Source organism: Gordonia sp. VNK21 (assembly GCF_046098115.1).
GTDB lineage: Bacteria > Actinomycetota > Actinomycetes > Mycobacteriales > Mycobacteriaceae > Gordonia.
The window spans coordinates 53004-109891 of record NZ_JBJURU010000002.1; the positions used below are offsets into that span (position 1 = coordinate 53004).

A 56888-nucleotide genomic window follows, 5' to 3' on the forward strand; every position below is an offset into this window, starting at 1 on the left:
CGCCATACAGCCGCTTCACGAGCGGCTGGCTATCTTGTAAAGCTCTTCCTGCGTAACGTGACACCGAGCACTGATAATGCCGTAGGACCCCTAGAGGGCCCCACGCTGGCTGGTCCTCTAGTTCGCACGGATGGCGTTCGACCGCGCACTTGACGTAGGCCTACACTTAGGCCCGCTCCTCCTCGCGAAGTTTCTCCAGTGGTGCCGGATGCTCCACGAGAGGCTGGGCCTGTTCGCGGCGTAGCAGCTGCGGCCGCCCCTAGGCGACCGGCCGCGGCCGCCCCGGCCCCCGAAGCCGCTGAAGCCGCCGCCGGACCCGCTGTAGAAGTTGGTCAAGAAGCCGCCCCCGCCGCCACCGCCAAAGCCGCCGCCGGCGCCGGGCGCGCCGGCCCACGCAGGGCCACTCGGGCGCGACCACCCGGACTCGGACTGGGAGCTCCTCCGCCGCCGGCCCCGGTTGTTCCTCTAGTGGCAGCTGTGGCGGTAGGACACGCTGTCGACGGTCCCAAGCCCGTGGGCGCTGTTGAGGTTCGGCCAGTGGACAGGGTGGACAGTCCCCGTCCCGCTCTAGGTCTGGCACGTCGCCAGGAAGGAGCCGGTCCAGTACAGCCACGCGCTTACGGGGCTACGCGCCAGCTTGCGGTAGGCACGCTTGATCTCCTGGTCGGTCGCACCCCGGGAGATCCCCAGGCTGCCGTAATAGTCACGAGCCACAGTGCAATGCGTCCTTCTCGAAATGTTCTATCGGTCGGCGAGCACTTCGCCGACATACCGCGCCACGGCCGCCACCGACGCGATGGTCCCCGGATAGTCCATCCGGGTGGGGCCCACCACACCCAGTCCGCCGAACACGGTGCCCGAAGCACCGTACCCGGTGGAGACGACGGCGGTACTGCGCAGGTTCTCGGCGAGCGTCTCCTCGCCGATCTGCACGGTGACCGAATCGCTCTGCCGCGCATGTGCGAGCAGTTTGAGGATCACCACCTGTTCTTCCAGCGCCTCGAGGACGTTGTCCATTCCCCCGCCCGCGGGAAAATCGCTCAGCGACCGGGCCAGGTTGGAGGTGCCGCCGAGCACCAGCCGGTCCTCGTCGCGTTCGACGAGGGTCTGCACCAGCACACTCGCGATCTCCAGGATCGGCTCCTGCAGTTCGGCCGGCGCGTTGTTGGCGAGTTCGGCCACCGCATACGAGGCCTCCTCGAGCCGCTGGCCGTCGAGCGCGGCGCCGAACAGGCTGCGCACCCGGGCCAGCGTGTCGTCGTCGAGCGCCGAGCGCAGCGAGACCATCCGCTGCTCCACCCGGCCGGTGTCGGTGATCACCACCAGCAACAACCGTTCCGGGCTGAGCGAGACCACCTCGAGGTGGCGCACCCGGGCTGTGGAGAGCACCGGGTACTGGATCACCGCTACCTGCCGGGTGAGCTGCGCGAGCAGCTTGACCGACCGGCGCAGCACGTCGTCGAGATCGACGGCGTTGTCGAGGAAACTCAGGATGGCTTTGCGTTCGGCCGACGACAGCGGCTTGACCTCGCTGATGCGGTCGACGAAGAGCCGGTAACCCTTGTCGGTGGGCACCCGCCCCGAGCTGGTGTGCGGCTGCGCGATGTAACCCTCGGCCTCCAGAACCGCCATGTCGTTGCGGACGGTGGCACTCGACACGCCCAGGTGGTGCCGTTCGACGAGGGCCTTGGACCCGATGGGCTCCTGCGTGGCGACGAAGTCGGTCACAATGGCCCGCAGGATCTCGAATCTGCGGTCATCAGTGGTCGACATCGTCACCTCCCTCGATCGCAGCGCCTTACAGTGGGTGAAGACCATTCTAGGTGAAGCGATGGGAAGACCGGACAGATGATCTTCAAGGGCGTGACGGAGGGCAAGCCGTACGCCGACCACGGTCTCGCCGCCCGCGACTGGGCCAAGATCCCGCCCCGGCAGTTCCGGCTGGACCAGTTGACGACGGTGACGACGGTGCTGGCCCTGGACAAGCTGCTCTCCGAGGACTCCACCTTCTACGGCGACCTCTTCGCACATGTGGTGCGCTTTCAGGGCGAGCTGTACCTCGAGGACGGGCTCCACCGGGCGGTCCGGTCGGCCCTGCGCAACCGCACCGTCATCCACGCCCGGCTGCTGGATCTGGATGCGGCGCAGGAGGACCGCGACGGCGTCGCAGGCGGGGTGGACGTGACCGATCAGCTGCCGCCGATCGCCATGCGCACCGCCGATCCCCGGCGGATCGCCCGGAGTTCCGGCGCCCACCGCGCCGACGGCTGAGCTGCGGGCTCTCCCGATCGTCAGTCGACGGCGTTCTCCGATCGTCAGTCGACGGCGTTCTCCGATCGTCAGTCGACGGTGTTCTCCGATCGTCAGTCGACGAGGATGTCGCGGATCACCCCGTCGGCCAGCAGCCGGCCGCGGTCGGTGAGCACGTAGCGCTGCCCGGCCCGGGTGAGCAGCCCGTCGGCGATCACCAGCTCGGCCCGCGCCCGTTCGGCGGCGGTCAGGGCCGCCGCGGGCAGCCCATCGCGCATCCGCAGCGCCAGCATCACGGTCTCGGTGTGCCGGTCGTCGTCGCTGAGGATCTCGCTGCCGCCGATCGGCAGTGCGCCGTCGGCCAGCGAGGCGGCGTAGGTGGCCGGATGCTTCTGGTTCCACCAGCGCACCCCGCCCACATGCGAATGCGCGCCGGGGCCGATCCCCCACCAGTCGTCGCTGCGCCAGTAGGCCTCGTTGTGCCGGCACGCGGCCTCGGCCCGCGGCAGTCCGGCGGCATCGGCGGCCGCCCAGTTCGACACCTCGTACCAGGTCAGACCGGCCGCGCTGAGCCGTGCGTCGAGCATCTCGTACCGGGCGGCGAGGACGTCGTCGTCGGGCATCGGGACCTCCCCGCGGCGCACCTTGCGGGCGAAGGCGGTGCCGTCCTCGACGATCAGCGCATAGGCGGAGACGTGGTCGACGGGCACCGAGAGGACCGCGTCCAGCGAACGCGCCAGATCGTCGTCGCTCTCCCCCGGCGTGCCGTAGATTAGATCCAGGTTCAGGTGCTCGAAGCCGGCCGCGGCGGCCTCCCGGGCGGCGGCGAGCGCCCGGCCCGGGGTGTGCCGGCGCTCGAGGACGGCCAGGACGTGCTCGGCCGCGGACTGCATGCCCAGCGAGATCCTGGTGTAGCCGGCGCCGCGCAGCCGCTCGAAGAACTCCGGCGAGGTGGACTCCGGATTCGATTCGGTGGTCACCTCCGCCCCGGGCGCGAGGTCGAATTCGGCGCGCACCGCGGCCAGCAGATGGGCCAGACCGTCGGCGCCGAGCAGCGACGGGGTGCCGCCGCCGACGAAGATCGTCGACACCGGCCGGGCCGGGGACAGCAGCCGCGCCGCCTGCGCCAGCTCGATCCGGACCGCCTCGAACCACGACTCCGGCGAGCTCGACGAGCCCAGCTCGCCGGCGGTGTAGGTGTTGAAGTCGCAGTACCCGCAGCGGCTCGCGCAGAACGGGACGTGCAGATACAGCCCGAACGGCCGGCCGGCGTCCACCTCGCGCAGCCGACGCAGTGCCGCCTCGTCGAGCGGTGTCGGTGCGGTGCGGGTACTCACCACACCATGATGCCGCACTGCGGCCCGGCGCCCGCCCCGGGGCGGATCACGCGGTCGGGCAGGCGCTGCGTACACACCGCCGCGCACATGTGGCTCATCTCTCACCACGCCCGGATCGGCCGCTCGCGGCAGCACCGAGCAGGACCACGGCCGTTTATTAACCTCACAGTGGTTTTAATTCTTTGCACGTAGACGCGTCACGGTTAGACGCGGACGGTCATCCGTGGCACTATTGGCAGCGTGACCACTCCAGGCGTGCGCCTCATCTCGCGGCGACACATCGACCTCATGCGCTGCGACAGCGCGAACTGTCTGCGCTGACCGACGGTTCGGTCCCGAGTAGTCCGTTCTCTCCGGTCGCATCAGCCCGCGCCGGATCCGGATACCGAATTCTCGTCACTTTTTCATGCCCAGCCCCCATGACGCATCGCGTCGCGATGCGTGAGGAGAACCGATGACGCTGACGACTCCCGAGTCCGTCGACAAGCCCGCCGAGCCCACTCCGACCGGCGATACGACGACCCCGGCCCGCGCCGAACGGCCCACCCGCACCGAGCGTCCCGCCCGCGCCGAACGTCCGGCCCGCGACGGTGCCGCACCGCGTAAGAAGACCCGGCCCACCAAGCGCCGCTCCGAAGGCCAGTGGGCCCTGGGCTACCGGGAACCGCTGAACGCCAACGAGCAGTCCAAGAAGGACGACAACCCGCTCAACGTGCGCCGACGCATCCTCGACATCTACTCGAAGGTCGGTTTCGACGGGATCGACAAGGCCGACCTGCGCGGCCGTTTCCGGTGGATGGGCCTGTACACCCAGCGCGCCGAGGGCTACGACGGCACCTACAGCCACGACGACAACATCGACATCATCGAGGCTCCGTACTTCATGATGCGGGTGCGCACCGACGGCGGCTCGCTGACCATCCCGCAGGTGCGGACCCTCGCCGGGATCTCCCGCGACTTCGCCCGCGGCACCGCCGACGTCACCGACCGGCAGAACATCCAGTACCACTGGATCGAGATCGAGAACGTGCCGGAGATCTGGCGCCGCCTCGAAGCGGTCGGCATGGAGACCACCGAGGCCTGCGGCGACTGCCCGCGCGGCATGCTCGGCTCCCCGCTGGCCGGCCTGTCGGTGCACGAGGTCCTCGACGCCAGCCCGGCGCTCGCCGAGATCAAGCGCCGCTACATCGGCAACCCGGAGTTCTCCAACCTGCCGCGCAAGTTCAAGACCGCCATCTCCGGTCTGCAGGACGTGGTGCACGAGATCAACGACGTCTCGTTCATCGGCGTCGAGCACCCCGAGCACGGCCCCGGCCTGGACCTGTGGGTGGGCGGCGGCCTGTCGACCAACCCGATGCTGGCCCAGCGGCTGGGCGTGTGGGTGCCGCTCGACGAGGTGCCCGACGTCTGGGAGGGCGTGGTCAGCATCTTCCGCGACTACGGCTACCGCCGGCTGCGCTCCAAGGCCCGGCTGAAGTTCCTGCTCAAGGACTGGGGCCCGGAGAAGTTCCGCCAGGTCCTCGAGGACGAGTACCTGCACCGCAAGCTGATCGACGGCCCGGCCCCCGAGCCGCCCAAGCACCCGATCGACCACGTCGGCGTCACCGAGCTGAAGAACGGCAACTACGCCGTCGGCTTCTCGGCCGTCTCCGGCCGGCTCTCGGACACCGTGCTCGACGCCATCGCCGACGCCGCCGAGAAGGCCGGTGCCGAGAGCGTCCGGCTCACCCCGTACCAGAAGCTCGTAGTGGTGGACGTCCCCAAGGACAAGATCGCCGCACTCGACGAGGACCTGGCCGCGGTGGGTCTGCAGTCCCGGCCGTCGCGCTGGCGCCGCAACCTGATCGCCTGCACCGGCCTGGAGTACTGCAAGCTCTCGTTCACCGAGACCCGCAGCCGCTCACAGCAACTCGTGCCCGAACTCGAGGCGCGCCTGGCCGAGCTGAACGATCAGCTCGACGTGCCGATCACGATCAACTTCAACGGCTGCCCCAACTCCTGCGCCCGCGTGCAGGTGGCCGACATCGGCCTCAAGGGACAGCTGATCGACGACGGTGACGGGCACCCCATCGAGGGCTTCCAGGTGCACCTGGGCGGCAGCCTTGGCCTGGACGTCGGCTTCGGCCGCAAGCTGCGCCAGCACAAGATCTACGCCCACGAGGCGAACGACTACATCGAGCGTCTGGTCCGCAACTTCATCGCCGGCCGCAATCCGGAAGAGCGTTTCGCCGAATGGGCCATGCGGGCCGACGACGCGGAGCTGCAGTGAGGCGATGAGCGACATGACAACCACCCTCAACACCGCGCATCTACGGGAGATCGCCGAGGCCGGTGCCGCCGAGCTCGGTCCGGAGGCGACCGCCGAGCAGCTGCTGCAGTGGACTGCCCGCACCTTCGGCGACGATTTCGTGATCGCGGCCAACATGCAGGATGCGGTGCTGATCGACGTCGCGAAGAAGGCGATCGATCCGGCCGACCTGCACGGCGCCAAGCTCAAAGCCCTGTTCCTCGACACCGGCTACCACTTCGTGGAGACCCTCGGCACCCGGGACGCGGTGGTCGACGTCTACGACCTCGAGCTGATCAACGTGACCCCCGAGCACACCGTCGAGGAGCAGGACCGGCTGCTCGGCAAGGACCTCTTCGCCCGGAACGCCGCAGAATGCTGCCGGCTCCGGAAAGTGGTCCCGCTCAAGGCTTCACTCGCGCCGTACCGGGCGTGGGTGACGGGAATCCGACGTGTGGAGGCCCCCACCCGGGCCAACGCGCCGCTCATCTCCTTCGACGAGGGATTCGGTCTGGTGAAGATCAATCCCCTCGCCGCCTGGACCGATGAGGAATTCCAGGAGTACATCGACACCAATGGCGTCCTGGTGAATCCGCTGGTCGACGAGGGGTATCCCTCGATCGGGTGCCAACCGTGCACCGCCAAACCGGCACCGGGATCCGATCCGCGCAGCGGCCGCTGGGCCGGCAGCGCCAAGACAGAATGCGGGTTGCACGTCTCATGAGCATCACTGAGTCCCCCATCGAAAACCTTGCGGCCGACGACTTCTCGACGCTCGACGCGCTCGAGTCCGAGTCGATCCACATCTTCCGCGAGGTGGCCGGCGAGTTCGAGCGGCCGGTGATCCTGTTCTCCGGCGGCAAGGACTCCACGCTGCTGCTGCACCTGGCGCTCAAGGCCTTCTGGCCGGCGCCGCTGCCGTTCTCGCTGCTGCACGTGGACACCGGCCACAACCTGCCCGAGATCATTCAGTTCCGCGACGAGATCGTCGAGCGGCACAATCTGCGGCTGCACGTGGCCAAGGTGGAGGACTACCTCGCCGACGGCCGGCTCACCGAACGCCCGGACGGCATCCGCAATCCGCTGCAGACCATTCCGCTGCTCGACGGGATCACCGAGAACCGCTTCGACGCGGTCTTCGGCGGCGCCCGCCGCGACGAGGAGCGGGCCCGCGCCAAGGAGCGGATCTTCTCGCTGCGCAACGCCTTCGGCCAGTGGGACCCCAAGCGCCAGCGCCCCGAGCTGTGGAATCTGTACAACGGCCGGCACGCCCCGGGTGAGCATGTGCGCGTCTTCCCGCTGAGCAACTGGACCGAGCTGGACGTGTGGCGGTACATCGCCCGCGAACAGGTGCTGCTGGCTCCGCTGTACTACGCGCACGAGCGCGAGGTGTACTCGCGCGACGGCATGTGGATGACCTCCGGTCCGTGGGGCGGCCCGGCTGAGGACGAGGTGGTCGAGACCCGGATGGTGCGCTACCGCACCGTCGGCGACGGCTCCACCACCGGTGCGGTGCTCTCCGATGCCACCGACAACGAGGCCGTGCTGGCCGAGGTGGCCGCGTCCCGGCTCACCGAGCGCGGCGCCACCCGTGGCGACGACCGCGTCTCCGAGGCCGCCATGGAAGACCGCAAGCGCGAAGGATATTTCTGAGATGAGCGAGACCACCCCGGGCATCGCGCCCGCCCCCGACCTGCTGCGGATCGCCACCGCCGGCAGCGTCGACGACGGTAAGTCCACCCTGGTGGGCCGGCTGCTGTTCGACACCAAGTCGGTGCTCGCCGACCAGATCGACGCGGTGACCCGCGCCTCGGTGGACCGCGGCATGGACACCCCCGACCTGTCCCTGCTCGTCGACGGTCTGCGCGCCGAGCGCGAGCAGGGCATCACCATCGACGTGGCCTACCGCTACTTCGCCACCCCGGCGCGCTCGTTCGTGCTCGCCGACACCCCCGGCCATGTGCAGTACACCCGCAACACCGTCTCCGGCGCGTCCACCGCGCAGCTGGTGATCCTGCTGGTGGACGCCCGCAACGGGGTCGTCGCCCAGACCCGCCGGCATGCGGCCGTGATGGCCCTGCTCGGGGTGCCGCGACTGGTGCTGGCCGTCAACAAGATCGACCTGGTCGACGACGCCGCGTCCGTCTTCGCGGAGATCTCCGCCGAGTTCAACGCGCTCACCCGGGCGCTGGGCTACTCCTCGGATCAGGTCGTGGAGATCCCGGTCTCGGCGCTGCACGGCGACAACATCGCCGTCCGGTCGGAGACCACCCCGTTCTACGACGGCCCCACCCTCATCGAGCATCTCGAGACGGTGCCGAACGAGCCGGACCGCAAGCATGTGGGCCTGCGCTTCCCGGTGCAGTACGTGATCCGCCCGCGCACGGCCGACTACCCCGACTACCGCGGCTACGCCGGTCAGGTCGCGGCCGGCCGGGTCTCCGTGGGCGACGAGATCGTGGTGCAGCCGTCCGGCCAGCGGTCGACGATCGCCAAGATCGACACCGCCGACGGCGAACTGCCCACCGCGCACACCGGCCGCAGCGTCACCCTGCTGCTGGCCGACGACATCGACATCTCGCGCGGCGATCTGATCGCGGCGGTCGAGGATGCTCCGGAGCCGGCGCAGCAGTTCACCGCCACCGTCTGCTGGCTGGCCGACAAGCCGCTGCGGCCGGGCGCCCGGCTCCTGCTCAAGCACGGCACCAAGACCACCCCGGTGATCATCGGCGGGCTCGACACGCTCTTCGACGAGCAGAACCTGGCCCTGGTCGAGGGCCCGGACACCATCGAGCTCAACCAGATCGGCCGGATCGCGCTGACCACGGCCGAGCCGATCGCCGCCGACGACTACCAGACCAACCGGGAGACCGGCAGCTTCCTGCTGATCGACCCGCAGGGCGGCAACACGCTCGGCGCCGGCCTGATCGGGGACGCGCTCGAGAGCCTGAATCTGGCGCAGGCCGCGCTGGTCTGAGGCGTCTCCCATGATCGAGCTGCCCCGTCCCACGCTGGTGCTGACCGCACACGGCAGCCGCGACGTCCGGTTCGAGGCCACCGCCCGCCGGATCGCCGCCGCCACCGCGGCAGCACTGCGAGGGGTACGCGTGGAACTGGGCTTCCTCGATCTGAACGCACCGCTGGTCGACGAGGCCCTGGCCGGGCTGTCCGGCCGGGTCACGGTGCTGCCGTTGCTCTTCGGTGACGGCTACCACAGCAAGATCGACCTGCCGGCGATGCTGGCCGCCGCCCGCGCCGTCGACCCGGGACTGCGGGTGACGCAGACCCCGATCGTCGGCCGCTATTCCCCCGTCCCCGCGCTCACCGACCGGCTGACCGAGGCCGGCTTCGTCGCCGACGGCCGCACCGGGGTACTGCTGTACGCGGTCGGCTCCAGCGATCCGGGTTCGGATGCGTCGGTACGTGAGCGCGGGGCGGAACTGGCCGGGGCACTGGGGGTTCCGGTGCGCACCGTCTTCGCCACCCGGCTCGGCAGCGACGGCGCGGCAGTGACCGCCGCCGTGGACGAGTTGCGCGCCGAAGGCGTCTCCCGGATCGCGGCCAGCCCGCTGTTCCTCTCGGCCGGACTGCTCACCGAACGCGTCGAGCGCGTCCTGGACCGCTGCGCCCCCGGCTCAGTGGTGGCCGGCCCGATCGGCGCGCATCCGTCGCTCATCGCCGCCGTCTCCCGGCTCTACCACGCGTCGCTGCCCGCGCTGGTCTGAACCGTCCGGCATCACGCGGCGTCGTCGGTTACCGTGGGGGCGCCCCGCCGCCACGGCCGCTGCGGCGGCATCTGTGACGTCAGGGGGGCGATGATCGTGCGACTCTACGACCGGATCGGGCGCGACATCATCACGCCGTTCCGGCGCGGCTATCTCGGCCCGTGGCTGTCCGGGTACGCCCTCGTCGGTCTGGTGGTCAGCGGCATCGTCCCGGTGCTGCTGCCGCTCAGCGCGGACCCGCACGGCATGTTCGCCGTCGGGCTGGTGGTGGCCGCCTTCTATCTGGGCATGCTGATCGCCCCGCTCTTCGGTTCGCTGGCCGACCGCACCGGCACCCAGCGCTGGGTGTTCCTGGGCAGCTTCCCGGTCACGGCGGCCGGTGCGATCCTGTTCGGCTTCGCCGACCAGACCTGGCAGATGTTCCTGTGTATCTTCGTCGTCGGCGCCGGTGCGGGCGCCGCCCAGACCACCGCGAGCATGTTCATCGTCGAGGGCCGTCCGCGCAACCAGTGGGACACCCGGATGGGCTGGATGCGGCTGGCCTTCGGCACCGGTCAGGTCCTCGGACTGGCCGTCTCGGCCTACTTCTCGCACCGGCTGGAGACCGGCTGGATCGTGGTGGGTGTGATCATGGTGATCGGTACCGGCCTGGGCTGGATCAAGCTGCCGCACCTGACTCGGACCCGATCGGACGCGGCGCCCGCCGCGCCCCGGAAACCACGCCGGCGGCGCAGCAGCCTCAAACCGCTCTTCGCCAGCCGCTTCGGCGTCTTTCTGGGCTGCTGGTTCTTCGCCATGCTCGGCCTGATGACCTTCTACAACGTGGTGCCGCTGGTACTGCGTGACAGTTTCGGCGTGGACCCGCGGACCACGTCCATCGTCTTCCTGGCCGGTTCGGCGATCGGCGCGATCCTCTATCCGGCTTGCGGTGAACTGGCCTGGCGGCACGGTCCCGCCCGGCTGCTCGCCGTCGGCATCGCCGCCACCCTCGTCGCCTTCCTGGTGCTCGCGCTGGCCACCCTGAACCACGGCACGCTCGGCGCCGCGCTCGGCGGCATCTGCCTGATCGTGATCGCGAGCTTCTATCCGTTCCAGTACATCGGCGCCACCCTGCTGGCCGCCCGGCTCGCGCCCGGTGGTCAGGGGGCCGCGATGGGACTGTTCAACTCCGGGGTCGCCGCCGGCGCGATCATCGGTGCGATCGTGCCCTCGTTTCTGGCTCAGCAGGCCGGCTACAGCTCGCTGACCTGGTTCTCCTTCGCCGCGATGATCGTCTCGGTCTGCTTCGGACTGCCGCTGCTGCACGCCCTGCGCCGCGACCGTGCCGCGGCGGCCGGGTAGTCCGCCGGCCCGTCCCTCCGCAGTTGTGGTCGCCCAGCGACCACAACTGCGGTGTTTCGAGGAGCTACTCCCCGTCGAGCTGCGGCACCTTGGTGGCGCGGGCGTACACCGTCTGCCCGGGTTCCAGATGCAGGGCGTTCTGGTCGCCGCGGGTGATCTGCGCCAGGAACTGCTCACCGGTGGCGTCCCCGACCAGCTCCACCCGGGTCTCGAAGCCCAGGTTCACCACGCGCTCGACGGTCGCCCGGATCACGCCGGTGTCCAGACCGGCGTCGGCCGGCGGATAGGTCATCTCCGGGGTGCGGCCGATGCGGATGTCGTGCGGGCGGACCAGCTCGCCGTTGAGCCGCGACACCGATCCCAGGAACGACGCGACGAAGACGTTGTCGGGCCGGTCGTAGAGATCGTCCGGGGTGCCCACCTGCTCGATGCGGCCCTTGTTGAGCACCGCGATCCGGTCGCTCACGTCCAGCGCCTCGGCCTGGTCGTGGGTCACCAGCACGGTGGTCACGTGGACCTCCTCGTGCAGCTTGCGCAGCCAGCGCCGCAGATCGTCGCGCACCTTGGCGTCCAGGGCGCCGAACGGCTCGTCGAGCAGCAGCACCTTGGGGTCCACCGCCAGCGCCCGCGCCAAAGCCATACGCTGCCGCTGACCACCGGACAGCTGCGCCGGATAGCGCTTCTGGAACACCTCGAGTCCGACGATCTCGAGCAGCTCGTCGACCTTGGCGTTGATCTCGGCCTTGGACCGCTTGCGGATCTTCAGACCGAAGGCGATGTTCTCGCGCACGGTCATGTGCTTGAACGCCGCATAGTGCTGGAACACGAAGCCGATGTCGCGCTGCTGCGGCGACGCCTTCGACACGTCCCGGTCGTTGATCTTGACGGTGCCCGAGTCGAGCGTGTCCAGACCGGCGATGGCCCGCAGCAGCGTCGACTTACCCGAACCCGAGGGGCCGAGCAGGGAGGTGAGCGAGCCCTCCGGGATCTCGATCGACACATCGTCGAGCGCGGCGAACTCGCCGTACCGCTTGTTGGCTCCGATGACGGAAATGGACACGGCTACTTCTCCTCGGATTCAGCCACACGGGACGTGTCGATGGGGTCGAAGGCCGCCGGCACTTCGCCGACGGCGGCGAGGTCCGCACCGGTCTCCTCGACCGGATCGGCGGCGTCGACGATGGAACTGCTCGCCTGGCGCACCCGGCCCTTGGCGCGCCGCTCGATCAGCGACATCACCACCAGCATCAGGATCGCCACCAGCATGAGCAGCGTGGCCGCTGCATAGGCACCGTACTCGTTGTAGTCGTCGGTGTAGCGCGAATGGACCAGCAGGGTCAGGGTCTGCGAGACGCCCGGGAAGTTGGACGAGACCATGGTGACCGCGCCGTATTCACCGAGTGCGCGCGCCACGGTCAGGACCACACCGTAGGTCAGGCCCCAGCGGATGGCCGGCAGCGTGATGCGCCAGAAGGTCTGCAGACCGCTCGCACCGAGTGTGGCCGCGGCCTCCTCCTGCTCGGTGCCGATCTCGTGGAGCACCGGCTCCACCTCGCGCACCACGAAGGGCAGGGTCACGAAGATCGTCGCCAGCACCATGCCCGGCACGCCGAAGATCACCCGGAAGCCGAGCGACTCGATGCCGCCGAACCAACCGTGCGTACCCCACAGGGCGATCAGTGCGACACCGGCGACCACCGGCGAGACGGCGAACGGGAGGTCGACGACGGCCTGCAGCAGGCCCTTGCCGCGGAACCGGCCGCGGGCCAGCGCCAGGGCGGTGATCACGCCGAAGACCACATTGAGCGGCACCACGATGGCCACGATGATCAGCGACAGCTGCAGCGCCGAGATGGCGGCCGGGGTGGTGATCCAGTCCCAGAACTGGCCCAGACCGTGCTCGAAGGAGCGCCAGAAGATCAGCCCCACCGGAACGACCAGCAGGATGAACAGGTAGATCAGGGCGACGGCGCGCAGGCCGTAGCGGGTGGGATTGGAGATGTGCATGCGCTCAGACCTCCTCGCGCCGGCGGCTCAGGCCCGAACCGACACGCAGCACCAGCAGCACGACGAAGGCGATCAGCAGCAGCGCCACCGAGACCGCGGCGGCGTCCACGGGGGCGTCGACCTCGATCTGCTGCTGGATGTACTGCGAGGCCACCTGGGTCTTGTCCGGGATGTTGCCGCCGATCAGCACCACCGACCCGAATTCGCCGATGGCGCGGGTGAAGGCCAGACCGGCACCGGTGAGGATCGCCGGAACCAGGGAGGGCAGCACGATCTTGAGGAAGATCAGGCCGTTGCGGGCCCCGAGGACTGCGGCCGCCTCCTCTACGTCGGTGTCGAGTTCCATCAGCACCGGCTGCACCTGCCGCACCACGAACGGCAGCGTGACGAAGGTCAGAGCGATGATGACGCCCGGTTCGGTCGCGGCCAGATGGATGCCGATCGGGCTGTTGGGGCCGTACAGCGACAGCAGCACCAGCGAGGCGACGATCGTCGGCAGCGCGAACGGGAGGTCGATGATCGCGTTGACGAAGCCCTTGCCCCAGAAGTCGTCGCGCACCAGCACCCAGGCGATGATGGTGCCGAAGAGCACGTTGATCAGGGCCACGGCCAGGGAGAAGAGCACCGTGATGCGCAGCGAGTCGAGCGCACCGGCAGTGGTGATCGCGTCCCAGAAGCCGCCGAAGCCGTCCTTGAACGCATCGGTGGCGATGGCCGCCAGCGGCAGCAGCACGATCAGGCTCAGCCACAGTCCGGCGACGCCCAGGCTCAACGGGCTGTCGGCCCGCCAGCGCCGCCCCCGGACCGGTTCGGGAGCCGGCGGCGTCGACGTCGGCGTCGTGGTCGTCGTGCTCATCGGCCGGCCTCCTCGTCATAGATCTTGCTGATGGCGCCCTTGCTGCCGAACAGCTCGGAGTCGACCTGCTTCCAGCCGCCCAGATCGGCGACGGTCCACAGTTTGGCGATGTCGCCGGGGAAGTCGGCGGCGGTCTCCTCGATCACCTCGGGGTTGACCGGGCGGAAGCCGGCCTGCGCCCACAGCCGCTGGGCCGGCGCACTGAACAGATAGTTCACAAAGGTCTCCGCGGCCGCCTTGTCCTTGCTGGTGTTGACCACGGCCACCGGATTCTCGATCTTGAAGGTCTGCTCCGGGAGGACGTAGTCCACGCGCTGATTCTGCGGGACGTCGGCGTTCTGCCGGGACAGCATGATCGCCTCGTTCTCATAGCTGATCAGCACGTCGCCCTGGCCCTGCTCGAAGGCCGTGGTCGCCTCACGGCCCGACTTGGGCAGCACCCGCACGTGGTCGCGGACCAGTGCACGCACATAGTCCAGGCCCGCCTGCGGGTTCTTCCCGCCCTGGCTCTCGGCCGCGTACGGCGCCAGCAGATTCCACTTGGCCGATCCGGAGCTGCCCGGGTTGGGCGTGATCACCGAGACCCCCGGGCGCAGCAGATCGCCCCAGGTGTGGATGTTCTTGGGGTTGCCCTGCCGCACGACCAGGGCCACCACCGAGCCGAACGGGATGCTGTCGTTGGGCGCCTGATCCTCCCAGTCCTCGTCCACCACGCCGGCCTTGACCAGCCGGGTGATGTCCGGGGCCACCGAGAAGTTGACGACGTCCGCGGGCAGCCCGCGGGCCACCTTGCGCGACTGGTCACCGGAGGCGCCGTACGACTGGGAGAAGCCGATCCCGTGGCCTTCCGGGGTGTCCCGGAAAGCGGGGATGACGATGTCGAAACCGGGTTTGGGGGTCGCATAGGCCACCAGGTTCACATGCCGGTCTCCCGACGAGATGTCCTGGCCACCGGGTTCGTCGGTGGATCCCCCACCGCACGCGGCGGTGGAGACGACCACCAGCGCGGCGACTGCGGCGGCGGCGAGTCGCCGGACGCCGGCACGAGGGCTGAATGATTGCACGGACAAAACGCTAACAATCCGGCCGCGGACCGCCAACGCACTGAATCAGGGTGCGCCGAACGACTTCTCCGACGGCCCGCCCGTGTGCTATCGGGTGATCAGCCAGGCGACAAGCACCAGGACCAGCAGGGCGATCAGCGCCCAGGTGACACGAGAGCGGAACACTGCCCTAGATCCCCATTCCGTGATCGTCGCGGACCCGGCCTCGACCGACCAGTGAAAACAGTCGGCCGACCAGGAAGTTCAGCACCCAGGCCACCCCGGTGGCCAGGGGAATCAGCACGGCGAGGACCACCAGCAGCTGCGGCACGAAGGACAGTCCGGTGAGCCATTCCTCCACCGAATCCCACCAGGCCAGGAAGCCGTTCACCGGACACCTCCTCGCCGTCGGCCGGTTATTCTCACGCTGACTTTAACCAAGGCTACCCGCCGTCCGGGAGCAGCCCGCGACGCCGCAGCAGCGGCGTGATCTGCGCGGGCCGGCCCAGCATGCTCTGGTGTGCGGCCACCGGATCGACGCTGTCGCCGCGGCTGAGCACCGCCTCGGCGAAGGCCCGGCCCTGGTCGCGGCGCAATCCCCCGGACCGCAGGAACCACCGCTCGGTCTCCGCGTCGAGGATCTCCGACCAGATGTAGCTGTAGTACGCCGACGAGTAGCCGCCGCCGAAGATGTGGTTGAAGTAACTGCTCCGGTAGCGCGGCGGGATCAGCGGATGGGCCAGGCCTGCCTGCTCGAGGGCGTGCTGCTCGAAGGCCGCGACGTCCTCGGGAATCTGGTCCTCGGTGAGCCGGTGCCACGCCAGGTCGAGGGCGGCGGCCGCCAGGTATTCGACGGTCGAGTGCGCGCTCTCGGTGTCGCCGGCCGCGCGCACCGCGGCGAGCAGTTCCTCCGGAGCCGGCTCACCGGTGCGATGGTGCCGGGCGTAGCCCGGCGCCACCTGCGGGTGCAGCGCCCACATCTCGTTGACCTGTGACGGGAACTCCACGAAGTCGCGGGGCACCGAGGTGCCCGACTGGGAGACGTAGTCGACCTCCGAGAGCAGACCGTGCAGCGCGTGCCCGAACTCGTGGAAGGCGGTGGTCAGCTGGTCCAGCGAGAGCAGGCACTTCTCCCCCGGCGCCGGCTTGGTCAGGTTGAGCACGTTGACCACCACCGGCCGGGTGCCGAGCTGCGCGGACTGATCCACGATGGAGTTCATCCACGCCCCGCCGCGCTTGGACGGGCGGGCGAAGAAGTCCCCGAGGAACAGTCCGATACCGTCCCCGCCGGCGGTGCCGGTGGTGTCCTGATCGTCCTGGGCGCCGGCGAAGACCTCCCAGACCCGCACATCCGGGTGATAGCCCGCCAGATCCGGCCGCTCGACGAAGCGCAGGCCGTACAGCCGCTGTGCCGCGGCGAACACCCCGTCGCGGTAGACGGCGTCGAGTTCGCAGTACTCCTCGAACCGGTCCACGGCCCCGGCGTCCCCGGTCCCGTCCTCGCCGGCCGGGCTGCGCTCCTCGATGCCGAGTGCGTAGGTGACGTCCGCCGGTCCCGGCTCCAGGCCGGTGGCCGCCGACAGCCTCGCGATCTCCCGGTCGGCGGCGGCCATGGCGGCCCCGCCGAGTTCGGCGAGCAGCTCGGCCACCGCCCCGGGATCGGGTGCGGTCTCCTCGTCGATCACGTACTCGGCGTGATCGGCATAGCCCAGCAGCACGGCCCGGCGGGCCCGCAGGGCGACGATCTCGCGCAGCATGTCCCGGGTGTCGAACTCGTTGCCGCGGGCGCAGCGGTTGATCGACGCGTCGAAGATCCGCTGCCGCACAACCGGATCGGTGATCTTGGCGACGGTGGACTGGCTGGTCGGCAGCTCCAGGGCGATCAGCCAGCCGGCCTCGTGCCCGGCCTCGGACGCCGCCCGCGCGGCGGCGGCGATCTCGCCGTCCGAGAGGCCGTCGAGCTCGGCCGGCTCGGTCAGCAGCACCGCCGAGGCGTTGGTGTCGGCGAGCAGCTTCTGGGAGAACTCGGTGGTCAACGTGGCCAGCCGGGCCGAGATCTCGCGCATCTGCTGCTGACCGTCGGCGTCGAGGCCGGCCCCGGCGCGCACCGCGTCGCGGTACCGACGTTCGAGCAGCCGCAGCTGCGGCCCGGTCAGGTCCAGCTCGCGGCGGCGCCGGTACAACTCGTCGATCCGGGCGAACAGCACCGGATCCATGAGGATCGCGTTCTGGTGTTCGGTGAGCCGGACCGCGAGCTCGGTCGCGATCTCCGAGCGGCGCGGATTGCTGTCGGCGCCTTCGAGATTGAAGAAGATCCCGTTGGCGCGGGCGAGGAGCCGGCCGGACGCTTCGAGCGCGGCGACGGTGTTCTCGAAGGTCGGCGGCTCCGGGTTCTGGGCGATCGCGGCCACCTCGGCGCGGTGCGCGGGCAGGGCGATGTCGTACGCGGGCAGGAAGTCGTCGTCGCTGATCGCGGCGAAGTCCGGAAGGTCGTACGGCAGGCCGGATTCGGCCAGCACGGGATTGTCCGACACGGTTACTTCCCCTTCGGCTTGTCGCCCGTCTCCGTACTCAGGGCCGCCACGAAGGCCTCCTGCGGGACGTCGACGCGGCCGATCGTCTTCATCCGCTTCTTGCCCTCCTTCTGCTTCTCCAGCAGTTTGCGCTTACGGCTGATGTCACCGCCGTAGCACTTGGCGAGCACGTCCTTGCGGATCGCCCGGATGTTCTCGCGGGCGATGATCTTCGAGCCGACGGCCGCCTGGATCGGCACCTCGAACTGCTGCCGCGGGATGAGCTCCTTGAGCTTGAGAGCCATCTTGTTGCCGTAGGCGTAGGCGGCGTCCTTGTGCACGATGGCGCTGAAGGCGTCGACGGCCTCGCCCTGCAGCAGGATGTCCACCTTCACCAGCTCGGCCTCGGCCTCGCCGGCCTCCTCGTAGTCGAGGCTCGCGTAGCCGCGGGTGCGGGATTTGAGGGCGTCGAAGAAGTCGAAGATGATCTCCGCCATCGGCATGGTGTACCGCAGCTCCACGCGGGTCTCGGACAGGTAGTCCATGCCGCCGAGTTCGCCGCGCCGCGACTGGCAGAGCTCCATGATGGCGCCGATGAACTCGCTCGGCGCGATGATCGTCGTCTTCACGATCGGCTCGAAGATGTGCCGGGTCTTGCCCTCCGGCCAGTCCGACGGGTTGGTCACCACATGCTCGGTGCCGTCGTCCATCACCACCCGGTAGACCACGTTGGGTGCGGTGGAGATCAGGTTGAGGTCGAACTCGCGCTCGAGACGCTCGCGGGTGATCTCCATATGCAGCAGGCCGAGGAAGCCGCAGCGGAAACCGAAGCCGAGCGCCACCGAGGTCTCCGGCTCGAAGGTCAGCGCCGCATCGTTGAGCTGCAGCTTCTCCAGCGCCTCGCGGAGCACCGGGTAGTCGGAGCCGTCCACCGGGTACATGCCGGAGTAGACCATCGGCCGCGGCTCCCGGTAGCCGGTGAGCGCCTCGGCGGCGCCGCCCTTGGCGGTGGTCACGGTGTCACCGACCTTGGACTGCCGGACGTCCTTCACGCCGGTGATCAGGTAGCCCACCTCGCCCACGCCCAGGCCCTTCGCGGCCTTGGGCTCCGGCGAGACGATGCCCACCTCGAGCAGCTCGTGCGTGGTGCCGGTGGACATCATCGCGATCTTCTCGCGCGGCACGATCCGCCCGTCCACCACTCGCACATAGGTCACCACGCCGCGGTAGGTGTCGTAGACCGAGTCGAAGATCATCGCCCGGGCGGGCGCCTCCGGGTCGCCGACCGGGGGCGGGACCAGACGGATCACCTCGTCGATCAGGGCCGGGACGCCCTCGCCGGTCTTGCCGGACACCCGCAGCACGTCCTCGGGTTCGCAGCCGACGATGTGCGCGAGCTCGGCCGCGTACCGGTCCGGGTCGGCGGCCGGCAGGTCGATCTTGTTCAGGACCGGGATGATGACCAGGTCGTTCTCCATGGCCAGGTACAGATTGGCCAGCGTCTGCGCCTCGATGCCCTGAGCGGCGTCGACCAGCAGGATCGCGCCCTCGCAGGCCTCCAGCGCGCGCGAGACCTCGTAGGTGAAGTCGACGTGACCGGGGGTATCGATCAGGTGCAGCACGTAGTCGGTCTGCGGACCGTCCGGGCCGTCCGCCTTCCACGGCAGACGCACGTTCTGCGCCTTGATGGTGATGCCGCGCTCGCGTTCGATGTCCATCCGGTCCAGGTACTGCGCCCGCATGTCGCGTTCGGCGACCACACCGGTCAGCTGCAGCATCCGGTCGGCCAGAGTGGACTTGCCGTGATCGATGTGCGCGATGATGCAGAAGTTACGGATCCGCTGGGGATCCGTGAACGTGGTGTCAGCGAAGGTGGAAATCTCTACTGCTCCTTGACGCGAGTGGTTCCCTACAGTCTCTCACGAACGTCTGGAGCGGCTGCGACGGCGGACCGCCGCGGCCGTGGTCGACGACCACGCAGCCTTCCACCTGGAGGTCCGCAGGCTGCGGCCCGGCCCCGGCCGGGCGGGGTCACGGAGCGAACACCCGGTAGCGGCGGAACTCCGCGTCCACCAGCAGGTCCACCGATTCACCCGAACGCATCGGCGACTCCGCCCCGAGCCGATGCCGGAAGCGGTGGCGCAGGCCGGACTCCGGGTCGTCGTAGATCACCACCAGGTCGGTCACCCCACCGGTGTGCTCCACGCAGTCCACGGTCCCGCGGATCAGCCGGCCGTTGTCGTCGAGCCACAGCCGCGCAGAGTCCTCCCGGAGCGCCCGGCTGCGGGCGCGCAGTCCCCTGCCGAACCGCTGCACCCCGGCGGTGAAGATCGCCAGACCGATCAGCCCGAGCATCAGCTGCAGGATCCAGCCGGTGTCCGTGCTCACCGAGTACTCGGGCTTCTCGGTTTCCGAGATCAGCCACCAGACCGCCGCCGCCAGCGCCAGACCGCCGACCAGCAGCTGCGCACCGCCGACCGTCACGTACCGCTCGATCTCGGTGTCGCGGTCGATGTCCGCGGCGATGTCCCTCTGCTGCATGCAGGCACCGTAACGCCGCTCGGCGGCACCGGCGGCGCTTCCTCAGCCGTCCGAATGACCGGATTCTTCGGCACTCTTGTACGCACCACGGCCACACTTCTGTGCCGAAGTTCTCGCGTCAACGGATCGCCCGGGACGCACCGGGTGGAACCGGATCACCGCCGGGTGCGTCTAACCGGAATGGAACCGCTCGACGCATTCATCGCCGACCACGACGGCATCATCACCACGGCGCAGGCCCGACGCTGCGGTCTGAGCCGGGATCAGATCCGGCACCGGATCACCTCCGGCCACTGGCAGGCGGTGGGGCGCGGGGTGTACCTGTGCGCCGACCATCACCTCACCGAGGCTGCTCGATTCCGGGCCGCGGTGGCCCTCCATCACGGTGTCGCCGACCGCACCAGCGCCGCCTGGTGGCACGGCATGCTCGACGAGCTGCCGCCGGCGATCACCGTGAGTGTGCCGCGCACCGCTCACGGTGCCCGCTCGTCCGCCCTGCTCACCGATGTGGTCCGGCGCAGCTACCCGGCCGAGGACGTCGAGGTGATCCGCGATGTGCCGGTCACCCGGCGGCCGCTCACCGTGCTGGCTGCGGCGGCCGAGGTGGCGGACGGCATCGGACTGTTCGACCGGCAGTTGCAGATCGGGGCGGTCACCGTCCCCGCCCTGCACAGGGCCGCCGAGCGCAACAGCGGTATGCACGGCCTGCAGGTGGGCCGCGAGCTGCTCGCAGTCCTCGACGGCGGGAGCCAGTCGGTGGCCGAGAGGCACTGGGTGGCGCTGCTGCGTGAGCACGGGATCACCGGGTGGGTGCAACAGCTGAGGTTCGGGCGCTGGGTACTCGACTTCGCCTGGCCCGATCACCGGGTGGCCGTGGAGATCCAGGGCTGGCAGTGGCACAACCGGCACGAACGGATGGCCGCCGACCAGGCCAAGGCGGCGGCCCTGGCGGCTGCGGGCTGGCTGATCCTGCCGTTCTCCTGGTCGAAGATCCGCTACCAGCCGGAGCAGGCCGTCGCCGAACTCTGTTCGGCTCTGGCCACCCGCAGCTAGCGCCTCCGGCCGAGAACTTCGGCACTCGAGTACGCACCACAGCCACACTTCTGCACCGAAGTTCCCCGGCTACCGTGAAAGCCATGAGTGAGCAGGCGATGCAGACCCGCGAGATCACCGGTGACGGGGTGGTCGCCACCGTGACCGGCCCCGATCGGCCGACCGGACTGGTGGTTCTCGCGCACGGGGCGGGCGGCGACCGGAACGCCCCGATCCTGGTCGCACTGGCCGGGTCGCTGACCGGAATCGGGCTCGCGGTGGCCCGGATCGATCTGCCCTACCGGCAGCAGCGGCCCAAGGGACCGCCGAGTCCGTCGCGCGCCGCCGTCGACCGCGACGGGATCGCCGCCGCCTGCACTGTGCTGCGCGAGCAGGTGCCCGGACCGCTGATCCTCGGCGGTCACTCGTACGGCGGTCGGCAGGCGTCGATGCTGGTCGCCGAGAATCCGGAGTTCGCCGACGGCCTGCTGCTCACCTCGTACCCGCTGCACCCGCCGGGCAAACCCGAGCGGATGCGCACCGAGCATCTCCCCGGCATCACGATCCCCACGGTGATCGTGCACGGCCGCAGCGATGCCTTCGGGACCTCCGACGAGATGGCCGCGGCCGCAACCCTGTTCGGCGGGCCGGTGCATGTCGTGGAGGTGGACAAGGCCGATCACAGTCTCAGACCCGAGCGCAGCGGCGTCGCCGCACTGACCGCCGCCGCCGTGGCGCAGTATCTGCTGCCGGGCTGAGGGTCAGCGCCAGCCGTACCCGCTGCGCAGGTGGTCGGCGACCTCCTCGAAGCGGCGCCGGTCGAAGATCGCCCCTTCCCGGCGGATCCCCTTCTCCTGCACCACCAGCACCCGGTCCAGCCGCACGAAGCTCTCCCGGTTCTTCGTGTCCCAGGTGCCGGTGCCGATCGACAGCCATTCCGGATCGTCGCGGTGATAGTCCTGGCTCGAGAGCATCAGGCCCAGCAGCAGCCGGGAGTGCCGGCCCACCACCAGCACCGGCCGGTCTTTGCCCTGTTCGGGGTCGTCCTCGAACGGCACCCAGGTCCACACGATCTCGCCCGGGTCGGCGTCCCCGTCCAGGTTCGGCGCGTACACGATCTGCCGCGCGAAGTCGCCCGTCGGATGCGTGTCCGGGCCGCGCCGGACCTGCCGCTGAGAATCGCTCACTTCCACCCTTCCGTCACCGCCGGCTCGCGCCGAACACCAGGTCAGTCGCGCGCACGGCGCGTCACGCCGGATCGCTCGACCCGCTCGTACAGTGCGTCCATGAAAACACGGCCTGCGGTGAAGCGGCGGGGTGCGGTTCAGCTCAGCGCCGGCCGACGTGCGGTCAACGGAGCAACCCCTTGGCCCGGCGTTTGGCGCGGCGGGCCAGATCGGCGGCGCGGGTGGTGATCGCGCGCCGGTCGTCGGGCATCGGCATGTTCTTGATCCAGTAGGCGAGGGCGTCGAGTCCGGCGTCGAGGGTCTCGTCGGTACCGGGCACGCGCGACTCCGTCGCGTCGGCGTCGAGGGAGACTTGCAGGTCGTCGAGTGTGCCGGTCACGGCGTACCCGCCGTCGACGACGGCGGCGGCCAGGGCGGTGGACTGTTCGGCGGCCCAGGTGCGTTGCTCGGCGGTCAGTCCGAGCGGCTTGCCCTCGCCGGTGTGCCGCAGCGCCTGCCCGATGAACTGGTGCTTGACGATGCGTTCGTAGCGCCGCCATTCGATGTCGGCGGGCTGGATGCGCGAGTTGAGCCGGCGCAAGAACTCGGTCTGTGCGGCGGTCAGTGAGCTGTTGTCGCGGTTGCCGGTGATCGGCAGGTCCGCCGGGTCCGCGCCGAGTACCGACAGGAAGCGCTCCCACAGTCCGTCGCCGGGGGCGGCGGTCCCCTTGGCAGGCACGGTCACCACGTGGATCCGGCCGGTGGGGATCTCCTCGGCCCAGGTGCGCAGCACCCGCGGATAGTCCTGGAACTCCCAGAACGGCTGCCGCGAGACGCTCTCGTCGTGCGGCCCGCCGGGTGCGTAGTTGGCCACCGAGGCGAGGAACTCGTCGAAGGACGCCGGCCGCTGGTTCTTGACGTTCTCTTGCCACACCGACGGGAGCTGGCGGGCCAGGTCGCGCAGGGTGAGGATGACGTGCACCTCGTCGGCGAAGGACAGGTCGTCGAGCAGGGACCGCACGTGCTCCGGGCGGGCGGTGGCGAGGAGTTCGTGCGAGTACAGCGAGGCGCCCGGCCAGGCCTTCATCTGGGCGAGCATGGTGGGCCAGGCGTCGGCGTGCGCGGGGTCGGCCCAGTCGAGGTAGCGGTCGGCCTGCAGATGTGCGGCGGCGTGGAAGTGGTCCTCCATCAGCACACCCGGGTAGAGCAGATTCGAGCGTTCGAGGGCGAGGTCGCGGTTGCGCCACAGCCGGTCCTGCAGGTGGGTGGTCCCGGTTTTGGGCAGTCCGACGTGAACGAAAACGGTCGACATAATGTCTCAACCCTAGTCGAGCGAGCGGGCAGCGGACCGCAGCGCCGGCAGCGATTTGGGCGGATGCCCCGGCACTGGTAATCTTGACTGCTGTTGCGAATACGCAGGTCGTTCGGCGACCGCGAACCGCAAGAGTACACAGACGATCACTGGCCGCACGGGCGGCCGCAAACTGAGGATGTAGAGGACTTCGCGTGGCAAACATCAAGTCGCAGATCAAGCGGAACAAGACCAATGAGGTGCGCCGTCAGCGCAACCAGTCGATCCGTTCGGCCCTGCGTACCTCGCTGCGGCACTTCCGTGAGACCGTCGCCGCCGGCGACAAGGAGAAGGCCGGCGAGCTGCTGCACAGCACCAGCCGTCAGCTGGACAAGGCCGTGAGCAAGGGCGTCATCCACAAGAACCAGGCCGCCAACAAGAAGTCGGCCATGGCTCTCTCGGTCAACAAGCTCTGACTCTCCCACTCGGGCTCCGGCCCGTGTGACCATAGTTCTTTCGTTTCACCCCGACGGTGTCCACGCCATCGTCGGGGTGAAATCTGTGTGCGGGTCGTGGTGCGGCGGCACCGGTTCGGGTCAGGGTTTTTCGGGGTCAGGCTTTCGGGGTCAGCGGCCGCGGCGCGGCCGGAGCTGGGCGACGCGGGTGACGGCGTGCTCGAGGGCGTAGTCGGGGTCGGCGGCTCTGCCCTTGACCGCCCCGTTGAGTTCGGTGACCACCAGCACCGCCTCGGCGATGGAGTCGCTGTCCCAGCCGCGGGCCTGCCCCTGCAGCTTGTTCACCCGGCCGGGCGGCATGCCCAGTTCACGGGCGGCGGTGAACTTGTCGACCGAACCCATGGTGCGGACCCGGGCGATCGAATGCACCGCTTCGGCGAGCGCGTCGGCGAGCAGCACGCGGGCGGTGCCGTGATGGTGTGCCCAGGCCAGTGATTCGAGGGCCCCGGACAGGTCTCCGGTGACGGCCCGGTCGGCCACTTCGAAGCCCGTCACCTCGGGCCGTCCGACGTAATAGGTGCGCACGGCGGTCTCGTCGACCTTGCCGCCGGTGTCGGCGACCAACTGATGACAGGCGGCCGAGAGTTCCCGCAGCTCCGAGCCGACCAGTTCGGCGACGAGTTCGACCACGGCCGGGCTCACCCGCACGCCCAGGGACCGGAACTCCTTGCGGACGAAGTCGACGCGGTCGCTCGGCCATTTGGGGGCGGCGGTCTCGAACTCCTGCGCCCCGGCCTTCTTCAGCTCGCCGACCATCGCCTTCTGGCGGCCGCCGCCGGTGTGGATCACCATCATGGTGATGCCCTCGGGCAGGGCACGCGCGGTGGCGGTGATCAGCGAGGCGGGCTCCTTGCCGGCGTCGGCCGCCGACTCGATGACCACGATGCGCTCTTCGGCGAACAGCGACGGACTGAGCAGTTCGGCCAGTTCGGGCACCGTCACGTCGCCGGCCCGCACCCGGGTGACCGGCACGTCCTCCCCCGCCTCCTTCGACCGCGCAGCGGCCACCTCTTTGATGACGCGACCGGTCAGGAAGTCGTCGTCGCCGAGCAGGAGATAAAGCCGGTCACTCACGACGACCATCGTGCCACGCCCTGCCGACGCCGCGCCGCGCGGACCGGCCGGAACAGACGGTCCGCGGGCCGGCGTGAGTCCCGCTGGTACGAACATCCGAACTCTTCGTGATCCGGGCGACAACGCCATCTGCGGCAGTTCGCGTTCATCCGGCATTCACGACGAAAGCGAGAGACCGCAACCATGGCCTACCCCACCGCACCCCTGCCGGAGCCGACCCCTGCTCCTCCTCCCGGCCCGGCGCCCCGGAAGAAGTGGCCGTGGATCGTCGGCGGTGTGCTCGCGGCATTCGTCGTCATCGGAATCGTCGCAGGCGTCACGGAGAGCGGTGAGCCGGAGAAGAGCGCCGACACACGGGCCGCAGCCCCGAGCGTGGTCACCGAGACCGTGACCGCGCGGCCGTCGGCCACCGCCACGGCGCCCATCGAGGCCGCAGACGAGACGACGACGTCGACGACGACCGCCCGCAGGACCACGACCCGGACCACTCCGCTCGTGAAGTCCAACGCTCAGCGCCAGGCCGAGAACTATCTGGACATGTCCGGCTTCTCGCGCAGCGGCTTGATCGAGCAGCTCGAGTTCGAGGGGTACTCCACCGGTGAGGCGACGCAGGCGGTGAACAACCTGGACGTCGACTGGAATGAGCAGGCGGCCCGCAAGGGGAAGGACTACCTGGACATGTCGCCGTTTTCGCACTCGGGTCTGGTCGAGCAGCTCCAGTTCGAGGGCTTCACGGCCGAGCAGGCCGAGTACGGTGCGACCAAGGCCGGCGCTTAGCGCGTGTGTGGCGGCCCGCGGCGCAACCGTCCTGTCGATCAAAGTCGAGGCGCTCGCCGATCAGGACGAGGCCGATCGATGCACGGCGGTGGTGCCGCAACTCGCGAAGGTCATGACAGCGCTCGGGTGGTGACCGTGCCCGCCCCCGCCGGCCGGGTGTTCTGCCGCGCGAGGTCAGGAACGCCACGCAGCCCAGCCGACGAGCCCGGCCAGGGTCAGCACACCGGCCGCCTGCCAGCCCGGTACCTCCGGTGCCGCCCAGCCCGGTGAGCCGAGCCGCTGCGCGCACTCGACCAGCCACCACATCTCCGGACCGGCAGCACGCAGCAACAGCTCTGCCACCAACGACGGCAACCCGGTCGGCGGCCCGAGTGCCCCGAGCACCGCCGCCAGTGTGCCGAGCAACCCGATGATCCCCACCACCGGCGCCACCAGCAGATTGGCCGGCAGCGAGACCAGCGAAACCCGATCAGAGATCGCGATGATCAGCGGAGTGGTGAGGATCTGCGCGGCCAGGGCCATCGCGACCAGCACCGCCAGCGGCTCGAGTACCCGGCGGCGTGTGAGCCACCGCCGGATCGGCGCCGCCCACAGCACCAATCCGAGCGTGGCCACCACCGACAACGCGAACCCCGGCGTCAACGCCATCTGCGGCCACACCAGCATGATCGCGGCGATCGCCGCCCCGAGCGCCGGCAACGCCTGAGACCGGCGCTGCGCCAGCGCACCGAGCAGCCCCACCGACCCCATCACCGCCGCCCGCAACACCGAATCGGTCGGCCGCACCAGCACCACGAACCCGACCACCGCGATCAGCCCCAGCACCACCGTCACCCGCGTCGACGCCCCGCACAGCCGCAGCCCCAGCACCACCGCCCCGATCACCAGCGAGAAGTTCGCCCCGGACACCGCCGTCAGATGCGTCAGACCGGCCGCCCGGAAGTGTTCGCGCAGCACCGGATCCAGCCCGGACGTGTCCCCCAGCACCAGCCCGGGCAGCAGCCCCGCCTCCCTCTCGCCGAGCGCGACCGCCGCAGTCTGCACCAGCCGCGCCCGCACGGCCCCGGCAGCGCGCTGCCACACCGGGGCCGCCCCGGACACCCGCACCGGACCGGCCACGGTCAGCCGGGCCGCCTGCAGCCGCTGCGCCGCCCCACCGTCCGGCGGGCGGATCCGGACCACCGCCGAAAGCCGCTGGCCCGGAAGCGGATCGGTCAACTCGTCGGCCGCGGCCTGCAAGCTCGCCGGCACCCCGGTCACCGCCCGTCCGGCCATCGACTCGATGCGTACCGGAAGCCGCAACCGTCCGCCGGACTCGCCCGGACCGCCGAAGTACAGCGGATCGCCGGTCACCCGGACGGTGACCGCCGTCTTGCCGGCGACATCCCGCACCGGTGACTGCTCGGCCGCCACGACCCGCAGCACGGTGACCGCCCCGGCCGCCGCGCACAACCCGCACGCCGCGGCCAGAGTCGCCGCCACCGTCCGCCGGCCCGGACGCGTCATCACCGCCAGCCCCACCGCGGCCCCCGCCGCCAGCGCCCCGGTCAGCGATACGCCGAGCGCCGTCGGTGTGATCAGCACCAGCGTCACCGTCAGCCAGCTGGCGGCTGCCGGCATCAGCAGCCGCAGATCCCCCGTCACCGTTCCCCCGTCACCGTCGCCTCCGGCCGGCCCGGTCAGCCGACGGTCACCAGATCGCGCAGCCTGGCCAGCTTCGCCGGCCCGATCCCGTCCACCTCGCCGAGCTGATCCACCGATGTGAACCGGCCGTGCGCCTCCCGCCACGCGATGATGCTCTGCGCGGTCACCGGCCCCACCCCGGGCAGCGCCTCGAGTTCGGCGGAGCTCGCGGTGTTCAGATCCGGTTTGCCCGCCGGCGACGACCCGCCGCCCCCGCCACCGGCGGTCGTCGCCCCGCCCGCACCGCCCGCCGACTCTCCGGCCGGCACCACGGCGCTGCGCACCGAGTCCTTTCCCGCCTTGCCCACCAGCACCTGATCGCCGTCGTGCAGCGGCTGCGCCAGGTTCAGGCTGAGCACGTCGGCGCCGTCGACGGCCCCGCCCGCCCGTTCGAGCGCATCGGCCACCCGCGCATCGGGTGCGAGCCTCACCAGTCCGGGCGTGTGCACCAGTCCGGCCACGCTCACCACGATCTGCGCCGGTGCCGCCGAACTCTCCGGCAGCGCCCCCGGACTCGCTGTGGCCGGCATGCCCGCCGACGCCGGGAAGGCGACCGCCGGGGCCGCCGGTTCACCGCGTTTGAGCAGTGTGTATCCGGCGAAGACACAGGCCAGCACGCCGATCACGATCAGCCCGATCGCGGCCGGCGGCAGCATGGCCAGTCGGCGGCGCGGTCCCGGCCAGCCGTCGCCGGACTCGTCCGCGGCTTCCGGATCGTCCTCGTCCCAGCCACTCTCCTCATCCCAGCCGGTCTCCTCGCTCCAGTCGCTTCCGTCCTCCCCCTCCGGCTCGTCGTTCCAGTGCTGTTCCCCGGCCCGGTGATGCTCCTGCGCCCAGTCGGGCCCGCGGTCGAGTGTCCGGTCCCAGTCGTCGGCGGTCGGCCGATCCTGCTCGAGCACCTCGGCGAACCCGGCCTCGCCGTCGTCGTCGGTGTGCCGGGTCCAGGCGGCCCGGCCGGCGTCGGTCCGCAGCCAGTCCGGAATGGCGACGCCGCCCCAGCCGTCGCCGGACTCGGCCGGCGCGGCGAGACGCTGGAGCGGATCGGCCGGTCCGGCCTCTGAACTGCGGTGACTCGATCTCCTGGCCATGTCTGTGACGTTAGGAAGGCGGCACGTCCGGCACCACCCCGACCGCGGCCGCGCTGTGGATGATCCGGAGTTGTCCACAGATGGTGCCGAATCGCAGAGATCAGACGACCGACGGCCCTGCACTGGCCGAGTGTGGTGTTAGCTAAGTTGTAGGGGTGCCTGTCATCGTCGTCACCGATTCGTCTGCACGGCTGCCCGCCACCGTCGCCGACCGGTACTCCATCGTGCAAGTTCCGCTGCACCTCTCGCTGCCGGACGGCACCGAGTATCTCGAGGGCGTCGACGACATCCCGCCGCAGGTGATCTCGGAGCCGGACATCACCACCTCCGGCGCCAACCCGCAGGACCTGATCGAGGTGTACCAGGAGGCCATCGAGCGCAGCGAGGGCGACGGCGTGGTGGCCGTGCACATGTCACGCCGCCTCTCGGGCACCTGGGCCGCCGCCCGGCTCGTCGCCGAGGAGCTCGGCGAGAAGCTGCGCGTGGTCGATTCGCGTGCGGCCGGAATCTCGGTGGGGCTCACCGCACTGGCCGCCGCCCAGGCCGCCGACGCCGGTGCGAGCCGCGACGACGTCTACGAGGCCGCCATCCGGGCCGCGGCCACCGCCGAATCGATGCTCTGCGTTCAGACCCTGGAGAATCTGCGCACCAGCGGCCGCATCTCGGCGGCCAGCCGGCTGCTCGGCTCCGCACTGGCGATCAAACCGATCCTCAACATCGCCGACGGCGTGCTCGCGCTGCAGGAACGTCAGCGCACCATGACCCGGGCCGTGAACCGGATGCTCGACACGCTCGCCGAGCACGTCGGCGACGACGAGGTGACCCTGGCCGTGCAGCACTGCCAGGCTCTGGAGCTGGCGGCCGAGGTGCACGCCGGTGCGCTCGAACGGCTCCCCCACGTCACCTCGTCGCTGATCGTGGATCTGGGGCCGGTGCTCGGCGTGCACGTGGGCCCGGGCGCGGTGGGTGTGACCGTGGGCCGCGGCCTCGAACCCCTCGACTAATGGGAAGTACCAAGTCCACCGGATTGGATCCGGCAGAGTTGGTACTGGTAGCCGCTACTGGGTGAACACTCTCCTCGACTGGGCTCGCGAGCCCTAGGGTCAGATCGTGTCCCTGGTAGTCGGCCAGGAGGTTGATCGCTGATGGGATGTCGTGCCCGGCCTGAGTTCGGGGTGTGAGCACTGGTCCATTAGTTCGCGGCTCGCCTTCTCGGCGTGGCTGCCATCGGTAGCGATCGGGAAGGGAGTCGGTGACGATGCTGTTGTTCGTCGGTGACGATTGGGCAGAAGACCACCACGACGTGGAGGTTCAGAACGAGCAGGGCCGCATCCTGCGGCGGGCGCGATTGCCGGAAGGTATCGCTGGGATCGCCGGGTTCGGCGAACTCGTCGGCCAGTTCCTGCCAGAAGACGGTCAGGCCTGCGATGTGCTGGTGTGCATCGAGGTCGATCGCGGCACGTGGGTCAACGCGCTGCTGGCAGCCGGGTATCGGGTGTTCGGCGTCGATCCGCGGCAGGCGCATCGCCACCGCGAGATCCTTTCCAGTTCCGGGGCGAAAAGCGATAAGGGTGATGCGCACGCACTGGCGGACATGATCCGCACCCGCCGCCATCAGCTCCGCGAAGCCGGCGGTGACTCCGAGATCGCCGCAGCGATCAAGGTGGTCAGCCGAGCTCATCAAAGCATGATCTGGGACCGCACCCGGCACATGCTGAGGCTGCGAGCGGCTCTGCGCGAGTACTTCCCGGCGATCCTGCTGGTCTGCGCCGAGCTCGACCTCGCATTGACCAGCCGCCCGATCCTGGCCCTTCTGGCCAAGGCGGCAACACCGCAGAAGGCCGCGAAACTCACTGCCCGGCAGATCCTCCCAATGCTCAAGGGATACCACCGCAAGGAAGACAAAGCCGCCCGGATCCAGCAGATCCTCCACGGCGAGCACCTCGGGCAACCGGAGATCCTCACCAGCGCGTACGCGGCATCGGTTCGCTCGACCGTGGCCGTGATCAGCGTGATCAACGAGGAGATCTCCGCCCTGGAACAGGAGGTGAAGGCACATTTTGGCCAGCACCCGGACGCTGAGATCATCGCCAGCCAACCCGGCCTCGGCGTGATCACCGGCGCACGGGTGCTCGCCGAATTCGGGGACGCCCCCGGACGCTACCGCAGCTCCAAAGCCCGCAAGAACTACGCCGGGACCAGTCCCATCACCCGCCAGTCAGGCAAAACACGGGTGGTCGCCGCACGCTTCGTGCACAACGACCGGCTCGTCGACGCTCTTCACTCACAGGCCTCCTGTGCCCTACTCCACGACGAATACGCCCGCGCATACTACGACCAGCAACGCGCCCGCGGCGTCAAACACAACGCCGCCCTCCGCCAACTCGCCAACCGCCTGGTCGGCATCCTCCACGGCTGCCTAACCCACCAGAGCACCTACCACCAAGACACAGCCTGGGCACACCACACCACGGCCGCGGCTTGACATCAAACGTCCAGGGATGTCTGAACCGGACCGACCGCTCCGCGGTCAGCGCAGCTGATCGCCGACGACCGGCGCCACCGCGTCGGCGATGGCGGCATGCGTCCGCAGCCCCCAGTGGATGCCGTCCGGGTTCATCTCGGTGCCGGGATCGCTGAAGTGCTCGGCGGTGATCGGATAGAAGTCGACGGTCGGGAGCCCATGTGCGGCGGCCCATTCGGCGATCGCCGCGGTGGTGGGGATCCGGCCCGGGTGGGCGAAACCGTAGTACGGGCTGGCGTGGGTGGGCGGCAGCGCCACCACGATCGGCAGCCCGGGCCGCAGCTGGGCGATCGCGCTGCGCACCTTCTCGTAGTACCGCACGCTCACCTGCGGCGGCAGCGCCAGCGGCCAGCCCAGCGGCGACAGCCGCGGCTGCAGCCAGCCGTAGACCCCGCGGACCCGCCGGCGCAGTCCGGACGGCCGCAGGTAGCGGATCTGTTCGCGCAGCGCGGTCGGCAGCGGCGAGGGCAGCGAATCCATGCCGCCGTAGGCCAGCACCACCACGTCGGCGTGCGGCAGCGCCGCCCAGATCCGCGGATCCTGGGTGACCGCCCACCAGATGTCCCGGCTGGTCCAGCCGATGCGGGCGAACATGTCGACGGGCCGGCCCACGGCCGCGCCGACCCGGTTGGGCCAGATCTGCGGGTCGTCGGCGGGCAGTCCGCCGCGCGGCCCGTAGAACGACAGCGAGTCGGCGAGCACCAGCACCGTGCCGGTGCCGCGGCCGTCCGCCGCGGGCTGCACGCTCACTACTGGACTCCTTCGTCGGCGGATTCGGCGGAGGCGTTCCACACGTCGAGCCGCCACACCGGCTGCTCACCGGGCAGGCTGTGCCCGGACAGCTGGACCCAGCTGGTGTTGGCCAGCCCGCCGAAGATCGGCCAGTTGGCCACCGGCAGGCCGAGCAGGCCCGCGGTGAGGGCGGCGATGGCACCGCCGTGCGAGACCAGCACCACCGGGGCCTCCGGATGCTCGCCCTGGCCCCAGTCGTCCTGCTGCTCGACGAGTTCGGTGACCACCGGCACGGTGCGGGCCGCCACCTCGACGCGGCTCTCGCCGCCGGGCGGCGCCCAGCCCGCGTCGTCGCGCCAGTGCCGGCGGGCGCCGGGCGCGGCCTGATCGACCTCGAGATGGGTCATCCCCTGCCACTGCCCGAGATGGGTCTCGCGCAGCCGCTCGTCGACGCCCACCGGCAGCCCGGCGGCCTCGCCGAGCGCCAGCGCGGTGTGGTGGGCCCGTTGAAGATCCGACGAGACGATCAGCCGCGGGGCCCGGGTGGCCAGTGCCCGGCCCGCCACCTGCGCCTGACTGCGGCCCAGTTCGGAGAGTTCGGTGTCGAGCTGGCCCTGCATCCGGCGGGCGGCGTTGTAGCCGGTCTGACCGTGCCGCAGCAGCACCAGACGGCGCACGACCGGTGTGAGCCGTTCGACGCTGGTGTCGCCCTGATCCGGTTCGAAGGTCATGCCGGGCCGGCGCCGGTTCCGTCCGACTCGTCGTCGCCGGCCGGACGATCCGCATTCGGCAGCCCGTCGATCTCGAGCTGCGGGCAGTCCTTCCAGAGCCGTTCGAGGCCGTAGAAGCCGCGGTCCTCGTCGTGCTGCACGTGCACCACCACGTCGCCGTAGTCCAGCAGCGCCCAGCGGCCGTCGCGGACGCCCTCGCGGCGCAGCGGCTGATGACCGGCCTCGCGCATCTTGTCTTCGACCTCTTCGGTGATGGCGTTGACCTGACGCTCGTTGTCGGCCGAGGCGATGACGAAGACGTCGGTGATCGCCAGCGGTTCGGAGACGTCGATGGCCACCACGTCGGTGGCCTTCAGGTCGGCGGCGGCGTGGGCGGCGACGGCCGCTGCGGCGGCCGCCTCGTCGGTTGCGGTCACTCTTGAGGGTCCTTTCTCGACACGGGATCCCGGCGTTCGGGTTCGGTCCGGTACAGCCCGTGTTTGCTGATGTACTGCACCACCCCTTCGGGCACCAGATACCAGACCGGCCGGCCCGCGCGGGCACGGCGGCGGCAGTCCGTCGACGAGATCGCCAGGGCCGGGATCTCGAGCATCTGCAGCGCCTCGGGCGGTTTGGTGGCCAGCACCCCGGCCAGATGGGTGGCGTCGAGCTCGTAGCCGGGCCGGGTGACGCCGACGAAGTTCGCGAGCTCGAACAGTTCCTGCCAATCCTGCCAGGAGAGGATGGTTTCGAGCGCATCGGCGCCGGTGATGAAGAACAGTTCGTCGTCGGGGAAGACGGTGCGCATGTCGCGCAGGGTGTCGACGGTGTAGGTGACGCCCTCGCGGTCGATGTCGACCCGGCTGACGGTGAACTGCGGGTTGGAGGCGGTGGCGATGACCGTCATCAGGTAGCGATGCTCGGCCGGGCTCACCGTGCGGCTGCCGTCCGCGCCGCCCTCCTTCTGCCAGGGCCGTCCGGTGGGCACGAAGATGACCTCGTCGAGGCGCAGCTGGTCGGCCACCTCGCTGGCGGCCACCAGGTGCCCGTTGTGAATGGGATCGAAGGTGCCGCCCATGATGCCGAGTCGGCGTCTGCGGCGCGGCGACGTCGACCGGTCTGCGGTGGGGACACCTTCTCCGGACATGTCGTCTGACTCTACCCGGCCGGTACCCGGCCGCTTCGGCGCTCCGGCCCGGACGGTCTCAGACCGGCAGCAGCTCAGAGATCACCGAGGCCAGCTGGTCGGCGTTGCGGCACTCGAACATCTCGATCACGTCGGCGTAGCGGCCGGCGATCGAGTCGCCGGTGTCCCAGTGCTCGCGCCGCTCCGGGTTGAGCCAGTAGGCGTTGCGCACCCGGTCGCGCAGGCTGGCGAGTGCGTCGGTGCTGGCGCGCGCGTAGTTGTTGCGGGCGTCGCCGAGGATCAGCAGCGCCCCGCGGTGGGTGAGCGAATCGAGATAGTTCTCGGCGAAGCCCCGCAGCATGTGGCCGTAGTCCGAATGCCCGTCGCGGGTGCTGATCCGGGCCTGGGTCAGCATGGTGCGCATGCGCTCGCCGAACTGGTCGTCGGCGCTGGACCGGTCGAAGTAGTCGGTCACCTCGTCGACGGTGTCGACGAAGGCGAACACCCGGACGTTGGAGAACTGTTGGCGCAGGGCGTACACCAGCTGCAGGGTGAAGCTGGAGAAGCCGGCGACCGAGCCGGAGACATCGCAGATCACCACGAGTTCCGGTTTGCCGGGCCGCGGCTTGCGGTAGCGCAGGTCGATCGGCACGCCGCCGGTGGACATCGACGCCCGCAGCGTCGACCGCACATCGACCGCACCGTGGTTGTTGCGGCGCCGGCGGAATTCGAGTTTGGCGGCGAGCAGCCGGGCGATCGGGTCGATGGTGCGGCGCATCTTGGCCAGGTCCTGTGGGTTGGCGGAGAAGAAGTCGATCTGCTCGGGCAGCTTCGGCACCGCGTAGGCACCCACCTCCTCCCGACCGCGCAGCGCCGCCATCCGGCGCTGCACCTCGGTCTCGATCGCCGAGCGCAGCCGCTCGGCGGCCTCGCCTGCGGCACGCCGGGTGAGTGCGTCGGTGCCGGGCCGCTGGTCGCCGCTGTCCACTCCGGCCGCCATCCCGGCGGCGATCCGGGCGATCAGCGTCTGCGGGGACACCGCGGTGGTGGCCTGATACATCGAGAAGGCCTCACCGCGAGCGCCCTCGTAGCGGCCCACCTCCTGCACGATGGAGGCGACCAGCTGCTCGAAGCGGCCGTCGGTCTGCGACTCCGGGTCGGCGAGGATGTCGGCGGCCAGCTCGCGCAGCGCCGGGACGTCCACCTTCCCGTCGGGGGTGCGCGGCACCTCGAAGGCCTCCCGGCGGGCGGTGCCGCCCAGCGGGAACCAGAGTTCGAAGCACAGGTCGAAGGTGTCCCGGTGCAGATGGTCGGACAGCAGGGTCGCGGCCAGTCCCTCACGCAGACTGGTGCGGTCGAGCAGATCGAGCACCGTCATCGCCTGCCCGGCGTCGATCAGCTGGGACGGCCCCACGGTGATGCCGCGCGACCGCAGGTCCTCGACGAAGCCGGTGAGGTTGTCCACCAACTGGTCCGCGGCCACGGCTCAGCCCAGTTTCAGTTCGCGCAGAGCGGTTTTCACGTCGGGACGATGCTTGAGGACCACACCGAGGGTGCGGGCGATGAGGTCCTCGTCGAGTTTGCCGCGAGTGAGCGCCTGGGCGGCGTCGCCGCCGGTCATCGCCAGCAGCGTATTGCCCCAGTCGATGGTCTCGGCGACCGACGGCTTCTTGCGCACGTCCAGACCGCGCAGCACGCCGACGATCCGCACCAGCTCGGTGGCCAGCGACTGCGGCAGCTCCGGCACCCGGGATCCGAGGATCTCGCGTTCGAGGGTCGCGTCCGGGAAGTCGATGTACAGGTAGAGGCAGCGACGTTTGAGCGCCTCGGAGAGTTCACGATTCGCGTTGGAGGTGAGCACCACGATGGGGCGGCGCTGAGCGACGACGGTGCCCATCTCCGGGATGGTGATGGCGAAGTCGCTGAGCACCTCGAGCAGCAGGCCTTCGATGTCGACGTCGGCCTTGTCGATCTCGTCGATCAGCAGCACCGTGGGTTCGGTGCGGGAGATGGCGGTGAGCAGCGGCCGGGCCAGCAGGAACTCCTCGGAGAAGATGTTCTGCTTGGTGGCGTCCCAATCCTGTTGCCGCCCGGCCTGAATGGCCAGGATCTGCTTGGCGTGGTTCCACTCGTACAGGGCTCGGGCCTCGTCGATGCCCTCGTAGCACTGGAGCCGGACCAGCTCGGCGCCGGTGGCGCCGGCCACGGCCCGGGCCAGTTCGGTCTTGCCGACCCCGGCCGGGCCCTCCACCAGCATCGGCTTGCCGAGGCGGTCGGCGAGGAAGGTGGCCGTGGCGGTCGCCTCGTCGGCCAGATAGCCGGTGGTGGCGAGCTTCTCGGTGACGTCGGCGGCGGAGCTGAAGCTCGGCTCGACGGGCGCGGTCACCGGGGACGCACCTGTCCGTCGCCCCACGCCACCCATTTGGTGGAGGTGAGTTCGGGCAGTCCCATCGGCCCACGGGCGTGCAGCTTCTGGGTGGAGATGCCGATCTCCGCGCCGAAACCGAACTGCTCGCCGTCGGTGAAAGCGGTGGAGGCGTTGACCATCACGGCCGCGGCGTCGACCCGGGTGGTGAACTCGCGGGCGGCCGCCAGGTCGCCGGTGATGATGGCCTCGGTGTGTCCGGTGCCGTAGGTGTCGATGTGGTCGATCGCGGCGTCGAGTCCGTCGACCACCTTCACCGCGAGGTCCAGCGACAGGTACTCCGCATGCCAGTCGTCCTCGGTGGCCGGCAGCATGCCCGCCTCCTCGCCGTGCAGCACCACGCCCTCGGCCTGCAGGGCCGAGGTGATCGGCTCGAGTGCGGCGCCGGCGACGGCCCGGTCGACGAGCACCGTCTCGACGGTGTTGCAGACGCTGGGCCGGCGGGTCTTGGCGTTGACGATCACCCGGGTGGCGGTGTCGACGTCGGCGGCGGAGTGCACGTAGATGTGGCAGTTGCCGGTGCCGGTCTCGATGGTGGGCACGGTGGCGTTCTCCACGACGGTGGCGATCAGGCCGGCGCCGCCGCGCGGGATCACCACGTCCACCAGCCCGCGGGCCTGAATGAGCGCGGTGACGCTGGTCCGGGATTCGCTGGGCAGCAGGTTGACCACGTCCGGGTCCAGCCCGTGCTTGCTGAGCACCGAGCGCAGGATCTCCACCAGGGCGGCGTTGGATGCGGCCGCCGACGACGAACCGCGCAGCAGCACCGCGTTGCCGGACTTGAAGGAGATGCCGAAGCCGTCGACCGTCACATTGGGCCGGGCCTCGTAGACGAAGCCCACCACGCCCAGCGGCACCCGCAACTGCCGCAGCTCCAGGCCGTTCGGCAGGGTCTTGCCCTGGACGACCTCCCCGATCGGATCCGGGAGTGCGGCGACCTGGCGCAGTCCCCCGGTGATGCCGGCGATCCGGGCTCCGGTGAGCCGCAGCCGGTCGACGAGGCTGGCCTCGGTGCCGGCGTCCTCGGCGCGGGCCACGTCCTCGGCGTTGGCGGCCAGCACGGTGTCGGCGGCGGCGTCGATCGCGTCGGCCGCGGCCAGCAGCACCGTGTTCTTCTGATCGGTGGTCAGGGTGGCCAGCCGGCGGGCCGCCCGCTTACCGGCGCGGGCCTGCTCGGTGACGGTGGCGGTGATGGCGGCGTCGTCCGTCGCAGTCACCGGCGCCTGGGTGGTGGGAGCACTCATGGCCTCCAGGTTACTCACGCCGGGATGCGGCGCGGTCACCCAACGGCCCCGACCGTCCCGCGCGGACTCAGCAGCGTTCGAGCGCCGAGGCCAGCACCCGCCGCGAGGGTTCGTCGACGGGCAGCCGGTAAGCGCTGAGGACGGCGACGAACTGCACGGCGTACGGACAGCGGAAACCGCGCAGCGCAGGCATCCAGCGTGCGGGTTCGGCATCGGATTTGGCCTGGTTGCTGGCCGCGTCCACGGCGAGCAGATTGGCCGGATCGTTGGCCAGCGCGGTGCGGGTGGCCGCGGTCCACGACCAGGCGCCCATGTCCCAGGCGTAGGACAGCGGCACCACATGATCGATCTGGACCGCCGCCGAGCCGCGTCCGCGCCGGAAGACCAGGTCGGCGCCGGTGTACGGGCTGCGCAGCCGGCCTGCGGCCACCGCGGTCGGACACGAGGACGTCGGCGTGCGGGCCGTGACCTGCAGGTCCCGGGCGAGGACGTCGTTGCGGGTGTCGCAGCCGTTGCCCGAGCCGCCGATCCCCGCGTCGTCGGTCCAGGCCGGCCCGAAGGCCTCACGCCGGTAATCGCTGCGGTGCGCCGGCCGGCTCGGCAGCACCGGCACCACCGACAGCCGTTGCCGGGCGGTGCTCACCAGCCCCGGATCGACCGGCGACGGCGGCTCGGGCGGGCCGAGGGCCGATGCCACGAAGACCGCGGTGGCGGCGAACCCGGCGAGCACCGCCCAGTGCGTTCCGGTGAGCCGGCTCCGGCCCGGGCGTCGGCGCAGCTCCCACTCCCGCCACCGGAGCAGCAGGCGCGTCCTGATCCTCATTCGTTCTCCTCCACCCTATTAGACGCAGCCGCTCACGATCGGGTTCCATACCGCTGTGACCTGCGTGTCCTTCGCTCGCGCGCGCACCAGAGGCACGTTTACCCGAACGCTCGTGCGAACATCCGGCGCACGCATGGATTAGAACGTCAGAACGATGGCCCGGTGCTGTCGACGACATGGGTGAGCTCGGGGAGGTTCGGTGCGCTCGGGGAGGTGACGACGCCCGAACGACGGCCCGCACGCCCTGGACCCATGACAAAGGTCATGGGCAATCGATGACATCTGCGCTGGGTCCGCCGCCGCCGATCACGGGATCGTCGAAGCATGACCACGAACACCGCGCCCACCGCCGCCCTGCACGCCGAGAATCTCGTCAAATCCTTCCGCGACTCCGGCGGAGGCCGGGTCACCGCCGTCGACGGTCTGTCGCTGAGCGTCCAGCCCGGTGAGGTCGTCGCCTTCCTCGGCCCGAACGGGGCCGGCAAGACCACCACCATCGACATGATCGCCGGCTTCACCCGCCCCGACTCCGGGCGGGTCGAGGTCTACGGCCGCGAGCCCCGGGCCGCCGCCGCGTCGGGCAGCATGGCGCTCATCGCGCAGACCGGCGGGCTGCTGCCGGACTTCACCGTCGAAGAGTCCGTGCAGATCGTCGCCTCACTGCACGGCTGCCCCGAGCGGACCGGCCCGGTGCTGCAGCGGGCCGGGATCGCCGACCTGGCCGGCCGCCGCGTCTCCCGCTGCTCGGGCGGTGAACAGCAGCGCCTCAAGTTCGCGATCGCCACCCTCTCCGACCCGGATCTGATCATCCTCGACGAGCCCACCGCCGGCATGGACGTCGAATCGCGGCGCTCCTTCTGGCACGCCATGCGCGCCGACGCCGACGCCGGCCGCACCGTCCTGTTCGCCACCCACTACCTCGAAGAGGCCGACGCCTTCGCCGACCGCATCGTGATGATCGCCGGCGGCCGGATCGTCGCCGACGGACCCACCGCCCAGATCCGCACCCTCGCCGGCGCCCGCGTGGTCTCGGCGATCGTCGACGACGACGGCCTCACCGCGGTCTGCGCGGCACTGCCCGGCACCCGGGTCCTGGAACGGCGCGGCGGCCGCAGCTACCTGATGGCCGACGACTCCGACGCGCTCGCCCGCACCCTGCTGACCGCCACCGCCGCCCGCGAGGTGGAGATCGCCGCACCCGACCTCGAGGACGCCTTCGTCGCCCTCACCTCGGTCTGACACCTCGCCCGACCAGCACCTGCCCGACCAGCACCTGCCCGACCGGCACCCCGCCTGACCCACCGCGAACCGTATCCCTGGAAAGGACCGTCATGACCGCCTCCCCCACCGCCCCGCTCGCCCAGGCCGCCCGGCCCACGGCCGCCCTGCCCGCGCGCACCTATCTGCGCCTGGACGTCCGGCGCGTACTGCGCAACCGCCGGGCGCTGCTGTTCACCGTGATCATGCCCGGCGTGATGTACCTGATCTTCGGGGCCACCCAGAACACCGACGACCGGGCCGGCGAGGGCAACGTCGCCTTCTACGTGCTCGTCGGCATGGCCGTCTACGGCACCGTGATGGCCGCCGCGTCCAACGCCGCCTCGGTGGCCATCGAACAGCAGGCCGGCTGGACCCGCACCCTGCTGATGACCCCGCTCTCCCCCACCGGATACGTGCTCACCAAGCTGGCGGTGGCACTGACGGTGAGTCTGCTGCCGATGCTGGTGCTCACCGCCGTGGGCGCCGCGACGGGGGCGCACGCGCCGCTCGCCGTCTGGGTGGGCTGCCTGCTGATCGGCTGGCTGGCCTCGAGCATCTTCGCCGCGTTCGGTCTGCTGGTCGGCTCGCTGCTGCGCTCGGACGGCGCCCTGCAGGCGATGGGCGGCATCCTCACCCTGCTGGCCTTCGCCGGCAACGTCTTCGTCCCGGTGCGCGGCGCCATGCTGGTCTTCGCCCAGTTCACCCCGATGTTCGGGGTGGTGACCCTGGCCCGGTACCCGCTCGACCACGGCGACACCGCCTACGACGAGCACGTCGCCCTGTGGGTCCCGATCCTGAATCTGATCGTCTGGGCCGGCCTGTTCGTGGCCGGCGCCGCGATCGCCTACCGTCGCAGTACGAGCCGGCAGTGACCGCACCGGCCCACCGCGCCCCGACGATTCCGGAGGATCCCGTCATCGACCCGCAGCCCGCCCCGCCGTCGCCCACCGCCCCCGAGGTGCGGTGGGCGCAGTGGCGCGACCTGCGCTGGCTGTACTCGGCCATCTGGCTGCTGTTCCTGGCATATCCGATCAGCTCGGTGGCCACCGCCGACCGGCCGCCTGAGGTCAAGGCGCTCGGCTTTCTGATTCTCGCCGTCTTCGCCGTCGTCTACCTGCTGCTCAGCGTCTACGTGATCAATCCGCGGGCGGAGATCACCGGCCGCAACGCCTGGGTGATCCTGCCGCTGGTGGTGCTGACCGGGGCCATGCTGCCGATCATCGGCGAGAACGCCTTCGGCCTGGGACCGTTCCTGATGGCGGTGGCCGCCTTCACCTTTCCGACGCTGTGGGCGGCGGTGACCGTCGCGGCGATCATCGTGCTCTCGGTGCTGCTGCCCGCCGTCAGCGACTGGGAGCTGGACCTGTCGGTGCTGGTGATCCTGGTGTGCGTGGGCTTCACCCTGCTGGGCTTCCGCGCGATGGCGCAGCGCGAACAGGACCGGGAGTACGCCGAGCAGCGGCAGCGCGAGTTGAACGCCCGGCTCGCGGTGGTCGCCGAACGCGAGCGGGTGGCCCGCGACGTGCACGACATCCTGGGGCACTCGCTCACCGTGATCAGCGTCAAGAGCGAGCTCGCCGGGAAGCTCCTCGACCGCGACCCGCAGCGCGCCCGCACCGAACTGGCGGAGGTGAATCAGCTCGCCCGCGAATCCCTCGCCCAGGTCCGCGCCACCGTCGGCCAGCTGCGCAGCCCCGACCTGCCCAGCGGGCTCGCCGCCGCCGAAAGCGCCCTGCGCGCCGCCGGTGTCACCGCCGACCTTCCGCCCGCCGCCCCCGGCGGACCCCACGACGACCTGTTCGCCTGGGTCCTGCGCGAAGCGGTCACCAATGTAGTCCGCCACTCCGGTGCGAGCCGGTGCACGGTGACCGTGACGGCCGGACGCATCCGGATCGCCGACGACGGCCGCGGCATGGACCCGGAACGGACCGGCAACGGCCTCCAGGGGCTGCGCGAGCGCGTCGGCGACGCCGGCGGCCGGCTGGAGATCGCCTCCGGCGCAGGCGGAACGACGATCACCGCCACCGCCCCGGACGAGACGGGAGACGACGCGTGAGCGAACCCATCCGGCTGCTGCTGGCCGACGATCAGGCCCTGGTGCGCGGCGCCCTGGCCGCTCTGCTGGATCTGGAGAACGATCTGAGCGTCGTGGCGCAGGTGGGCCGCGGCGACGAGGTGGTCGACGCGGCCCGCACCGCCGGCGCCCAGGTGTGCCTGCTCGACATCGAGATGCCCGGCGCCGACGGCATCGACGCCGCGGCCGCGCTGCACGCGGCGCTGCCCGAGGTGCGCAGCCTGATCGTCACCACCTTCGGCCGGCCCGGCTATCTGCGCCGCGCGATCGAGGCCGGCGCCTCGGGCTTCGTGGTCAAGGACACCCCGGCCGACGAGCTCGCCGAAGCGGTGCGCCGGGTGCACGCCGGGCTGCGGGTGATCGATCCGACGCTGGCCACCGAGAGCCTGGCGACCGGCGAATCACCGCTCACCCCACGCGAATCCGAGGTCCTGCGCGCCGCGCTGTCCGGTGCGACGGTGGCCGCCGTCGCCGCGCAGGTGCATCTGTCGCCGGGCACGGTGCGCAACCATCTCTCGTCGGCGATCGGCAAGACCGGGGCCGGCACCCGCGCCGAGGCCGCCCGGCTGGCCCGCGAACGCGGCTGGATCTGAGGGACGGTCAGCTCAGCGCGACCAGCTCGTGCAGGGTGTGCTGCCGGTGCCGGTCTCGACCGTGCCGTCGTCCCGGTGCACTTCGGAGCAGCGGTCAGGACTTCTCCAGATAGCCCACCTTGGAGGGCAGCAGGATCGAGTCCACCAGATCGGCCAGCGCGGGATGGCTGATCAGCGTCAGGTCGTCGGTGACGATCGCGGTGGCCAGCTCACGGGCGTCGGCGATCACGTCGGCGTCGTCGAGCAGGGACAGGAAGTGCAGCGACGAGGCGCCGCCGGACTGCGCGGCGCCGAGCACGTCGCCCTCCCGTCGCTGCATCAGGTCGACCCTGGCCAGTTCGAAACCGTCGTTGGTGGCGGCCACCGCATCCAGGCGGGCCCGCGCATTCGACCCCTCCCCCGCGGCGGTGACCAGCAGGCACAGCCCGGCGTGTGCACCGCGGCCCACGCGGCCGCGCAGCTGGTGCAGCTGACTCACGCCGAAACGTTCGGCGTTCATGATCACCATGGTGGTGGCGTTGGGCACGTCCACGCCCACCTCGATGACGGTGGTGGCCACCAGTACGTCCAGCTCCCCGGCGGAGAACCGGTCCATCACCTCGTTCTTCTCGTCGGCGGGAAGCCGGCCGTGCAGGTAGTCCACCCGGTAGTCGGCGAGCTCGCCGGTGGACAGTTCCTGCCAGGTGTCGAGGACCGCAGCCATCTCCTGCTCCGGCTCGTTCTTCTCGTCGCCGATCCGCGGGCACACCACGTACACCTGCCGGCCGGCGTCGATCTCCTCGCGGGAGCGCTCCCACACCCGGCGCATCCAGGCCTGCTTGCCCATCGGCACCACGCTGGTGGCGATGGGCTGCCGGCCGCGCGGCAGCTCGGTGAGCGCGGAGGTCTCCAGGTCGCCGAAGGTGATCATCGCGACGGTCCGCGGGATGGGCGTGGCGGTCATCACCAGGAAGTGCGGCCGGTTGAGCCTTCCCTTGGCGCGCAACACATCCCGTTGCTCCACGCCGAACCGGTGCTGCTCGTCGACGACCACCATGCCCAGATCGAAGAAGTCCACGTTGTCCTCGAGCAGGGCGTGCGTGCCGACGACGATGCCGGCCTGGCCGGTGACGATGTCGAGCAGCGTCTGCTTCTTGCCCGCGGTCTTCATCGAGCCGGTCAGCAGCACCGCCGAGGTGGCCCCGTCCGGGGCGCCGAGCTCCCCGCCGCGGGCCAGGTCGCCGAGCATGGTCATCACGGTGCGGTAGTGCTGGGCGGCGAGCACCTCGGTGGGCGCCAGAATGGCGCACTGGTGCCCGTTGTCGACCACCCGCAGCATGGCCAGCAGCGAGACCAGCGTCTTACCCGAACCCACCTCGCCCTGCAGCAGCCGGTTCATCGGGTGCTCGGTGCCGATGTCCGCGCCGATCTCGTCGATCACCCGCCGCTGGCCCGCGGTCAGTTCGAAGGGCAGCGCGGCCGCCAGCTGGTCCTCGAGCCCACCGGGCACATGCGGGCAGGCGTGCGCCGACTCGGTGCCGGCCGCCACCCGGTTCTGGGCGAGCGCGGTCTGCACCGCCAGCGCCTCGTCGAACTTCAGCCGGGCCGCGGCATCGTCGATGTCCTGCTGGCTCTCGGGCAGATGGATGCGCGTGATCGCCTCGTCGCTGGTGATCAGGCCGCGGTCGCGGCGCTGCTGTTCGCTGAGCGCATCGGGGATCGGGGCGAGGTCTTTGAGCACGGTGCGCACCGCTCGCCAGATCTGCCAGGTCTGCACATCCTTGGTGGCCGGGTACATCGGCACGATCTCGCGCAGATAGCTGTTGGCGTCCTCGGCGGACTCGTCGCCGCCGGTGAACCCCTCCTCGTCGTACATGTCGGTGAGCATGCCGCTGCCCACCACCCGGTCCCCGCCGTTGTCGGGCAGGATCAGCCAGTCCGGATGGGACAGCTGGATCTGGCCGCGGAAGATCTTGACGGTGCCGGCCAGCACCACCCGGGTCCCGGCCGGGAACTTGCCGGCCATCCACTTGGCGGAGTTGAAGAAGCTGGCCGAGTAGGTGCGCTGTCCGTCGGACACCTGGACCTTGAGGAACCGGCCGCTGCGCTTCTTCATCGGCACCACCTCGGTGCGCATCACCTGACCGACCACCGTCAAGTAGTCGCCCTCGGCCGGCAGTTCGTCCGCGCCGCTCTGACCGTGACGCACATAGCGGCGCGGCACGTAGCGGAGCAGGTCTCCGACGGTGCGCAGCTCCAGCCCGGCCAGCTTGCCGACCAGCGCCGGTTCGATCCGGGTCTGGCTCAGCTCGGTCCCGTAGGTGATCACCGCGATGCGCTGATCGTCGTCGCGGGCCATGACTATTCGACGCCGATCTGCAGCAGATCGCAGGACTGTCCGCCCTCGTACATCGCCAGCTCGATACCCGGATAGCTCGAACGCAGATGTTGGGCGATCGCCTCGCGCGCCTGGTCGTCGAGTCCGGCCCCGGCCAGGATGGTCACCATCTCGCCGCCGGTGGCCAGCAGAAGGTCGATCAGTGCCGTGGCCGCCCCGGCCTGCTGCGGCGCGATCACCAGCACATCCGAACCCACCAGCCCCAGGGTGTCGCCGATCTCGCAGGTCCCGGCCAGCGTCATCATCTTGCTCATCGACCGCTGCAGCGAACCCCAGCGGGTGGCGGCCGCCGCCGCAGCCATCGCGAAGGCGTCCACGTCGGCGGAGGCCCCCGGATCGTGCACGGCCATCGCCGCCAGGCACTGCGCCATCGACAGCGTGGGCAGGAAGACCAGCGAGCGCTGCGCCGACCGCGCCTCGGCCCCCACCGACACCAGATCCTGCGAGGACACCATGCCGTTGCCCATCACCACGGTGTGCGCACTGTCGGTGCCGCGCACCGCCTTGGCCAGGGTGGCCGGGTGCAGACCGTGATCGGCGCGCACCACCACCGCGCCGGCCTCGGTGAAGATCTCCTCGGCGCCCTCTCCCTGCGCCAGTACCAGGACCGAACGCTTGAAGCGGGGCGGCGGCTCGTTGGCGCCGGGCGCCGAGCGCATCTCGTCGAGCAGGAAGCAGCTGATGCGGATGTCGCTGAGCCGGCCGAGTTCGAGCCCGGCCTCAACCGCCTCCCCGGGAACGTCGGTGTGCACGTGCACCGAGAACCGTTCGGAGTCGGTGGAGCTGTCGCCGACGATCACCACCGAATCGCCCAGTCCGGTGAGTCGCTCGCGCAGCTCGCCGATGCGGGTGCCGTCGGCCGCCGACAGCTGGTACATCACCTCGAAGTCGGTGTCGCCGGCCCCCGAGCACTCGCCGTGCGCGTCGGCCACCGAATCGGTGAGGGTGCCGCGGTAGATGCGGCGGCGGTTGGCCACCCCGGTGAGTACCAGCACCAGCGCGTCGGCCATCACCAGGAATCCCCGCGCCCCGGCATCGACCACACCGGCGTTGGCCAGCTCGATCATCTGCTCGGGGGTGCGCTCGAGGGCTTCGGCGCAGTCGTCGGCCACGGCGCGCACCAGATCGGCCGCCGAACCGGAGACCTGCGCGGCGGCGGTGTCTGCGGCCACGGTCAGCAGCGTCAGCACCGTGCCCTCGCGGGGCTGGCTCACCGCCCGCCGGGCGCCGAGTGCGGCCAGCCGCAGTCCGCTCGCGTACATCCGGTTGAAGCTGCCGTCGCCGTCGGCCACGGCCAGGTCGACCGCGTCGGCAAAGCCGATCAGGATCTGCGAGACGATGATGCCGGAGTTCCCGCGGGCGCTGGCCACCGCACCGTCGGCCATCGCCCGCATCAGCACCGGCAGCGTCGCGTCCGGCGGCAGCTCGTCGAGCGCCGCGGCGGCCCCGGCCATGGTGAACGCCATATTGGAGCCGGTGTCGGCGTCCGGGATCGGGAAGACGTTGAGGTCGTTGATCTCGCCGCGCATCTCGGCCAGGCCGGTCGAGCAGGCGCCCGCCCAGTCACGGATCAGCGCCGGATTGACCGCGGTACCCGCGCCACCCGTCCGTGTCACTCCGGCGCCCCTCTCTGCCCGTTCGCCCTGTCGGTGTCTCGCCGATGCTCATCCGTCGCCTGTGACTGACGTCCATCGCCTGTGACTCACCGTCGACTAGTCTGCAGACTACCCGGCGGGCCCGACGCACCCACCACGGTCGACGGGACGATTTGGCGCGGCGCGTGCGCGGCGGTTACCCTTGTCAGGTTGCCTGTCCCGGGTGGCATCGTTGCGCGCCGGGGACCGGCAGGACAGACGACCAACACTTCAACCAAGGGAGTTCGACATGGCTGCCGTTTGTGACATCTGCGGCAAGGGCCCCGGTTTCGGCAAGTCGGTCTCGCACTCGCACCGGCGCACCAACCGCCGCTGGAACCCGAACATCCAGTCCGTGCGCGTCGAGGTGGCACCGGGTAACCGCAAGCGCAAGAACGTGTGCACCTCGTGCCTCAAGGCCGGCAAGACCGCCCTGGTCTGAACCGCCGCACCAGCAGTACTTCACCGATCGCCGTCCGGTTCTCACCGGGCGGCGATCGGCGCATCCAGGGCGCCTTCTAGACTCGCGTACATGACCGACGAGCTGATCACCCTGCACCCGGACGGCGTGCTGTCCATCGCCATCTCCACCGCCGAGAACGGCACCGCCCTCGACCACGAGGCGGTGCTCGCCGCACAGGAGCGGCTGCAGGCGGTGATGCGCGGCGGCGACGACGTGGGTGCGGTGCTGCTGCGCGGTGCCGGCAAGAACTTCTGCGCCGGCGGGAACGTCGCGAAGTTCGCCGGGGCACCGGACCGCCGCGCCTATCTGCGTGGGCTCGCCGATGATCTGCACGCCCTGCTCGGCACCCTGTACGACACCCGGCTGCCGGTGGTCGTCGAGGCCAAGGGCTGGGCGGCCGGCGCCGGCATGAGCCTGGTGCTGCACGCCGACCTGGCGATCGGCGGACCGTCGACCAAGATGCGGCCGGCGTATCCGGGTATCGGCCTCTCGCCCGACGGCGGGATGTCGTGGATGCTGCCCCGGATCGTGGGCCTGGGCAGGGCCCGCACCATCATCATGACCGACCAGACCCTGGACGCTCAGACCGCGCTCGACCTGGGCATCCTGGCGCAGGTCACCGACGACGACGCCGACGTCGAGGCGGCCGCCCGGGAGGCCGCCCGGCAGCTGGCCGACGGGCCGCGCGGATCGATCTCGGCCATCCGCTCGCTGCTCTTCGACTCCGCGACCGCCACCCTGCGCGACCAGCTCGACGCGGAGGCCGAGTCGATCTCGCAGCTGGGCATCAGCGCCGAGGGCCGCGAAGGCGTGGACGCCTTCGTCGCCAAACGCGCCCCGGACTTCCGCGGCGTGCGCTGACGCCGGTTCCCGGCCGGGGAGCCGGCGGGGCTCAGGGCAGGCGCCAGTCCACCGGCTCGCAGCCGAGATCGGCGAGTTCCTCGTTGGCCCGGCTGAACGGCTTGGACCCGAAGAAGCCGCGCGAGGCCGACAGCGGCGACGGATGCGGCGAGGCGATCACCGGCACGTCCGGCAGCCACTGCTGCAGTCGCCGGGCGTCGTTGCCCCACAGGATCGCCACCAACGGCTCGTCCCGGGCGGCGAGGGCTTTGATGGCGCATTCGGTGACCGCCTCCCAGCCCTTGCCGCGGTGCGAGCCGGCCTCCCCGGGCGCCACCGTGAGCACCCGGTTGAGCAGCAGCACCCCCTGGTCGGCCCACGGCGTCAGATCGCCGGTGCGCGGCCGCGGCAGTCCCAGATCCTCGGAGTACTCGGTGTAGATGTTCTGCAGCGAACGCGGCACCGGCGTCACCTCGGGCGCCACCGAAAAACTCAGACCCACCGCATGGCCGGGGGTGGGATACGGATCCTGGCCGACGATCAGCACCCGCACCTGATCGAAGGGCCGGGTGAAGGCGCGCAGCACATGCTGCCCGGCCGGCAGATAGCGGCGGCCGGCCGCCAGTTCGGCACGCAGGAAGTCGCCCATCGCGGCGATCTGCGCCTCCACCGGGGCCAGCGCCCGCGCCCAGCCCGGATCGATCAGATCCGCCAGCGGAGCCGCCATCAGTCCAGCCGCCGCAGGTTCTGCGCGTAGTACCTGGCGTTCTCCGCGTACAGGTCCACGTTCAGGTCGAGGTGCCCCTCCTTCACCACGTGCCCCTCGCGCACCTTGGCCGGGACGCCGAGCGCCATCGACCGCTCCGGGATCTGCGCCCCGTAGGGCACCACCGCACCGGCGCCGATCACCGAGCCGGAGCCGATCACCGAACCGTTGAGCACCACCGAGCCGGAGGCCACCAGCACGTCGTCGCCGATCGTGGCGCCTTCGATGTGCGCATTGTGGCCCACCACGCAGCGGGCGCCGATCACCGTCGCATCGACCACCGTGCAGTGGATGACGGTGCCGTCCTGGATATTGCTGCGCTCGCCCACCGAGATGGTGCCGTAGTCGCCGCGCAACACCGCCCCGGGCCACACCGACACCCCGTCGGCGAGGGTGACCGCGCCGATCACCGTGGCGTCCGGGTGGACGTAGACGTCCTTCCCCAGAACGGGTTCCCGCTCACCGAGCGCATAAACAGCCATGCGTCGATTTAAGCAAAGTCGGTGGGGGTGAACGACTGCCAGCCGTGCAGATCTCCGATCGGCCGGCCGTCGGCCAGGACCGCGGGGCCGCCGGCGCGCACCCGGCCGATCACGGTCCAGCCGTCGGGGACGGCCGCCGGATCGAGCGCGGCGAGCAGTTCGTGGTCCTCACCGCCGGTGAGCACCCAGCGATCCGGGTCGACGCCCAGGGCGGCGGCCGCCGCCGCGAGTCCGGCCGGCCGGGGCACCGCCGCCACATCCACGTCGAGCACCGCACCGCCGGCGGTGGACATGGTGATCAGTTCCTCGATGAGCGCGTCGGAGACGTCGGTCATGGCGTGGGCGCCCGCGCGCGCGGCCAGCGGTCCCTGCTGCGGATCCGGCTGCGGCAGGGCGAACCGGGTCACCAGCGACGAATAGCGTTGCGTCAGCACCGGATCGGCGCCGGTCGCGGCCGCCGAGAGCAGCGCCAGACCGGCCGCCGCGCCGCCGAGCGGTCCGCTCACGGCCAGGACGTCGCCGGGCCGGGCCCCGGACAGGGTCACCGCCTCGTCGCCGTCGAGCATCCCGATCGCGGTGACGGTCAGGATCATCGCCGGCGCCGACACCAGATCCCCGCCGAGCACCCGGGCGCCGTACCGGTGCGTCTGCCCGACCAGACCGGCGTTGACCGCCAGCAGCTGATCGACCGGGGTGTGCGCCGGGCAGCCGAGCGAGACCACCACCCCGGTCAGCACCCCGCCCATCGCCGAGATGTCGGCGGCGGCGGCCACCACCGCCCGGGCGCCGATCTGCTCGGGGGTCGACCAGTCGAAGCGGAAATGCCGTCCGGCCACCGCGGTGTCGGTGCTCACCACCACCGGTCCGGCGGCGCGCAGAACGGCGGCATCGTCGCCGGCGCCGATCACCACGTCGCCGCCGCCGCGGCCGGCCGCGGCCGTCATCCGCGCGATGAGGGCCCGCTCCCCGATCTCGCCTACCGTCGTCACGGCGCCGACACTACACAGGTGCCGCACCGGCGGGCGGTGGGCCGCCGGCGCCGGCCGCCGCCTAAAATCAGAGAATCATGAGCGAGTCCGACCCCCAGCCGTCCCCCACCCGCCGCGGCCGCGACGACCAGGGACGGCTCTCCCCCGCCCTGATCGCCACCCTGGTGGCCATCCCGGTGATGGTGATCGCCGGTTTCATCACGGTCGCCGTCCTCAACTCGAACGCCGACACCGAGGTGCCGATCGACTCGTACGCCACCATCGCCCAGGATGCCGACAAGTGCGGGGACTTCCTGGACTCGCTGCCCCGCTCGTACGACGAGTTCACCGACAAGAAGCGCGACGGCGACACCGTCCGGTGGACCGACGACGAGAACCGCCAGGTGGTGCTGCGCTGCGGAGTGGCCCGCCCGACGGCGCTGGCCCCCACCAGTGCGCTGCAGGTGATCCACCCCGTGCAGTGGTTCATCACCGACACCCAGGAGGGCGTCGGCCAGGCCTATGTGGCGGTCGATCACCGGCCGTACATCGCGGTGTGGCTGCCGGCCGGGGCGGGCAGCGGCGCCATCACCGACATCTCCGCGGCGATCGACGAGCAGTTGCCGGCCGCCCCGCTCGACTTCGGCTGACGCCGCGGGCGGCCGCCGCGCTCAGTTCCCGGCAGGCTCCGGCCGGGCGCCGTACACCTCGGGTTTGGGGGTGCGGCCGAGCAGCAGATCCACCATCTCGGCCACCGGCAGCCCCTCGTGGCACACCCGGTAGACGGCCTCGGTGAGCGGCATCTCCACCCCGCTCTCGGCGGCCAGCGCACGCACCGACCGGCACGACTTGACGCCCTCGGCCACCTGGCCGTTGGTGGCCGCCTGCGCCTCCTCGAGGGTGGCGCCCTCACCGAGCCGATGACCGAAGGTCCGGTTCCGTGAGAGCGGCGACGAGCAGGTCGCCACCAGGTCGCCGATGCCGGCCAGCCCCGCCAGGGTGGTGATGTCGGCGCCGAGCGCCATGCCCAGGCGGATGGTCTCGGCCAGGCCCCGGGTGATCAGGGTGGCCAGGGTGTTCTCGCCGAAGCCCATGCCCGAGGCCATGCCGCAGGCCAGCGCGATCACATTCTTGGCGGCACCGCCGATCTCACAGCCCACCACGTCGGTGTTGGTGTACGGCCGGAAGTACGGGGCCGCGAACGCCTGCTGCAGCGCAGTGGCGACGGATTCGTCGGTGCAGGCGATGACGGTGGCCGCGGGCTGCTCCTCGGCGATCTCTCGTGCCAGATTGGGTCCGGAGAGCACGGCGACCCGCTCGTCGGGAACCCCGGTGACCTCCTTGATCACCTGGCTCATCCGCTTGCCGGAGGTCACCTCCACGCCTTTGGCCAGCGACAGCAGCACCGCCGTGCCGGGCAGGTCCTCACGCCAGGTCGCCAGGTTCTCGCGCAGGCTCTGCGAGGGCACCGCGCACACCACCAGTTCGGCGTCGGCCAGCGCCTCCGGCACCGAGGACACCGCACGCAGCCCCTCGGGCAGAGTGATGCCGGGCAGATAGTCGCGGTTCTCGTGTCCGCTGTTGATCTGCTCGGCCAGCTCGGGCCGGCGCGCCCAGATGGTGACGTCGTTGCCGGCGTCGACGAGGATCTTGGCCACCGCCGTACCCCACGAGCCCGATCCCATCACCGTTGCACGCACTGTCCTGCTCCTCCCGCCACGCTCGCCCGATGGCGACCGTCGTTCGTCGCTCCAGCCTAGTCGCCGCACGCACCGGGGTCAGTGAAATACCGGTCCGTGCCGGTGGTGCACGATAGGTGCCATGGCCGAGTCCGCGCCGCCGCGCACCGAACCGCTCGCCGTGGTGCTGGCGGTCAAGGAACTGGCTCACGCGAAGTCCCGGCTCACCGGCCGGGACGTGCCCCCGCACGAGCGGCCGGCGCTGGTCGCGGCGATGTTCGCCGACACCGTCGAGGCGGTGCGCGCCGCCGGACCCGCGGTGATCGCGGTGGTGAGTCCGGACCCGGCACTGCGTTCACGTGCGGCGGAACTGGGCGCGCTGATCGTCGACGATCCGGGTGACGGCCTCAACCCCGCGCTGGTCGCCGGTGCGGCCGCCGCCTACGCGCGCCTCCCGATCGCCCGCGTCGCCTTCCTGCAGGCGGATCTGCCCGCACTGCGCACCGATTCGCTGGTCGGCGCCCTGAGCGCCGCGGCACCGCACCGGGCCGCCTTCGTCGCCGACCGGGACGGCACCGGCACCGTGCTGCTGACCGGCGCGCCGGGGCTCACACCGGCCTTCGGTGCCGGTTCGGCCACCGCGCACCGGGATTCCGGTGCGGTGGAACTCGATCGCGCGGCACGGCGCTGGCCGGATCTGCGGACCGACGTCGACACCGTCGCCGATCTCGCGCAGGCCCGCCGGCTCGGACTCGGGCAGCACACTGCACACGAAGTCCGGCGATGGGACAGAATGGAGCGGTGACTGATGCAACGGTGACCGCGACCGAGGACGACCCCGAGGAGACCACCACCCTGCCCAGCGCCCTGCCGGCCGAGACGATCGATCCCGACGAGGGTGCCGACCTGCCGGCGCAGCGCTATTTCAACCGGGAGCTGAGCTGGCTCGACTTCAATTCGCGAGTGCTCGCCCTGGCCGAGGACACCTCGCTGCCGCTGCTCGAACGGGCCAAGTTCCTGGCGATCTTCGCGTCGAACCTCGACGAGTTCTTCATGGTCCGGGTGGCCGGCCTCAAACGCCGCGACGAGACCGGACTCTCGGTGCGCTCGGCCGACGGCCGGTCGCCGCGCGAACAGCTGCACATGATCGCCACCCGCGGCCGCAAGATCGCCGTCCGGCACGCCCGGGTCTTCGGTGACGCGGTCCTGCCCGAGCTGGCCGCCGAGGGCATCTCGATCATCGGCTGGGAGGACCTCACCCACACCCAGCAGGTCCGGCTGCGCGAGTTCTTCCACAATGAGCTCTTCCCCATCCTGACGCCGCTCGCGGTGGATCCGGCGCACCCGTTCCCCTACATCAGCGGGCTGAGCCTGAACCTGGCGGTGACCGTCCGCGATGCCGCCGAGGGCGGCGAGCACTTCGCCCGGGTCAAGGTGCCCAACAACATCAGCCGGTTCATCCGGGTGGACAAGCTCATTCCCGCCGACTACGACGACGACGAGACACCGCCGGCGCTCTTCCTCCCGCTGGAGAACCTGATCGCCGCCAACCTGGAATTCCTCTTCCCGGGGATGGAGGTGGTGGAACACCACGTCTTCCGGATCACCCGCAACGCCGATTTCGAGGTCGACGAGGACCGCGACGAGGATCTGCTGCAGGCCCTCGAACGGGAGCTGGCCCGGCGCCGGTTCGGTTCGCCGGTACGCCTGGAAGTGGGCGAGGACATGACCGAGCACATGCTCGAGCTGCTGCTGCGCGAACTGGACGTGGACCGCGCCGACGTCGTCGCCCTGCCCGGACTGCTGGACCTGACCTCGCTGTTCGAGGTGTACGGGGTGGACCGGCCGTCCCTGAAGGAACGGCCCTTCGTGCCCAAGACGCATCCGGCGTTCGCCGAACGGGAGACGCCCAAGAGCATCTTCACCACGCTGCGCGAGGGCGACGTGCTGGTGCACCACCCCTACGACTCGTTCTCGACGAGTGTGCAGCGCTTCATCGAGCAGGCCGCCGCCGACCCGCACGTGCTGGCCATCAAGCAGACCCTCTACCGCACTTCCGGCGACTCCCCCATCGTCGACGCCCTGATCGATGCGGCGGCCGCCGGCAAGCAGGTGGTGGCGCTGGTCGAGCTCAAGGCGCGCTTCGACGAGCAGGCCAACATCAAGTGGGCGCGCAAGCTCGAACAGTCCGGCGTGCACGTGGTGTACGGCCTGGTGGGTCTGAAGACGCACTGCAAGACCTGTCTGGTGGTGCGCCGCGAGGGCTCGACCATCCGGCGCTACTGCCACATCGGCACCGGCAACTACAATCCGAAGACCGCCCGCCTCTACGAGGACGTGGGCCTGCTCACGGCCGCGCCGGAGATCGGCGCGGATCTGACGGATCTGTTCAACACCCTGACCGGCTACTCCCGCAAGACCGAATACCGGAACCTGCTGGTGGCCCCGCACGGCATCCGCACCGGGATCATCGAACGCATCCAGGCCGAGGTGGCCGCCCATCGGGCCGGCGACGAACGGGCACGCGTGCAGGTCAAGGCCAATGCGCTCGTCGACGAGCAGGTGATCGACGCGCTGTACCGGGCCTCGCAGGCCGGGGTGCCGGTGGACATCGTCGTCCGCGGTATCTGCGCGCTGCGGCCGGGAGTCCCCGGGCTGAGCGAGAACATCGAGGTGCGCTCGATCCTGGGCCAGTTCCTGGAGCATTCGCGGATCTTCACCTTCGGCAGCGCCGGCGAGTACTGGATCGGCAGCGCCGACATGATGCACCGCAACCTCGACCGCCGGGTCGAGGTGATGGTGCAGGTCCGTGATCGCCGGCTGGCGGCCGACCTGCAGGACATCTTCGATTCGGCGCTCGATCCGCGCACCCGCTGCTGGGTCCTGCAGTCCGACGGCTCGTGGACGGCGTCCCCGGCCGAGGGCGAACAGGTGCGTGATCATCAGCGGCAGATGATGACCCGATCCCGCCGATACTCCGAGCCCGCGGGGGGCGGACTGTGAGTTCGGGCTCGCGCACGGTGTGGGCCGGCGGCGGGGTGCTGTGGCGTCCCGTCGGCGACCGCGAGGTACAGGTTGCCCTGGTGCATCGGCCCCGTTACGACGACTGGTCGCTGCCCAAGGGCAAGGCCGAGGACGGCGAGCTGCTGGTGCAGACCGCTGCCCGGGAGATCGCCGAGGAGACCGGTTTCGAGGCGCGGGTGGGTCAGCGGCTGCGCACGGTGGGCTATCCGCTCAAGCCGGGGGTGGACAAGAAGGTCACCTACTGGTCGATGGAGGCGCTGCACGGCGCGTTCACCGCGAACCACGAGACCGACGAACTGCGCTGGCTGTCGATACCCGACGCCGCGGCCCTGCTGAGCTATTCGGCGGACCGGAAGGTGCTGGCGGACTTCACCGCCGAACCGGTACGCGAACTGCACACCTGTCTGCTGATCCGGCACGCCAAGGCGGGCAGCCGCAGTCGTTTCGACGGTCCCGACCGGCAGCGCCCGCTGGACAAGCACGGCCGGCGGCAGGCGCTTGCGCTCGTGGACGTCCTGGGCCTGTACGGCGCCCACAGTCTGCATGCGGCCGACCGGTTGCGCTGCGTGCAGACCCTCGAGCCCGCGGCCGAGGCGCTGCGCACCGAGATCGCCGTTGAGCCGAGTCTCACCGAAGAGGCCTACGCCGCCGACCCGGTGGCCGCGTTCGCCCGGCTGCGCACCCTGGCCGCGGCCGGCCTGCCGGTGCGCGCGGTGTGCAGCCAGGGCAAGGCGATCGCGCCGCTGCTCGAACAGTGGAGCCGCGAATCGCTGCTGGAGCTGCCGGCATCGCACAACCGCAAGGGCAGCGTCTGGATCCTCACCATGCGCGGCGACCAGCTCGTGGCCCTCGACCATCTGCCCAGCCCCATTGCGGGCGAGGACGACTGACCCGGTCCCGACCACAGGCCCGGCCCCGACCGCAGATCCGGTCCTGACGACCGGAGGCCCGCACCGATGGTCGGTGCGGGCCCACAGGTCGGTGGTGCTGCGGTTACTTCTTCCGCTTCGCCGCGGTGGTCTTCTTTGCGGCGGTGGTCTTCTTCGCCGCCGTCGTCTTCCGCTGGGTTGAGCTTGTCGAAGCCTTCGCCGGCGTGGTCTTCTTCGCCGGCGTGGTCTTCTTGGCCGGCGTGGTCTTCTTCGCCGCGGTGGTCTTCTTTGCCGCGGTGGTCTTCTTGGCCGCGGTCGTCTTCTTGGCCGCGGTCGTCTTCCGCTGGGTTGAGCTTGTCGAAGCCTTGGCCGCCGTGGTCTTCTTCGCCGGCGTCGTCTTCTTCGCCGCCGTGGTCTTCTTCGCCGGCGTGGTCTTCTTCGCCGCGGTCGTCTTCCGCTGGGTTGAGCTTGTCGAAGCCTTGGCCGCCGTGGTCTTCTTCGCCGGCGTCGTCTTCCGCTGGGTTGAGCTTGTCGAAGCCTTCGCTGCGGTCGTCTTCTTCGCCGCGGTGGTCTTCTTCGCCGGCGTGGCCTTCTTCGCCGCGGTGGTCTTCTTCGCCGCGGCGGTCTTCCGCTGGGTTGCGCTTGTCGAAGCCTTGGCCGGAGCGGCCGATTCGGCGCTCACCCGCTTGACCGCGGGCTGCCCGGCCTTGAGTTTCTGCTTTCCGGCGACGATGGCCTTGAACTGGGCGCCCGGCCGGAATGCGGGCACCGAGGTCGCGCGCACCTTGACGGTGTCACCGGTCCGCGGATTGCGCGCCACACGCGGTGCCCGGCGGCGCTTCTCGAAGACCCCGAATCCGGTGATGGTGACGCTCTCGCCCTTGTTGACCGCGCGCACGATGGTGTCGACCACGGCCTCGACCGCTTCGGCGGCGGTCTTGCGATCGGCGTCGATGCGTTTGGTCAGTTCCTCGATGAGTTCTGCCTTGTTCATGCGTTCCTCCGCGTGGGTTGAGCTGACGGACCGGCCAGCTAATTTCTCACGGTAAACGCCGAAGAGCGAATAAGTCTCCGCAACAAGCATTTCGGCCCCCGCGTGTCGTTTTCCCAGGCAGCGGGCCTGACGGCCTCTCAGGCCGCCTGCGCGGCCCCGTCACACGCAGACAGAAGGGCGGATTCTCTTCGGACACAAGAGAATCCGACCCAGGGTCGGAGTCCTTACACTACCGTCTCCGGCGTCGTCGGCGCCGGAGAAATTCTCAGGGAAGAGTCGTCGGTTTGAACGCCGGCCGGCGCGCCTCGTAGGCCGAGATCGCATCGGTCTCGCGCAGAGTCAGGCCGATGTCGTCGAGCCCCTCCATCAACCGCCACCGGGTGTAGTCGTCGATCTGCAGGGGCACCACCAGGTCGCCCGCGGTGACCGTCTTGGCCTCGAGGTCCACCGTCAGTTCCAGCCCCGGCTCGGCGTCGAGCCGCTTCCAGAGCAGTTCCACATCGCTCTGATCCACCTGAGCGGCGACCAGTCCGGCCTTGCCGGAGTTGCCGCGGAAGATGTCGGCGAACCGAGACGAGATCACCACCCGGAAGCCGAAGTCCATCAGCGCCCAGACCGCGTGCTCGCGCGACGATCCGGTACCGAAGTCCGGGCCGGCCACCAGCACCGAACCGTGCTTCCAGGGCTCGTTGTTCAGGATGAAATCGGGGTCGCCGCGCCAGGCCGCGAACAGCCCGTCCTCGAAGCCCGTGCGG

Annotated in this window: 54 protein-coding genes and 1 pseudogene (1 of these 55 only partly in view); 23 read left to right on the forward strand and 32 right to left on the reverse strand. The window is 70.3% G+C overall.

Annotated features, from left to right (window positions below; translation table 11 throughout):
• Nucleotides 1-627: 627 nt before the first annotated feature.
• Nucleotides 628-714: pseudogene (locus tag ACJMNC_RS03245) on the reverse strand (DnaJ domain-containing protein); the annotation flags it as partial.
• Nucleotides 715-741: 27 nt separating this feature from the next.
• Entirely contained in the window at nucleotides 742-1773 is a 1032-nt protein-coding gene (gene hrcA / locus ACJMNC_RS03250; RefSeq protein WP_408946513.1) for a heat-inducible transcriptional repressor HrcA, read from the reverse strand.
• 75 nt (nucleotides 1774-1848) lie between these two features.
• On the opposite strand from hrcA, the gene ACJMNC_RS03255 reads away from it, so the two are divergent.
• Complete coding sequence (locus ACJMNC_RS03255; protein ID WP_408946514.1) at nucleotides 1849-2271, forward strand: type II toxin-antitoxin system VapB family antitoxin; 423 nt, start codon at nucleotides 1849-1851, stop codon at nucleotides 2269-2271.
• A gap of 92 nt (nucleotides 2272-2363) precedes the next feature.
• Here ACJMNC_RS03255 and hemW read toward each other — a convergent pair whose 3' ends face one another.
• On the reverse strand, nucleotides 2364-3587 hold the full coding sequence (gene hemW, locus ACJMNC_RS03260) for a radical SAM family heme chaperone HemW (protein WP_408946515.1): 1224 nt from the start codon (nucleotides 3585-3587) through the stop codon (nucleotides 2364-2366).
• Between the two features lie 454 nt (nucleotides 3588-4041).
• On the opposite strand from hemW, the gene ACJMNC_RS03265 reads away from it, so the two are divergent.
• The 6 genes from ACJMNC_RS03265 to ACJMNC_RS03290 all read left to right on the forward strand — a co-directional run bounded on the left by ACJMNC_RS03265 (nucleotide 4042) and on the right by ACJMNC_RS03290 (nucleotide 10940).
• The gene (locus ACJMNC_RS03265; RefSeq protein ID WP_408946516.1) at nucleotides 4042-5856 is read left to right on the forward strand and encodes a nitrite/sulfite reductase; all 1815 of its coding nucleotides are present in this window, start codon (nucleotides 4042-4044) and stop codon (nucleotides 5854-5856) included.
• A 13-nt stretch (nucleotides 5857-5869) separates the two neighbouring features.
• Nucleotides 5870-6598, forward strand: coding sequence for a phosphoadenylyl-sulfate reductase (locus ACJMNC_RS03270; protein WP_408946761.1), 729 nt, complete (start codon nucleotides 5870-5872; stop codon nucleotides 6596-6598).
• Nucleotides 6595-7527, forward strand: a complete 933-nt coding sequence (gene cysD, locus ACJMNC_RS03275) for a sulfate adenylyltransferase subunit CysD (protein WP_408946517.1) — start codon at nucleotides 6595-6597, stop codon at nucleotides 7525-7527. Before ACJMNC_RS03270 ends, cysD begins: the two co-directional genes overlap by 4 nt.
• Nucleotides 7528-7549: 22 nt before the next feature.
• Nucleotides 7550-8851 (forward strand): sulfate adenylyltransferase subunit 1, encoded by a 1302-nt coding sequence (locus ACJMNC_RS03280; RefSeq protein ID WP_408946762.1) that lies wholly within the window; start codon nucleotides 7550-7552, stop codon nucleotides 8849-8851.
• A gap of 10 nt (nucleotides 8852-8861) precedes the next feature.
• Nucleotides 8862-9599: a sirohydrochlorin chelatase gene (locus ACJMNC_RS03285; RefSeq protein WP_408946518.1), complete on the forward strand. Its 738-nt coding sequence runs from the start codon at nucleotides 8862-8864 to the stop codon at nucleotides 9597-9599.
• Nucleotides 9600-9689: 90 nt separating this feature from the next.
• The gene (locus ACJMNC_RS03290; protein ID WP_408946519.1) at nucleotides 9690-10940 is read left to right on the forward strand and encodes an MFS transporter; all 1251 of its coding nucleotides are present in this window, start codon (nucleotides 9690-9692) and stop codon (nucleotides 10938-10940) included.
• A gap of 64 nt (nucleotides 10941-11004) precedes the next feature.
• Here the strand turns inward: ACJMNC_RS03290 and ACJMNC_RS03295 are convergent, their stop codons facing one another.
• The 8 genes from ACJMNC_RS03295 to ACJMNC_RS03330 all read right to left on the reverse strand — a co-directional run bounded on the left by ACJMNC_RS03295 (nucleotide 11005) and on the right by ACJMNC_RS03330 (nucleotide 19900).
• Entirely contained in the window at nucleotides 11005-12000 is a 996-nt protein-coding gene (locus tag ACJMNC_RS03295) for a sulfate/molybdate ABC transporter ATP-binding protein (protein ID WP_408946520.1), read from the reverse strand.
• A gap of 2 nt (nucleotides 12001-12002) precedes the next feature.
• Entirely contained in the window at nucleotides 12003-12947 is a 945-nt protein-coding gene (gene cysW, locus ACJMNC_RS03300; RefSeq protein WP_408946521.1) for a sulfate ABC transporter permease subunit CysW, read from the reverse strand.
• A 4-nt stretch (nucleotides 12948-12951) separates the two neighbouring features.
• Nucleotides 12952-13803, reverse strand: coding sequence for a sulfate ABC transporter permease subunit CysT (cysT, locus tag ACJMNC_RS03305; RefSeq protein WP_408946522.1), 852 nt, complete (start codon nucleotides 13801-13803; stop codon nucleotides 12952-12954).
• Complete coding sequence (locus ACJMNC_RS03310; RefSeq protein WP_408946523.1) at nucleotides 13800-14867, reverse strand: sulfate ABC transporter substrate-binding protein; 1068 nt, start codon at nucleotides 14865-14867, stop codon at nucleotides 13800-13802. Before ACJMNC_RS03310 ends, cysT begins: the two co-directional genes overlap by 4 nt.
• 169 nt (nucleotides 14868-15036) lie before the next feature.
• On the reverse strand, nucleotides 15037-15237 hold the full coding sequence (locus tag ACJMNC_RS03315) for a hypothetical protein (protein WP_408946524.1): 201 nt from the start codon (nucleotides 15235-15237) through the stop codon (nucleotides 15037-15039).
• Between the two features lie 52 nt (nucleotides 15238-15289).
• Complete coding sequence (locus ACJMNC_RS03320; protein WP_408946525.1) at nucleotides 15290-17380, reverse strand: M3 family metallopeptidase; 2091 nt, start codon at nucleotides 17378-17380, stop codon at nucleotides 15290-15292.
• A gap of 2 nt (nucleotides 17381-17382) precedes the next feature.
• Nucleotides 17383-19239 carry a translation elongation factor 4 gene (gene lepA / locus ACJMNC_RS03325; protein WP_408946763.1) on the reverse strand — a complete coding sequence of 619 codons (1857 nt, stop codon included), beginning with the start codon at nucleotides 19237-19239 and terminating at the stop codon, nucleotides 17383-17385.
• A gap of 151 nt (nucleotides 19240-19390) precedes the next feature.
• Nucleotides 19391-19900, reverse strand: a complete 510-nt coding sequence (locus ACJMNC_RS03330; protein WP_408946526.1) for a hypothetical protein — start codon at nucleotides 19898-19900, stop codon at nucleotides 19391-19393.
• Between the two features lie 180 nt (nucleotides 19901-20080).
• Between ACJMNC_RS03330 and ACJMNC_RS03335 the strand changes: the two genes are divergently transcribed.
• Entirely contained in the window at nucleotides 20081-20953 is an 873-nt protein-coding gene (locus tag ACJMNC_RS03335) for a type IV toxin-antitoxin system AbiEi family antitoxin domain-containing protein (protein ID WP_408946527.1), read from the forward strand.
• Between the two features lie 83 nt (nucleotides 20954-21036).
• Nucleotides 21037-21690 (forward strand): alpha/beta fold hydrolase, encoded by a 654-nt coding sequence (locus ACJMNC_RS03340; protein ID WP_408946528.1) that lies wholly within the window; start codon nucleotides 21037-21039, stop codon nucleotides 21688-21690.
• A gap of 3 nt (nucleotides 21691-21693) precedes the next feature.
• Here the strand turns inward: ACJMNC_RS03340 and ACJMNC_RS03345 are convergent, their stop codons facing one another.
• Both ACJMNC_RS03345 and ACJMNC_RS03350 read right to left on the reverse strand, forming a co-directional pair.
• Nucleotides 21694-22119 carry a type II toxin-antitoxin system PemK/MazF family toxin gene (locus tag ACJMNC_RS03345; RefSeq protein WP_408946529.1) on the reverse strand — a complete coding sequence of 142 codons (426 nt, stop codon included), beginning with the start codon at nucleotides 22117-22119 and terminating at the stop codon, nucleotides 21694-21696.
• A 163-nt stretch (nucleotides 22120-22282) separates the two neighbouring features.
• The gene (locus tag ACJMNC_RS03350) at nucleotides 22283-23410 is read right to left on the reverse strand and encodes a sulfotransferase family protein (protein WP_408946530.1); all 1128 of its coding nucleotides are present in this window, start codon (nucleotides 23408-23410) and stop codon (nucleotides 22283-22285) included.
• Between the two features lie 194 nt (nucleotides 23411-23604).
• On the opposite strand from ACJMNC_RS03350, the gene rpsT reads away from it, so the two are divergent.
• Nucleotides 23605-23865 (forward strand): 30S ribosomal protein S20, encoded by a 261-nt coding sequence (rpsT, locus tag ACJMNC_RS03355; RefSeq protein WP_408946531.1) that lies wholly within the window; start codon nucleotides 23605-23607, stop codon nucleotides 23863-23865.
• Between the two features lie 150 nt (nucleotides 23866-24015).
• On the opposite strand, the gene holA is transcribed toward rpsT, so the two are convergent.
• Nucleotides 24016-24978, reverse strand: coding sequence for a DNA polymerase III subunit delta (holA, locus tag ACJMNC_RS03360; RefSeq protein WP_408946532.1), 963 nt, complete (start codon nucleotides 24976-24978; stop codon nucleotides 24016-24018).
• A 183-nt stretch (nucleotides 24979-25161) separates the two neighbouring features.
• On the opposite strand from holA, the gene ACJMNC_RS03365 reads away from it, so the two are divergent.
• Entirely contained in the window at nucleotides 25162-25755 is a 594-nt protein-coding gene (locus ACJMNC_RS03365) for an Ltp family lipoprotein (protein ID WP_408946533.1), read from the forward strand.
• A gap of 174 nt (nucleotides 25756-25929) precedes the next feature.
• Here ACJMNC_RS03365 and ACJMNC_RS03370 read toward each other — a convergent pair whose 3' ends face one another.
• Both ACJMNC_RS03370 and ACJMNC_RS03375 read right to left on the reverse strand, forming a co-directional pair.
• The gene (locus ACJMNC_RS03370; RefSeq protein ID WP_408946534.1) at nucleotides 25930-27399 is read right to left on the reverse strand and encodes a ComEC/Rec2 family competence protein; all 1470 of its coding nucleotides are present in this window, start codon (nucleotides 27397-27399) and stop codon (nucleotides 25930-25932) included.
• A 35-nt stretch (nucleotides 27400-27434) separates the two neighbouring features.
• Nucleotides 27435-28526, reverse strand: a complete 1092-nt coding sequence (locus ACJMNC_RS03375; protein WP_408946535.1) for a helix-hairpin-helix domain-containing protein — start codon at nucleotides 28524-28526, stop codon at nucleotides 27435-27437.
• Nucleotides 28527-28681: 155 nt separating this feature from the next.
• Between ACJMNC_RS03375 and ACJMNC_RS03380 the strand changes: the two genes are divergently transcribed.
• Nucleotides 28682-29530 carry a DegV family protein gene (locus ACJMNC_RS03380; RefSeq protein WP_408946536.1) on the forward strand — a complete coding sequence of 283 codons (849 nt, stop codon included), beginning with the start codon at nucleotides 28682-28684 and terminating at the stop codon, nucleotides 29528-29530.
• A 257-nt stretch (nucleotides 29531-29787) separates the two neighbouring features.
• Nucleotides 29788-31011, forward strand: a complete 1224-nt coding sequence (locus ACJMNC_RS03385) for an IS110 family transposase (RefSeq protein ID WP_408946764.1) — start codon at nucleotides 29788-29790, stop codon at nucleotides 31009-31011.
• Between the two features lie 45 nt (nucleotides 31012-31056).
• On the opposite strand, the gene octT is transcribed toward ACJMNC_RS03385, so the two are convergent.
• From octT to ACJMNC_RS03425, 8 genes are all read right to left on the reverse strand, one after another.
• Entirely contained in the window at nucleotides 31057-31794 is a 738-nt protein-coding gene (gene octT, locus ACJMNC_RS03390; protein ID WP_408946765.1) for a diglucosylglycerate octanoyltransferase, read from the reverse strand.
• A gap of 5 nt (nucleotides 31795-31799) precedes the next feature.
• Nucleotides 31800-32513: a histidine phosphatase family protein gene (locus tag ACJMNC_RS03395; protein WP_408946537.1), complete on the reverse strand. Its 714-nt coding sequence runs from the start codon at nucleotides 32511-32513 to the stop codon at nucleotides 31800-31802.
• On the reverse strand, nucleotides 32510-32929 hold the full coding sequence (gene rsfS, locus ACJMNC_RS03400) for a ribosome silencing factor (protein ID WP_408946538.1): 420 nt from the start codon (nucleotides 32927-32929) through the stop codon (nucleotides 32510-32512). The genes ACJMNC_RS03395 and rsfS overlap by 4 nt, the downstream gene beginning before the upstream one ends.
• Nucleotides 32926-33639: a nicotinate-nucleotide adenylyltransferase gene (gene nadD, locus ACJMNC_RS03405; protein ID WP_408946539.1), complete on the reverse strand. Its 714-nt coding sequence runs from the start codon at nucleotides 33637-33639 to the stop codon at nucleotides 32926-32928. Before nadD ends, rsfS begins: the two co-directional genes overlap by 4 nt.
• A 58-nt stretch (nucleotides 33640-33697) precedes the next feature.
• Nucleotides 33698-35101 (reverse strand): vWA domain-containing protein, encoded by a 1404-nt coding sequence (locus ACJMNC_RS03410; protein ID WP_408946540.1) that lies wholly within the window; start codon nucleotides 35099-35101, stop codon nucleotides 33698-33700.
• Between the two features lie 3 nt (nucleotides 35102-35104).
• The gene (locus ACJMNC_RS03415; protein WP_408946541.1) at nucleotides 35105-36040 is read right to left on the reverse strand and encodes an AAA family ATPase; all 936 of its coding nucleotides are present in this window, start codon (nucleotides 36038-36040) and stop codon (nucleotides 35105-35107) included.
• Nucleotides 36001-37287, reverse strand: coding sequence for a glutamate-5-semialdehyde dehydrogenase (locus tag ACJMNC_RS03420; protein WP_408946542.1), 1287 nt, complete (start codon nucleotides 37285-37287; stop codon nucleotides 36001-36003). The genes ACJMNC_RS03415 and ACJMNC_RS03420 overlap by 40 nt, the downstream gene beginning before the upstream one ends.
• Before the next feature lie 67 nt (nucleotides 37288-37354).
• Complete coding sequence (locus tag ACJMNC_RS03425; RefSeq protein WP_408946543.1) at nucleotides 37355-38110, reverse strand: HNH endonuclease family protein; 756 nt, start codon at nucleotides 38108-38110, stop codon at nucleotides 37355-37357.
• Between the two features lie 324 nt (nucleotides 38111-38434).
• On the opposite strand from ACJMNC_RS03425, the gene ACJMNC_RS03430 reads away from it, so the two are divergent.
• The 4 genes from ACJMNC_RS03430 (at nucleotide 38435) to ACJMNC_RS03445 (ending at nucleotide 42037) form a co-directional block, all read left to right on the forward strand.
• Entirely contained in the window at nucleotides 38435-39349 is a 915-nt protein-coding gene (locus tag ACJMNC_RS03430) for an ABC transporter ATP-binding protein (RefSeq protein ID WP_408946544.1), read from the forward strand.
• Nucleotides 39350-39441: 92 nt separating this feature from the next.
• Entirely contained in the window at nucleotides 39442-40242 is an 801-nt protein-coding gene (locus ACJMNC_RS03435; protein WP_408946545.1) for an ABC transporter permease, read from the forward strand.
• Complete coding sequence (locus tag ACJMNC_RS03440) at nucleotides 40239-41426, forward strand: histidine kinase (RefSeq protein WP_408946546.1); 1188 nt, start codon at nucleotides 40239-40241, stop codon at nucleotides 41424-41426. Before ACJMNC_RS03435 ends, ACJMNC_RS03440 begins: the two co-directional genes overlap by 4 nt.
• Nucleotides 41423-42037, forward strand: a complete 615-nt coding sequence (locus tag ACJMNC_RS03445; protein WP_408946547.1) for a response regulator — start codon at nucleotides 41423-41425, stop codon at nucleotides 42035-42037. The genes ACJMNC_RS03440 and ACJMNC_RS03445 overlap by 4 nt, the downstream gene beginning before the upstream one ends.
• 94 nt (nucleotides 42038-42131) lie before the next feature.
• On the opposite strand, the gene recG is transcribed toward ACJMNC_RS03445, so the two are convergent.
• Together recG and ACJMNC_RS03455 are read right to left on the reverse strand one after the other, a co-directional pair.
• Nucleotides 42132-44375 carry an ATP-dependent DNA helicase RecG gene (gene recG / locus ACJMNC_RS03450; protein WP_408946548.1) on the reverse strand — a complete coding sequence of 748 codons (2244 nt, stop codon included), beginning with the start codon at nucleotides 44373-44375 and terminating at the stop codon, nucleotides 42132-42134.
• A 2-nt stretch (nucleotides 44376-44377) separates the two neighbouring features.
• Nucleotides 44378-46030, reverse strand: a complete 1653-nt coding sequence (locus tag ACJMNC_RS03455; protein ID WP_408946549.1) for a DAK2 domain-containing protein — start codon at nucleotides 46028-46030, stop codon at nucleotides 44378-44380.
• Between the two features lie 268 nt (nucleotides 46031-46298).
• On the opposite strand from ACJMNC_RS03455, the gene rpmB reads away from it, so the two are divergent.
• Both rpmB and ACJMNC_RS03465 read left to right on the forward strand, forming a co-directional pair.
• Nucleotides 46299-46490 (forward strand): 50S ribosomal protein L28, encoded by a 192-nt coding sequence (rpmB, locus tag ACJMNC_RS03460; RefSeq protein ID WP_408946550.1) that lies wholly within the window; start codon nucleotides 46299-46301, stop codon nucleotides 46488-46490.
• A 90-nt stretch (nucleotides 46491-46580) separates the two neighbouring features.
• On the forward strand, nucleotides 46581-47372 hold the full coding sequence (locus ACJMNC_RS03465) for an enoyl-CoA hydratase/isomerase family protein (RefSeq protein ID WP_408946551.1): 792 nt from the start codon (nucleotides 46581-46583) through the stop codon (nucleotides 47370-47372).
• A 31-nt stretch (nucleotides 47373-47403) separates the two neighbouring features.
• Here ACJMNC_RS03465 and ACJMNC_RS03470 read toward each other — a convergent pair whose 3' ends face one another.
• The 3 genes from ACJMNC_RS03470 to thiL are packed head-to-tail and all read right to left on the reverse strand — an operon-like array spanning nucleotide 47404 to nucleotide 49588.
• Complete coding sequence (locus tag ACJMNC_RS03470) at nucleotides 47404-48078, reverse strand: uracil-DNA glycosylase (RefSeq protein WP_408946552.1); 675 nt, start codon at nucleotides 48076-48078, stop codon at nucleotides 47404-47406.
• Complete coding sequence (locus ACJMNC_RS03475; RefSeq protein ID WP_408946553.1) at nucleotides 48078-48599, reverse strand: gamma carbonic anhydrase family protein; 522 nt, start codon at nucleotides 48597-48599, stop codon at nucleotides 48078-48080. The genes ACJMNC_RS03470 and ACJMNC_RS03475 overlap by 1 nt, the downstream gene beginning before the upstream one ends.
• Before the next feature lie 8 nt (nucleotides 48600-48607).
• Nucleotides 48608-49588, reverse strand: a complete 981-nt coding sequence (gene thiL, locus ACJMNC_RS03480; protein WP_408946554.1) for a thiamine-phosphate kinase — start codon at nucleotides 49586-49588, stop codon at nucleotides 48608-48610.
• 77 nt (nucleotides 49589-49665) lie between these two features.
• On the opposite strand from thiL, the gene ACJMNC_RS03485 reads away from it, so the two are divergent.
• On the forward strand, nucleotides 49666-50217 hold the full coding sequence (locus tag ACJMNC_RS03485) for a DUF3515 domain-containing protein (protein WP_408946555.1): 552 nt from the start codon (nucleotides 49666-49668) through the stop codon (nucleotides 50215-50217).
• Nucleotides 50218-50238: 21 nt separating this feature from the next.
• Here ACJMNC_RS03485 and ACJMNC_RS03490 read toward each other — a convergent pair whose 3' ends face one another.
• Nucleotides 50239-51267, reverse strand: coding sequence for an NAD(P)H-dependent glycerol-3-phosphate dehydrogenase (locus ACJMNC_RS03490; RefSeq protein ID WP_408946556.1), 1029 nt, complete (start codon nucleotides 51265-51267; stop codon nucleotides 50239-50241).
• Nucleotides 51268-51388: 121 nt separating this feature from the next.
• Between ACJMNC_RS03490 and cofC the strand changes: the two genes are divergently transcribed.
• The 3 genes from cofC to ACJMNC_RS03505 are packed head-to-tail and all read left to right on the forward strand — an operon-like array spanning nucleotide 51389 to nucleotide 55160.
• Nucleotides 51389-52051, forward strand: coding sequence for a 2-phospho-L-lactate guanylyltransferase (gene cofC, locus ACJMNC_RS03495; RefSeq protein WP_408946557.1), 663 nt, complete (start codon nucleotides 51389-51391; stop codon nucleotides 52049-52051).
• Between the two features lie 11 nt (nucleotides 52052-52062).
• Nucleotides 52063-54249: an RNA degradosome polyphosphate kinase gene (locus tag ACJMNC_RS03500; RefSeq protein ID WP_408946766.1), complete on the forward strand. Its 2187-nt coding sequence runs from the start codon at nucleotides 52063-52065 to the stop codon at nucleotides 54247-54249.
• Entirely contained in the window at nucleotides 54246-55160 is a 915-nt protein-coding gene (locus ACJMNC_RS03505; RefSeq protein WP_408946558.1) for an NUDIX hydrolase, read from the forward strand. Before ACJMNC_RS03500 ends, ACJMNC_RS03505 begins: the two co-directional genes overlap by 4 nt.
• 103 nt (nucleotides 55161-55263) lie before the next feature.
• On the opposite strand, the gene ACJMNC_RS03510 is transcribed toward ACJMNC_RS03505, so the two are convergent.
• Complete coding sequence (locus ACJMNC_RS03510) at nucleotides 55264-56133, reverse strand: HU family DNA-binding protein (protein ID WP_408946559.1); 870 nt, start codon at nucleotides 56131-56133, stop codon at nucleotides 55264-55266.
• A 265-nt stretch (nucleotides 56134-56398) separates the two neighbouring features.
• On the reverse strand, nucleotides 56399-56888 hold the 3' portion of the coding sequence (gene leuD / locus ACJMNC_RS03515; protein ID WP_408946560.1) for a 3-isopropylmalate dehydratase small subunit. 101 nt of this gene lie beyond the right edge of the window; the window shows 490 of its 591 coding nt (coding positions 102-591); the start codon falls outside the window, past its right edge; the stop codon is at nucleotides 56399-56401.

Coding starts and splice junctions, on each gene's coding strand:
- hrcA (WP_408946513.1), bottom strand. CDS start 1,773: ATGTCGACCACTGATGACCGCAGATTCGAGATCCTGCGGGCCATTGTG.
- ACJMNC_RS03255 (WP_408946514.1), top strand. CDS start 1,849: ATGATCTTCAAGGGCGTGACGGAGGGCAAGCCGTACGCCGACCACGGT.
- ACJMNC_RS03265 (WP_408946516.1), top strand. CDS start 4,042: ATGACGCTGACGACTCCCGAGTCCGTCGACAAGCCCGCCGAGCCCACT.
- ACJMNC_RS03270 (WP_408946761.1), top strand. CDS start 5,870: ATGACAACCACCCTCAACACCGCGCATCTACGGGAGATCGCCGAGGCC.
- cysD (WP_408946517.1), top strand. CDS start 6,595: ATGAGCATCACTGAGTCCCCCATCGAAAACCTTGCGGCCGACGACTTC.
- ACJMNC_RS03285 (WP_408946518.1), top strand. CDS start 8,862: ATGATCGAGCTGCCCCGTCCCACGCTGGTGCTGACCGCACACGGCAGC.
- ACJMNC_RS03290 (WP_408946519.1), top strand. CDS start 9,690: ATGATCGTGCGACTCTACGACCGGATCGGGCGCGACATCATCACGCCG.
- cysW (WP_408946521.1), bottom strand. CDS start 12,947: ATGCACATCTCCAATCCCACCCGCTACGGCCTGCGCGCCGTCGCCCTG.
- cysT (WP_408946522.1), bottom strand. CDS start 13,803: ATGAGCACGACGACCACGACGCCGACGTCGACGCCGCCGGCTCCCGAA.
- ACJMNC_RS03330 (WP_408946526.1), bottom strand. CDS start 19,900: ATGCAGCAGAGGGACATCGCCGCGGACATCGACCGCGACACCGAGATC.
- ACJMNC_RS03335 (WP_408946527.1), top strand. CDS start 20,081: ATGGAACCGCTCGACGCATTCATCGCCGACCACGACGGCATCATCACC.
- ACJMNC_RS03340 (WP_408946528.1), top strand. CDS start 21,037: ATGAGTGAGCAGGCGATGCAGACCCGCGAGATCACCGGTGACGGGGTG.
- ACJMNC_RS03350 (WP_408946530.1), bottom strand. CDS start 23,410: ATGTCGACCGTTTTCGTTCACGTCGGACTGCCCAAAACCGGGACCACC.
- ACJMNC_RS03365 (WP_408946533.1), top strand. CDS start 25,162: ATGGCCTACCCCACCGCACCCCTGCCGGAGCCGACCCCTGCTCCTCCT.
- ACJMNC_RS03375 (WP_408946535.1), bottom strand. CDS start 28,526: ATGGCCAGGAGATCGAGTCACCGCAGTTCAGAGGCCGGACCGGCCGAT.
- ACJMNC_RS03395 (WP_408946537.1), bottom strand. CDS start 32,513: ATGACCTTCGAACCGGATCAGGGCGACACCAGCGTCGAACGGCTCACA.
- nadD (WP_408946539.1), bottom strand. CDS start 33,639: ATGTCCGGAGAAGGTGTCCCCACCGCAGACCGGTCGACGTCGCCGCGC.
- ACJMNC_RS03415 (WP_408946541.1), bottom strand. CDS start 36,040: ATGGGTGGCGTGGGGCGACGGACAGGTGCGTCCCCGGTGACCGCGCCC.
- ACJMNC_RS03420 (WP_408946542.1), bottom strand. CDS start 37,287: ATGAGTGCTCCCACCACCCAGGCGCCGGTGACTGCGACGGACGACGCC.
- ACJMNC_RS03425 (WP_408946543.1), bottom strand. CDS start 38,110: ATGAGGATCAGGACGCGCCTGCTGCTCCGGTGGCGGGAGTGGGAGCTG.
- ACJMNC_RS03430 (WP_408946544.1), top strand. CDS start 38,435: ATGACCACGAACACCGCGCCCACCGCCGCCCTGCACGCCGAGAATCTC.
- ACJMNC_RS03435 (WP_408946545.1), top strand. CDS start 39,442: ATGACCGCCTCCCCCACCGCCCCGCTCGCCCAGGCCGCCCGGCCCACG.
- recG (WP_408946548.1), bottom strand. CDS start 44,375: ATGGCCCGCGACGACGATCAGCGCATCGCGGTGATCACCTACGGGACC.
- rpmB (WP_408946550.1), top strand. CDS start 46,299: ATGGCTGCCGTTTGTGACATCTGCGGCAAGGGCCCCGGTTTCGGCAAG.
- ACJMNC_RS03465 (WP_408946551.1), top strand. CDS start 46,581: ATGACCGACGAGCTGATCACCCTGCACCCGGACGGCGTGCTGTCCATC.
- ACJMNC_RS03470 (WP_408946552.1), bottom strand. CDS start 48,078: ATGGCGGCTCCGCTGGCGGATCTGATCGATCCGGGCTGGGCGCGGGCG.
- ACJMNC_RS03475 (WP_408946553.1), bottom strand. CDS start 48,599: ATGGCTGTTTATGCGCTCGGTGAGCGGGAACCCGTTCTGGGGAAGGAC.
- ACJMNC_RS03485 (WP_408946555.1), top strand. CDS start 49,666: ATGAGCGAGTCCGACCCCCAGCCGTCCCCCACCCGCCGCGGCCGCGAC.
- cofC (WP_408946557.1), top strand. CDS start 51,389: ATGGCCGAGTCCGCGCCGCCGCGCACCGAACCGCTCGCCGTGGTGCTG.
- ACJMNC_RS03510 (WP_408946559.1), bottom strand. CDS start 56,133: ATGAACAAGGCAGAACTCATCGAGGAACTGACCAAACGCATCGACGCC.